This is a genomic window from Novosphingobium sp. (genome assembly GCF_019748365.1).
GTDB lineage: Bacteria > Pseudomonadota > Alphaproteobacteria > Sphingomonadales > Sphingomonadaceae > Novosphingobium.
On record NZ_JAIEPN010000179.1, the window covers coordinates 1 to 46,338 of the forward strand.

The following is a 46,338-nucleotide window of genomic DNA, read 5'->3' on the forward strand; positions in this document are numbered from 1 at the left end:
TTTCGCCTCAGGAGCCGGTTCGAGGCTGCACAAGCAGGACGGCGATGCCGATCGCGAGGCAGGACAGGCCGAGCACGGCAAAGAACGGCACGATTCCCGCCGCGACGATGATTGCGCCCATGCCGGAACCGGCGACAGCACCGATGCGGCCGAGCGACAGCGTGATGCCCAGCCCTTGCGCGCGGATGGCGGCAGGAAAGGCGGTCACCGCGAGCGAGAACAGCATGATCTGCAGCCCGGAGACGAAGACACCGGCTGCGGCAAAGCCCAGCACGACGAGCGAGGTGGGATGCAGGCCGCCGGACAGCAGCGGACCGATCGCCATGGTGCAGACGCAGCCGAGGACCGCCATCACCAGCATCGGCGGGCGCAGGCCGTAGCGGTCCATCATCCGTGATCCGACCAGCGCGCCGACAATCCCGCCGAGATTGAACGCACCGGCGCCAAGCGAGGACACGGCAAGATCATAGCCGAGCGCCGCAAGCATCGTCGGGCCCCAGTTGAACACGAGGTAATTGCCGAGCAGGCCGAACAGGAAAGCCGCCGAGAGCGCGAGCGTATCGCGCAGCAGCGGCGGCCGGAACAGCGCCTTCATACCACCTGTGGCTGTCTCGGCCGCCGGGATTTCCGGCGCAAAGCGGGCCGGAACATCCAGCCCTGCGGCGCGCAGCACGCGCCCGAGTTCGGCGCGGCGGCGCGGCCGATGCCTCAGGAAGCGCGGCGATTCCGGGAGAAGTGCGATCAGCGCACCCGTCACGGCCAGGGTCAGAACACCGGCAGTGAGGAACAGCATGCGCCAGCCATAAGCGGGCAGCAGCCATGCGGAGAGCGCGCCGCCGACGAGGCCGCCGAGCACGATCGCAATCATGCCGATCGAGACCGAGAGACTGCGGCGGCTGGCCGGGGAGAATTCGGAGACCAGCGCCGTCGCATTCGGCAGTGCGGCGCCGAGCGCAAGCGTGGAGAGGAAGCGGCAAGCGGCGAGCATGGGCAGGTCATCGGCAAAGGCCGATAGTGCCGTGGTCAGCCCGAACAGTCCCACTGCGCTGACCAGCGTGGGGCGCCGTCCGGCCCGGTCTCCGAGCCAGCCGCCAAGGCCAGTGCCGATCGACATGATGAGCAGCCCCGCGACGATCACCGGCACGAAGCTTTCCCGCGGAAGATGCCAGGCCTTCATCAGCGCGGGCATGGCAAAGCCGAGGATCTGGTTGTCCATCCCGTCGAGCAGGATCGCTGCGGTGCAGAGCGCCAGCACACGCTTCTGGTATGCGCTCCAGCGGCCTGCATCGATCAGGGCGTCGACATCGATGCGCGGAAGATCCGCCTCGTCGTCCTGCGTGCCGGGCACCGCGTTCACATCAGATCTCCGTGACGATTTGCTGGATGATATCTGCCACCGCGCGCGAGGCGGAGAATTCGAGATGCCGGGCCGGGAGCGCCAGCACGATTTCGCGCAGCAGCGCAGGTTCGATCCGGGCCGACACGAGCAGGCCCCGCTCGATCAGGCGCGCGACGGCGTAGTGCGGCAGGAATGTGCTGCCGACCCCGCTCATCGCCACTTCGACCAGCGGCTGGAAGGAATCGGCCTCGACCCGCACCACCAGCGGGACGTCGGCTTCGGCAAACGCCTTTTCGATGAGGACGCGCAGGGCATGTGGCGCGCTGGGCAGCACCAACGGCCGGCCTTCTAGCTGATCGAGCGTCACCGTGTCGCGCCCGTCGAGCCAGCCGCCGGGCGCGCTGACGAGGTGAAGCTCGTCCTGCCGAAGCGCGATGGTGCGCAAGTGGACGTTCTGCTGCGGCCCATAGACCACCGCGAGATCGATTTCGCCCTTGTAGAGCCATTCGGTGAGATAGCTGCCGTAGGCCTCGACAAGGCGCAGCTCGACACCGGGGAGCTGTTCGACAACGCGCTGGACGAGGCTGGCGGCGAGCGTGCCGCCGACGGTGGGGACCATGCCGATGATCACCCGGCCGCCGGGGTTGCCGGAGCAAGCCAGCACATCGGCGCGGGCCTGCTCCAGCCGGTGGACGAGACCGGCGGTGCGGTCCAGCAGGATGCGCCCCGCGTCGGTCAGCACCATGCCGCGGCCGTGGCGCACGAACAGCGGGGTGCGCAGTTCGTGTTCGAGCAGGCGGATCTGGCGGCTGAGCGCGGGCTGGGCCACGCGCAGCTTGTCCGACGCGCGGCTGAGGCTGCCGAGTTCGGCGACGGCGCGGAAGGTTCTGAGCTGCCGGAGATCCATGCCGCCTTGTTATGGATGCCGCATCGGGAGTCGATTCCCTTTATGGCCGGGTCGCATCGATGAAGCCATCGACGAGATTGTTCGACCACAGCCGCTCATCAAGCCGCCCCGGCGCGGCGAGCGCGCGGCGCCATGCCTCGTGCGCAGAAGCGGCGGCGCGGGTGCGGCGCAGGGCTTCGGGCGCATCGATCACCTCGAAGTGGAACGCGTGACCGGCGGGTACTTGTGCCAGCCGGTCGATATCGGGGCCGATCATTGTGGCGATCTTCGGATAGCCGCTGGTGGTCTGGTGATCGGCGAGGAGCACAGTGAGGCCGCCATCGCCATCGGCCTGCAGGCAGCCGCGCAGCGCCGGTTCGCTGGGCATGGCGATCGAGGCGGGCACCAGCGGCGGGCCGCCGAGCACGCGTCCCATCCGGTCGAACCGGGCGGTGGCGGTGAAGGGTGCCTGCGTGAGCTGGGCGATGGCTTCGGCCGGAAAGTGGCGGTCTTGCGGGCCGAGGACAACGGCAAACCGGTCGGGGACTTCGGCTGAGGGGGGCGGAGGCAGGATGCAGGCTTCGAGCGGGCGCGGGGCGGTGAAATCGAACGCCATGCCGGCGGTGATGGGCCCGCCGCCGAGCCCGGAGGTGGCATGGGTTGCGCTGCTGCCCAGCCAGCGGGGTGCGGCATGTTGCCCGGCGAAAGCGAGGTAGGCCCAGTTCCCGGCTCCGGCACGCACGCGCAGGCGCTGGCCGCGGCGGAGCGTGCCAACGCGCCAGGCCTGCGGTTCGTCGCCATCGATATCGCCGATAAAGCCGCCGCCGCAGAGCGCGAAGCCGATTTCACCCTCCTCGCAGATCACGATGCCGCCGCCATGCGAGAGTTCGAAGGCCCAGCCATCGGCAGCGCCGGTGGCGGCGAGCGAGGCGGCAAAGGCGAGGCGATCGACCGGGCCGGAAGGAGGCACGCCGAAGCGCATGACGCCGGTGCGGCCCCGGTCCTGGATCGTGGTCAGCGGCCCGGCGGCCTCGAAGACGATGCGGGCGTTCATCAGTTCTCGGCGCGGCGGAAGCGGATCACATCGCCCGGATCGAACAGGAACGGCTGCGCGCGGACGGAATCGAGGATGACCGCATCGGTATGGCCGATGACCCACCAGCCGGTCGGCATCGGCAGCGTGGTGATCAGGCACTGGGGGCCTGCGATGATCACGCTGCCAACCGGATGGCCGCGCTCGGCGCGGGGCTTGCGCGGCACTTGCAGCGCGTGGGGGACGCCGCCGAGATAGGCGTAGCCCGGGCCGAAGCCGTACATGAAGACGCGGTATTCCCCGTCGAGATGCCGGGCGATGACCTCTTCGGGCGTGAGGCCGGTGGCGGTGGCCACGGCTTCAAGATCGGGGGCGGCAGTGTAGCGGATGGGGATCACGTGCTCGCGCGGGGTGCGCTGTTCTGTCGCAGCCGTTTCAAGGAGGGTGAGGGCGTGGGCGGCGATGTGGTCGCCTTCGGTGACCAAGGGATCGAACACGATCATCAGCGCGACATAGGCGGGCACGGTCTCGACCATGCCGAGCGGCGGCGCTGCGGCAAGGGCGCGGTCGAGCGCGACGACGCGTTCGTTGGTTGCCACGCTGATCTCGCCGCCGAAATCGATCAGGACGGCGCTCTCGCCGATGGGCCGGACAGCGGGTGCGGGCGCCATCAGGCGAGGAAAGGGGCGACCGTGATCCCGCGACCAGTCAGCGCGGTGCGGATCGCCTTGGCCATGACGACGGCATGGGGATCATCGCCGTGCACGCAGATCGAATGGCCCGCAAGCCGGACCGGATCGCCGCCGACCGTGGGCATCAGGCCGGTCTCGAGCCATGTCAGCAGGCGCGCGGCGGCGGCGCCATAATCGTCGATCATCGCACCGGGCTGGCCGCGGGGCACGAGGTTGCCGGCGGGGGTATAGCCGCGGTCGGCAAAGATCTCGCTGTAGACGCGCAGGCCGGCATCGCGGGCGACCTGTTCCAGCACGGTGCCGGAGATGGCGAGGATCGCGAGCTTGCTGTCGATGGCGCGGACGGCGCGGACAATGGCTTCGGCGATGGCACGGTCCTCGCTCGCGACATTGCCGAGCGCGCCGTGGGGTTTGACATAGGAGACGCGCGTGCCTGCCAGCGCGGCGATGGCGATCAGCGCGCCCGTCTGCGCGGCGACGAAGCGTTCGACTTCGGGCGAGGGGAAGGGCAGGCGGCGGCGCCCGAAGCCTTCCTTGTCGGGATAGCTGGGGTGCGCGCCGACGGTGATATTGCGCTCCTTCGCCCAGGTGAGCGTGCGGAACATCGTTTCGGGGTCGCTGGCGTGGCCGCCACAGGCAATGTTGGCGCTGGTGACGATATCCAGCATGGCCTTGTCATCGCCCATGACCCACGGGCCGTAACCTTCGCCAAGGTCGGAATTGAGATCGATCGTGCGGGCCTTGAGATCAGACATCGGCGCTTTTCCGGACTTCGAGGACCACGCCAGCGGCATGGGCCGTATCGAAATAGGTGAAGCCGCTGCCGTTGTCTCGCCTGCCGCGCATCAGGGGCGTCGTGCCGACGCTGGCGGCCTGCTGTTCCGCCAAGGCAAGGTCCGGCACTTCGAAGCCCAAGTGGAACACGCCTTCGCCTTTCTCGTCGAGAAAACGGCGCTGCGGGCAGTCGATTTCCGGCGGCTGGCAGAGCTGGATCTGGAGGTTGTCGATATCGGCGTAGCGATACTTCATGCCCATGAAGCCCTCGCGGCTGGGCACTTCGAGTTCGGTGTATTGGTCGAGCGGAGGGTAATCATGCCATGGGCCGATGCCGACCGAGGTGTAATAAGCCTCGGCAGCCGCGATATCGTGCACCACGATGCAGACGTGGTGCATGCGGCGGAACAGGGTTGCCTCAGGCATCTTCGGCCACCGGCACGACATAGTTGAGGATCATGCGCCCGCCGTCCGGGTAGACCGTCTGCCCGGTCATGTAGGAGGCATCGTCGCTGGCGAGGAAGGCGGCAACGGCGGCGACTTCGCTCGCTTCGCCAAGCCTGCCGGCGGGGGTGCGCGAGAGGATCATGCGGCGCTGTTCCTCATTGGTGAGGAAGCCCATGCTGAGCATCGGGGTGGCGATGGTGCCGGGGCCGATGCCGCACACGCGGATGCCGTGGGGCGCGAGTGCGACGGCGGCGGTGCCGGTCACCTGATTGAGGCCGCCCTTGGAAATGGCATAGGTCGCCACCGAAGGGTTCGCCATGCGCGAATTGATCGACGACATGTTGAGGATCACCCCGCCGCGCCCCGCCGCGATCATGACGCGCGCCGCCGCCTGCACGCCGAAGAAGGCGCCGCGCAAGTTGATGCCGAGCACGCGGTCATAGTCTTCCGGGGTGACGGTCATGAAGTCCTTGGTGATCGCGATCCCGGCGTTGTTGAGCATGATGTCGAGGTGGCCGAAGCGTTCGACCGTCTGCGCGACGAGCGCGTCAATATCGGCGATCACGCTGACATCGGCCCGGATGGCGTGGACGTCGAAGCCCTCTGCAGCCAGCTCTGTGACGGAGGCTGCGAGCCCTTCTTCGTCGATATCGGAGAGCACGACCGTTGCGCCCTCCTCGGCAAAGCGGCGCGCGCAGGCGAGGCCGATGCCGCGTGCGGCGCCGGTGACGATGGCGGTCTTGCCCTTGAATCGCATGGCAGGTGGTTCCGTCAGTAGATCGCGCTTTCGGGCATCGGCCGGTTCGCGGCGATCCGGCCAAACCCGAGCGGGGAGAGATCGATGGTGCGGTAGTGCCCATGCGCGATCCATTCCGCAACACCGCGCGCGGTGCCCGGGGCATGCATCACGCCGTGGCCGGAAAAGCCGGTGGCGAAGACGAGGTTGGCCATGTCCGGATGGGGGCCGATCACGCCGTTGTGATCGAACAGGCACATCTCGTAGTGCCCCGCCCAGGCGCGGACGAGGCGCAGTTGTTCGAGCGCGGGGACGCGGGCGGCGAGGAGGGGCCAGAGGCGGTCTTCGAACAGCGCGTGGTCGGGCTCGAAATCGCCGTCCGCATCGGGATCGTTCGCCTCGTCGGGCTGGATGCCGCCGATGAATCCATCGCCCTCGGGCCGCATCCATGCTCCGGAAATATCGAACAGCATGGGCATCCCGGCACCGGCGAGCGGGGCCTTGAACTGGAACACGGTGCGCTTGCGCGGGCGGACGGGGAGGTCGATGCCGAGCAGGCGAGCCACCGCGCCGGATCCGGGGCCGGCAGCGTTGATGACCCAGTCGCAAGGGTGGATGGCGCCGTCGGCGCGCACGCCGGTGATGCGTGCACCCTCGGTGATGAATCCGCTGGCCTCGGCCTGCACGAAGCGGGCCTCGCCCGCAATGGCTGCACGCCGCGCCGCTTGCAGCAGGCTCCACGCATCGAACCAGCCTTCGTTCTGGCGGCCAAGCGTGGCGATGGCGATGTCATCGGTGGAGAGCCACGGGAAAGCGGCGGCGCAGGCATCCGGCCCGAAGTCTTCGACCATAGCGCCGAGGCCGCGCTGCATGGCAAGGGCCTCGCGGCGGGCCGCTTCGGTCCGCGCATCGCCGAGGATCAGATAGCCGCCTTCGACAAAGTCGATCTCGGCATCCTCACCAAGCTCGGCTTTCACGCCCTTGAGGAACTGCGCGCCATAAAGGCTGAGCTCGACATTGACGGGGCAGCCGAACTGGGTGCGGATCGAGGCGGCGGAAAGTGCGGTGGAGGAGAAGCGGTATGTGGGATCGCGTTCGATCACGGTGACGTCGGTCAGCCCCTCGCGGCACAGCGCCCGCGCGGTGAGGCTGCCGATGATGCCGCCGCCGATGATGACGATGCGTGGGCTGGTCATGCTATGCCCCTAGCGAATGGCAAAGGGATTGGCGACGCGGGCCATGGGGTCGATCCACACCGTCTTGGTCTGGAGATAGGCGTCGATGGCTTCCTGCCCGTTCTCCCGCCCGATGCCGCTGCGCTTGTAGCCGCCGAAGGGCGCGAGATAGCTGACAGCGCGGTAGGTGTTGATCCAGAGCGTGCCCGCCTGCAGCGCTTCGGTGCCGCGGAACACGCGCGCGGTGTCGCTGGTCCAAAGCCCGGCAGCGAGGCCGTAGGGCGTGTCGTTGGCGAGCGCGAAAGCCTCCGCTTCGTCATCGAAGGGGATCACCGCGAGCACCGGGCCGAACACTTCCTCGCGCGCGATGCGCATGGTGTTGGTGGCGCCGGTGAGGATCGTCGGGCGGACGAACCAGCCTTGATCGGCACCGCCGCCCAGCATGACCTGCGCGCCTTCGCCGCGGGCCGAGGCGATGTGATCCAGCACGCGGCGGTGCTGCGCGGCGGTGGTGATCGGGCCGATCTGCGTGCTCTCATCCGCGGGATCGCCGAGCCGGGCCGGACTGGCAAGCTCGACCAGCTTTCTAACAAAGACATCATGGACCTTGCGTTCGACAAGCAGGCGCGAACCCGCCACGCAGGTCTGTCCGGAAGCCGCGAAGATGCCCGCGACGACGCCATTGGCCGCCGCATCGAGATCGGCATCGGCGAAGACGATCTGCGCCGACTTGCCGCCGAGTTCAAGTGTCACGCGCTTCAGCCCAGCCGCGGCGGCGTGATAGACCGCGATGCCGCCCGCCTCGCCGCCAGTGAACGCGATCTTGGCAACATCGGGGTGCGACACGAGCCGCTTGCCCGCGCGGTCCGCGAAGCCGGTGACGGTGTTGACGACGCCCGCCGGGAAGCCGGCTTCGGCAAACAGCTTCACGAATGCGAGAGTCGAGGCGCTGGCGTGCTCGGAGGGTTTGATCACCGCCGTGTTGCCCGCCGCCAGCAATGGGGCGAGTTTCCACGAGAGCAATTGCAGCGGCGAGTTCCACGGCAGGATCGCGGCGACCACACCGAGCGGCTCGCGGCGCGTCCATGCGACCATGCCCGGCTTGTCGATGGGCAGGACGCGGCCTTCGATCTTGTCCGCGAGCCCGCCGAAATAGCGGAACCATTCGGGGAGATAGCGCAGCTGGGCGCGCGTCTCGACGATAAGCTTGCCGTTGTCGCGCGTTTCGAGGGCGGCGAGGCGATCGGCGTTTTCGGCGATCAGATCGGCGAGGCGGTAGAGCAGGCGTCCGCGCGCCGAGGGGGTGAGGGCAGGCCATTCGCCTTGCCCGAAAGCCTGTCTGGCGGCGGCAACGGCGGCGTCCACTTCCTCCGCACCGTCGTCCGGAATCTGCGCCCAAGCCTGCGTTGTATAGGGATCGATGCTCTCGAACAGAGCGGACGCCTCCACTTCGCGTCCGCCGACGGTGTTGCGGAAGACTGGCAGCGCGCTCATGCAGTCGCGAGGCCCAGCGTAGCGCGGAAGCGGTTCTTGATATGCACCGCATCGCGCGGGGGGAGCGAGCGGGGGAGGTTCTCCGCCTTGACGGTGACGACGGCGAGGTGCGGCCCGGCTTGCGGGGCATGGAGCAAGTCGCGGATGGCGGCGACGTCTTCCATGGTCTCGGCGCGATCGACGCGGGGGAAACCGCACGCCGAGGCCACGTCATCGAGCCGCAGGCCGAGGCCGGTGTGGCTGGTCTGCATGCCGGTTTCGCCGAAATGGCCGTTGTCGATGACGACGATGGCAAGGTTGGCGGGCCGCGCGATGGCGATGGTGGCTAGGCCGCCGAGGCCCATCAGCTGCTCGCCGTCGCCGGTGATCACCAGCACGCGGCGGTTCGGCTGCGCTTGCGCGAGGCCGAGGCCGACGAGCGCGGCGCTGCCCATGGCGCCCCAGAGGTAGTAGTTGCGCGCGTCGTCGCCTGCCGCGTGGACGTCGTAGCTCGCTGAGCCGAGGCCGGTGACGACGAGGAGGTCTCCACGTTCCCGCAGCAGTTCGGCCACGACCGCGCGCCGGTCGAGCGGGGCTACCACTTCTTTTCTCCCATCACGCGCTGGCCGATCAGGATGGCGATCTGCTGGTCGGCATCAAAGGCCTCGACAAGGGCTGCGGGCACGATCGCCAGCAATTCCTCGGCGCTATCGGCGCGGAACACGCGGACGCCGACCGCGCGCAGGGCGGCTTCGGTGGCTTGCCCCATCGGGACCTGCCACGGATTGAACTCGCCCCATTCGCCGCGCATCGTCACCAGCATCAGCAGGGGGATACGGGCGATCACGGGTAGCGAGAGCATGTTGATGCAGTTGCCCACGCCGCTCGATTGCATGAGGATGGCGCTGCGCTTGCCGCCGAGCCAGGCGCCGGCCGCGATGGCGATGCCTTCCTCTTCGGTGGTGAGGACCGTGGCGGTCACCGCCTCGTCGGCATGGAGCAGCTTGATCAGCTGCGTATGGCCGGCATCGGGCACGTAGTTGGCATGGGTGACGTTGGCCGCGCGCAGCCGGGCGTAGAGCTGGTCGGGCCAGGCTGTGCCCGCTTCGAGGGTCTGGGTCATGTTCATGACGCGCAAGAATACCGCGCGCGCCAGCTCCGTCTCGCAACATCTGGACCAAGCAGCTATGCCGGATTGCTATAGCTGACTGGCATGACTTCGTCTTTGTGGTGGTGGCGTGCGGGCGCTAGAGGCGCGGCCATGGTACAGCCCGATTATTCCGATATCCGCGCTGCGGTCGCCGCGCTGTGCGCCGATTACCCCGGCAGCTACTGGCGCGATCTCGATGCGCGGATGGCCTATCCGACCGAGTTTGTGGCGGCGCTCACCCACAGTGGCTTCCTCGCCGCACTGATCCCTGAGGCATATGGCGGCTCCGGCCTGCCGCTTTCGGCGGCCTGCGCGATCCTCGAGGAAGTGCAGCGCGCAGGGTGCAATGGATCGGCCTGCCATGCGCAGATGTACACAATGGGCACGCTGCTGCGGCACGGCAGCGAGGCGCAGAAGGAGCGCTATCTGCCCCCCATCGCGCGCGGCGAGCTGCGCCTGCAAGCCTTCGGCGTGACTGAGCCGGCCAGCGGCACGGATACGCTCTCGCTGCGCACTTTCGCGCGGCGGGAGGGCGATACCTACCGCGTTAGTGGCCAGAAAGTGTGGACCAGTCGGGCCGAACATTCCGACCTCATGATCCTCCTCGCGCGCACCACCCCGCGTGAGGAGGTGGCCCGCAAGGCTGAGGGGCTTTCGGTGTTCCTTGTCGACATGGCCCATGCCCGCGCCAACGGCATGGAGATCCGCCCGATCCGCACGATGATGAACCATGCGACGACCGAGATCTGGTTTGATGACGTGCCCGTGCCCGCCGCCAATCTGATTGGTGAAGAGGGGAAGGGCTTCCGCTATATCCTCTCGGGCATGAACGCCGAACGCATCCTGATCGCTGCCGAATGCATCGGCGATGCCAAGTGGTTCATCGAACGCGCCAGTCGCTATGCGGGCGAGCGGCAGGTGTTCGGCCGCCCGATCGGTGCAAACCAGGGCGTGCAGTTTCCCATCGCCAAGGCCTATGCCGCAATGCGCGCGGCCGAGCTGATGGTGCACCATGCTGCCGAAGTCTATGAAGCGGGCGGCAATGCCGGGGCCGAGGCCAACATGGCGAAGATGCTCGCTGCCGATGCTTCATGGGAAGCGGGCAATGTCTGCGTGCAGACGCATGGCGGCTTCGGATTTGCCGCCGAGTATGATGTCGAGCGCAAGCTGCGCGAGACGCGGCTCTATCAGGTGGCGCCGATTTCGACCAACCTCGTCCTTGCCTATCTTGCCGAGCACGCGCTTGGCCTGCCGCGCAGCTACTGATGACCGGAGCGCTTGAAGGCCTGCTGGTGGTGGCGCTGGAGCAGGCGGTGGCAGCGCCGCTGTGCACGCGCCAGCTCGCCGACGGCGGTGCGCGGGTGATCAAGCTGGAGCGCGCGGGCGGTGAGACGGCGCGGCATTATGACAGCGCGGTCGGCGGGGCCTCGGCCTATTTCGCATGGCTCAACCGGGGCAAGGAAAGCGTGGTCGTCGATGTGAAGGCGTCCGCAGACCGCGCGATGATCGAACGCATGGTGGGCCGGGCGGACGTGTTTATCCAGAACCTGGCGCCGGGGGCGGCGGCGCGGCTTGGGCTTGATGCGGCAGCGCTCGTGGCGCGCCATCCGCGTCTGATTGCGCTCGACATCTGCGGCTATGGCCAATCGACCGACGCGCGCGACATGCGGGCCTATGACATGCTGGTGCAGGCCGAAGCGGGCATCTGCGCTGTTACCGGCACGCCCGAGGCCATGGCCAAAGTGGGCGTTTCGATTGCCGATCTCGCGACGGGCATGAACGCGCATGCCGCCATCCTCGAGGCGCTGATCGGGCGGGGGCGCACCGGGCGCGGGGCGGCGATCGAGATGGCGATGTTCGATGCTATGGCCGACTGGATGGCGGTGCCGCTGCTGCATCTGGAACATGCCGGTCGCGTCACCGGGCGGCACGGCCTCGAACACGCGGCGATCTATCCTTATGCAGCCTATGCCTGCCGGGATGGCGCGCTGATGATTGCCATCCAGTCGCCCGATGAATGGCAGCGGTTCTGCGCGGGCGTGCTGGGCGATGCGGCGCTGGCCCACGATCCGCGCTTTGCGACGAACCCCGACCGCGTTGCCAACCGTGAGGCGCTGGGGCAGATTGTTGGCGCTGCCTTCGCCGGGCTGCTTGTGGCCGAGGCGAGTGGCTTGCTGGACAGGCACCGGATTGCATGGGGCCGGGTCTCGCAGGTGGCAGACCTCGCGGCGCATGCGGCGTTGCGGCGGGTGCCGGCCGAAGTCCACGCCGCCGCATTCACGCTGCCGCGACCGGCGGGGCGATCCGGGGCGCTGCCCACGGTGGTACCTTCGCTCGATGCCGACGGACCCGCCTTGCGCCGGGAGTTCGGGCCGGCTGCCGCCGACTGATGCGCGCGGCTGGCGGCGCGCGCGGCACGGATCGATGCGTTCTAGCGCCCGCGCTGCAGCGCCAGCTTGCTCTGCACCGCGCCTGCCAGTTCCTCCCAGGTGAAGGCGACCGGCTTCAGTTCGCGCGTGCTGGCCAGCGAACTTCGCGGTCTCGGCCACCGCGAGGAGGAAGCGGTCCTCGCGGCCCGCGCGGATCGCTTCCAGTGCGAGCGCGCCTTCAGAGCACGCCGATTTCCTGCGCGGCGAGGCGGCTGCGCTCGATGATCGCTTTCATCGCGCTGCGGGCGAATTCTGGATCGCGCATGCGGATCGCCTCGACCACGCGGCGATGCAGCACGGTCTGCTCGGTGCGGTAGGTCTGCGCGCCGTCGCTGGCGGCGATGAAGGCGTTGAGCAGCGGGCCGAAGCGCAGCCAGAGATTCTCGATGATCTGCAAGAGCTGCGGCGAGCCGGGCATGCGGTAGATCGCGAAGTGAAAGGCGAGATTGGCGGCAAGCTGCGCGGCGTCCACCGCATCAGGGATGGCGAAGGCTTCGAGCGCGGCGAGCGCGGCATCGAGCGCGGCCATGGCCGGTGGGGTCACCGCCTCGGCGGCGCGCGCGGCGGCATGCGGCTCGATCAGCATGCGCAGCGCAAAAAGCTCCTCGATTTCGCTACGGCCAAGCAGCGGCACGCGCAGCCGCCCGTTGGGCAGCGCTTCGAGCGCGCCTTCGGCGGCAAGCCGCTGGACGGCATCGCGCACCGACATGGTGCCCGCATCGAGTTCCTCGCACAATTTGCGCACAGGCAGCGCAGTGCCGGCCTGAAAACCGCCGAGCATGAGCATGCGGCGCAGATCGAGATAGGCCTTGTCGCGCAGCGTGGTGCGCGCGGCGCGCGTGCTCATGGGATCAAGCCTGTCGCTTTCGGTGAACAGGGCCGACGCCACCGCGTCCGCGTCTTGCTCCGGATCTCCGCTCACTCGGCCAGCTCCTCCTGCCTGCCCCGGTGGCGGGACGGCGCGGCACACCCAACAGATTTGCGCGCGCCGCGCAAGACCGGCCGCGATGGGAGGGCACCACGATGAACAGAGGCGGTTTCGTGCGCGGGCCCCTGGGGCTTGTCGGCGGCATTCTCCGGGTGGTCCTGCTGGCGCTGATTGCGGCCTGGGCCTATCAGAACGGCTGGGAGGACGACTTCACCTTGGTCAACTGGGACCAGCGCGGCACTGGCAAGAACTGGAAGATCACCGACGGCGAGAAGCTGGCACCGACGATGTCGCTCGAGGCGATGCAGGCCGAGGCTGAGCGGAGCGCTGCCTCGGCCTGAACTCAGCGCGAGAAGAGTGTCAAAAGGCACGGTTCTCAGTTCACGGGCGATGGCAAGACGATCCCTGCGCAGGTCCCGAAACCGATGGTGCGAAAGCCTTCGCGTCGCGCGGCGGCGCGCAGGGTGACGCGGTCGCCGTCCTCGAGGAACGTGCGCGTCTCGTCGCCGGGGAGCTCGATCCTGTTGCGTCCGCCCTGTGTGAGCTCAAGCAGGCTGCCCGAGGCGGCGGGATCGCGTCCGGACAATGTGCCGGTGCCAAGAAGGTCGCCGGGTGCAAGGTTGCAACCGCCACTGGTGTGGTGCGTCACGAGCTGCGCCGGGGTCCAGTGCATGGCCTCGCCGGTCGTGCTGCGCGAGAGCAGGTGTGCGGGCAAGCCGGCGCGGCGCATTGCGGCGGTATCGAGCCGGACTTCGAGGTCGATGGCCAGCATGCCGGTTGCCGCATCGGCGGGATCGCGCAGATAGGGCAGGGGATCGGGTTCACCCGCAGTCCGCGGGGCGGGGGCGGTGCGGAAGGGTTCCAGCGCCTCGCGCGTCACCACCCAGGGCGAGACGGTTGTTGCGAAGTTCTTGGCGAGGAAGGGGCCGAGCGGCTGGTATTCCCACGCCTGCACATCGCGCGCGGACCAGTCGTTGAGCAGGCACAGGCCGCCGATCCGTTCCCACGCCGTGCTGATCGGAACGGGTGTGCCGAGCGGGTTGGCGCCGGCGACCCACAGGCCGAGCTCCAGTTCGTAATCGAGCCGCTTGGTCGGGCCGAAAGTGGGCTTGATCGCGCCGGGGACCAGCGTCTGGCCGTTGGGGCGAAACACCGGCGCGCCGCAGACCTGCACCGAGCTTGCCCGGCCATGATAGCCGATGGGAACGTGGTGGTAGTTGGGCAGCAGCGGGTTGTCCGGCCGGAACAGGGCACCGACGGCGCGCGCATGATGAATGCCGACGTAGAAATCGGTGTAATCGCCGATCGCGAAGGGCAGGGTTAGGGGGCAGTCCGCCGCAGGGTGCAAGTGCGGCGCGACGGTTTCTTCCTGCGCGGCATCGGTCAGCAGCTCGAACAGTGCATGGCGCAGCGTTTGCCGTGTGGCGGCCGGAAGGGCGAACAGGGCGTTGAGCCGCGGTTCGGCGAGGGCTGCGCCAAGCGCATCGGGAAGCAATCCCGTCGCCGCCAATGCCTTGAGATCGAGGATCGCGTTCCCGATCGCTGTCCCGATGCGCGGCGCATCGCCATCCGCCGGGATGAACACGCCGAGCGGCAGGTTCTGGACGGGAAACTCGGGATGATCCTCGGCACTCTCGACCCAGCTTTGCGCGGCTGGATCGTGGGTGTAGTCGATCATGCATCCGGGTCCTTGTGCAGCCATTCGGCATGGCGCGGCGCGCGCTTGGTGCGGCTCCATTCCTCTAGCATCACCGGCGCGAGCGTTTCGAGTTCAGCATATTGCGCGGGCGTGCCGATGTTGCAGGCCAGTTCCAGGCGGTGGCCGTTGGGATCGAAGAAATAGATCGAGCGGAAAATGCCGTGGTAGGTCGGCCCGAGCACGTCGATGCCTTCCGCTTCCAGATGCGCCTTGGCAGCGTGGAGTGCGGCTTCGTCCGCCACTTCGAAGGCGAGGTGCTGGACCCAGGCGGGGGTGTTGGGGTCCTTGCCCATTTCCGGCTGGTTCGGCAGCTCGAAGAAGGCGAGCACGTTGCCGCCGCCGCAATCGAGGAAGACGTGCATGTAGGGATCATGCTCGCCGGTAGAGGGCACGGTGTCCTCGGCAAAGGCGGTGGTATAGCGCATGCCCATCACACGCTCGTACCAGGCGACGGTCTCCTTCGCGTCGCGGCAGCGGTACGCGACATGGTGGATGCGCTGGATGGGGGGGATCATGCGGCGGCTCCTTCCACGGTGAGCACGCCGCGGCGCATCTGGTCGCGCTCCATCGACTGGAACAGCGCGGTGAAATTGCCCTCGCCGAAGCCTTCATCCTTCTTGCGCTGGATGAATTCGAAGAAGACCGGGCCGATCTGCGTTTCGGAGAAGATCTGGAGGAGGAGGCGCGGATCGCCCGCCTCGGTCGATCCATCGAGCAGGATGCCGCGCTTCTGCAGTTCTGCGACAGGTTCGCCGTGGCCGGGCAGGCGCTCGTCCAGCATCTCGTAGTATGTCGCAGGCGGCGCGGTCATGAACGGGGTGCCGAGCGCCTTGAGGCGGTCCCACGCGCCGAGGAGGTCGTCGCAGGCAAAGGCGATGTGCTGGATGCCCTCGCCATTGTAGGCGCGCAGGAACTCCTCGATCTGCCCGCCGCCCGCTTTCGCCTCCTCGTTGAGCGGGATGCGGATCTTGCCGTCGGGCGCAGTCATCGCGCGGCTGGTGAGGCCGGTGTATTCGCCCTTGATGTCGAAATAGCGGATCTCGCGGAAATTGAAGATGCGCTCGTAGAAGGCGGCCCAATGCGCCATGCGGCCGCCGTAGACGTTGTGGGTGAGGTGATCGATCGTGTGGAAGCCCGCGCCCTTGGGCTGGCGGTCGACGCCGGGCAGGTAAACGAAATCGATATCGTAGATCGAGAGATCGCCGAGCGGCGAGCCTTCGTAGCGGTCGATGAGGTAGATGATCGCGCCGCCGATGCCGCGGATGGCGGGGAGGCTGAGTTCCATCGGGCCGGTGCGCACTTCGACCGGCTCCGCGCCGCGTTCGAGCGCCACGCGGTAGGCTTCGGCCGCATTGCGCACGCGCCAGCCCATGCCGCAGGCGGAGGGGCCATGCTCGGCGGCGAACCAGGCGGCGGGGCTCTTCGGTTCGTAGTTGGCGATCAGGTTGATGCCGCCCTGCCGCCAGAGCTGCACCGCCTTGGAGCGGTGGTTGGCGATGTGGGTGAAGCCCATCGCGGCGAACACGGGTTCGAGCAGGCCGGGCTGGGGGGCGGAAAATTCGATGAACTCGAAGCCGTCGAGGCCGAGCGGATTTTCGAACAGATCGGTTGTCTTCGCCTCGGCGTTCACCGCGGTTCTCCCATGGTTCGGATTACCGGGAGATCATAGCGGAAAGGCCATGCGCTGTCCGCGCAATGTCTGCGCCGAAACAGCACCATGGTGCGTCAATTGCGCGTCATGCGTATCAATGACGATGTTTTGGCGCGGAGCCTTCGACTCTGCCGTCTATATCGTGCAGGCCGCGCCCAGACTCAGCGTTCGGTGAGCAGGCTGACCATGGCGCGTTCCCATGCCGCGAGCGCTTTCTCGATCTGCGCCGGGGAGACCGCGCGAATCGATTCGAGTGTCAGGCCGAACATGATCGCATTGTTGAGCAGGCGCACCGTTTCGACGCGCGGATCGTCGGGGCTGATCACCCCTTCCAGTATGCGCGCGAGCAGACGGCGCACGAAAGCGCTGTGGCGTGAAAGCGTATCGCCGATCGCCATGGCGAGCTCCGGATCGTCGCGCATGGCAAGCTCGATTTCCATCGCCGCGACGAGCTCCTTGGTGCCGATCAGCGACCACGATGCCTTCGACAGCGCGAGGAACCGGGGCAGTCCTTCCGGAACCCCGCGCAGCGCCCGGCGATAGGCGAGAAAGCGTTCGGTGGCGAAACGCCGCACGACGGCGGCCATGAGGCCCGCCTTGGTCGGATACTGGTGCTGCAGCGCGCCGAGGCTGACGCCCGCGGCCTTGGCAATCTGGCTCGTTGTCGCGCCGGCATAGCCGATCTGGTGCAGCAGCTCGACCGAAGAGGAGAGAATCTTGCGCCGCGTTTCGGCACTTCGTTCGCCCTGGGTGCGGCGTGCCGGTCGAGGCGCCGGTGCGCGATTGCCCGCTAATGCTAGGGTCTGGCTGTTCACGGCGCGTGTCTCTCTTCCTCCGGGTGCGGCCAGAAGCCTGATGCAGTTATGCCATACTTAGCGCCAATGCGGAGGCATATCGAAATTTGAGTTGACCGGCCCATGTCTCACTTACAATATAGGTTACTTGTAAATGCAAGGGGCAGGGACATGACGATTGCAGGTTCGAAGAGACTGGCGATGCGACTGGTGGGCCTCGGGGCCTTGCTTTCGGGCACGAGTCTGTGGGCGGCGGCAGCCCATGCCGCGGCGCCGGCTGCCACCGATGAGCTGACAACGAACGAAATCGTGGTGACGGCGAGCCGGCGCGAGCAATCGCTGGTCGAAGTGCCGGCCGCGGTGACGGCGGTTTCGGGCGATGTGCTGGAACAGCGCGCCCTGACCGACATCCGCGATTTTGCGGCACTCGTGCCGGGCTTCTCGATCGACGATCGCGGCGGCACCGACGTGCGCCTCATCCTGCGCGGCCAGAACACCGGCGGCGCGGGCGCCAGCGTCGCAACGATGATGGACGACGTGGTGTTGAGCTCCACCAGCGCGCTCAGCAACGGTTCGACCGTGACGCCCAACTTCGAGACCTATGATCTGGAGCGCGTGGAAGTGCTGCGCGGGCCGCAGGGCACGCTTTACGGCGCGACGGCGCAGGGCGGCCTGCTCAAGTACGTGACGAAGAAGCCCGATCTCGCAAAGGCAGGTGCCGCAGCCGAAATCGGCCTCGAATCCGTCAATCAGGGTGAGACCGCCTTTAACGCTCGCGCGGTGGTGAACATTCCGCTGATTACCGACAAGCTCGCGATTCGCGCGCTCGGCTACTACCTTGATCTGCCCGGCTACATCGACAACCCGCTGCTCGGCCTGAAGGATGTCAACCGCGGCAATCGCCGCGGTGGGCGCATATCGCTGCTGGCCAAGCCCACGGATCGGCTCTCGATCCGCGTGACCGGGGCTTACCAGAGCGAGGAATACGGCGCAGAAGGTGTTGTCGAGGTGGTCGGCTCGCCCCTGCCCAACAACGAGACGTCGCGGTCGTTCAACCTCGTCGGCGGCACGCCGAGCGATCGCAAGGGCTTCCAGGGCGGCAACCGCGCGCGCTCGCGCTTCATCAACGGCGTGATCGACTGGGACGTCGGCTTTGCCGACCTGACCAGCTCGACGAGCCTTGTGAAGGTGAGCCGGCGGCAGGGCTTTGATATCAGCAATACGCCAGCCGCGCCTTTCTTCACCCTCGGCATGGCATTCACTCCGCTGTTTGGCGAGCCGATCGTGCTCCCGCTTGTGCAGGACAACGATCACCAGAAGTTCAACCAGGAAGTGCGCCTTTCTTCCAAGAAGGGCGTCGGGCCGGACTGGCTGACCTGGCAGGTGGGCGTGTTCCATTCCTATGAGGACGTCCTGTTCAGGCAGGAATTCGTGACGCGCTCGGCTGCGGATACCTCGCAGGTGCTGACGGTGCTGCCCTTCATTCCGGGCATCGGCGGGCTGGGGCTCGGCGCCCAGCGCACCGATGCCAACTACAACGAGTGGTCGGGCTTCGGCGACGTGACGTTCAAGCTGGGGCGCTTCGAGCTTTCGCTTGGCGGACGCTATACCGATATCAGGCAGGACGGGGTCGTCACGAACTTCCCCGGCGTGTTCACTGGCCCGCCAAGTGCGGGTGATCCGACGATTTCGGGGACTGTCCCGTTCGTTTCGAAGGAAAACAAGTTCACTTATTCGGTGGCGCCGCGCTTCGCGCTGACCGACCGCATCTCGATCTATAGCCGTATCGCCTCCGGCTATCGCCCGGGTGGTCCGCTGACAGTGCCGGGCGCGGGGACGAATGGCATTCCGTCCGGGTTCCGGCCTGATAACACCGTCAACTATGAAGTCGGCACCAAGGGCGATATCGGTCCGCTGGCGTTCGATGTGGCGCTCTACCGGATCGACTGGACCGACGTGCAAGTTCTGGGTGCCGTGACGCCGCAAAGCGGTCCGACGCTGTTCGTCACCACCAACGGCGGGCGCGCGCGCAGCCAGGGGATCGAGTGGGCCCTCGCGCTGCGACCCGAAAAGAACCTGACCATCGCGTGGTCGGGCAACGCGGTCGAAGCCAAACTGCGTTCGGATGTGCCGGGCATCGGCGGCCGCGCGGGGCAGAACCTGCCTTACGTGCCGCGCTTCACCAGCACGGTGAGCGGTGACTACCGAATTCCGCTGACAGATTCGGCGACGGCCACGCTGGGAACCACCTGGTCCTATGTGGGCGGGCGCAACGGCGATTTCATTGCCCCGGTGCCACCGCTGCTCAGCAGCAATCCGCGCCTGCCTGCCTACAGCACGTGGGATCTGCGCGCGGGGATCGAGCTGTCAGGCATCACGCTTGATGCGATTGTGCGCAACGTCTCGAACTCGCGCGGGATCACCGGCTATCGCAGCGCGTTCGGCTTCAGCGGGACGACCGGGCAGGCGGCTATCGTGCAGCCGCGCACGGTGCAGGTGCGGCTTTCCGGCCGGTTCTGACATGACCACGGTCATGGCTGGCGTGCCGCAGGTCCGGCTGCCAAGGCCCTACCTGATCTTCGTGGGCGATGCGCAAAGTGCGGTCGCCGCGAAGACCGGGGGCGGGGTCTATCAATGGGCACCCGAGGCCTGCACCGCGCAGTGGCGGCTGGGCGAGAATGCGCACAACATTGGCTTGCCGGACATGAAGCCCGCCGAAGCCGCGGCCGCAGGTGCGAAGTCGCTGTTGATCGGTGTTGCGCCGGTTGGCGGCAAGCTGCCGGCGCATTGGGTGCCCTGCATGATCGAGGCGCTGGAGGCAGGGCTCGACCTCGTCAGCGGGCTGCACACCCGGCTGGACTCGGTGCCAGAGATTGCCGCGAAGGCGGCCGAGCTGGGGCGGACGCTGCACAATGTGCGGCACAGCGGCCTGTCTTTCCCGGTCGCCAGCGGGCGCAAGCGCAGCGGCAGGCGTCTGCTGACGGTCGGCACGGATTGCGCGATTGGAAAGAAGTATGCGGCGCTCGCGATTGCGAGGGGACTCAAGGCGCGCGGTGTGGCGGCGGATTTCCGCGCGACAGGGCAGACCGGGATCATGATCGCGGGCGGCGGCGTTGCGCTTGATGCCGTGGTTTCGGACTTTCTCGCGGGCGCGGCGGAATGTCTTTCGCCCGATGCGGCGGCGAACCATTGGGATGTGATCGAGGGGCAGGGATCGCTGTTCCACCCCGCCTATGCGGCGGTGACGGTGGGCCTCATCAACGGCAGCCAGCCCGATGCGCTGGTGCTGTGCCACGAACCCGGGCGGCCCTGCATCAGCGACTTTCCGGACTTTCCCATCGTTCCGCTGAACGTCGCGATCCCGCGCTATCTCGATATTGCCCGGCTGACCAATCCGGCCGCGACATTCGTGGGCGTGAGCCTCAATACCTCGGCCTTCGCCGAAGACGAAGCCCGGGCCTTGTGCGTCGGAATCGCGGGCGAGACGGGGCTGCCGACCACCGATCCGCTGCGCTTCGGGGTCGAACCCATTCTGGAACGGATGCTCGCATGGGCCTGACGATTGCGATGGAGCCGCGCCATTGGCCGGTGAAGGAAGTGCTGACGATCGCGCGCGGCTCGATGTTCGAGCAGCCGACGATCCATGTCACGCTGACCCGCGAGGATGGCGTGAAAGGGCGCGGCGAGGCTTGCGGCATTCCCTACAAGGGCGAGACGCCCGCGACGATGATGGCCGATATCGAGGCGGTGCGCCCGGTGATCGAGGCTGGGGTGACGCGCGAGGCACTGCTCGATCTGCTGCCCGGTGGCGGGGCGCGCATGGCGCTCGATGCCGCGCTGTGGGATCTGGAGGCCAAGGCGGGCGAGGGCGATCCCTATGCCCGCAATGGCCTGACGCCGGGCGCCATCCGTTCTGCCTACACCATCGGCATGCGCGATCTGGCGGCCTACGAAGCGGCGGCGCGCAAGTATGCGGCCTATCCGCTGCTCAAGGTGAAAGTGGCGGCAGACGATCCGGTCAGTGCCATTGCAGCCGTGCGCCGCGGGGCGCCCGATCCGCGTCTGATCGTCGATGCCAATCAGGCGTGGAGCGTGGAGGAACTGAAGGCCTTTGCACCTGCGCTTGTACCGCTGGGTGTGTCGCTGCTCGAACAGCCGATCCCGGTGGGCGCCGAGGCGGGCCTCGATGGCTGGACTTCGCCGATCCCGCTTTGCGCCGATGAACTGGTCGACGGGATCGCCGATCTCGACAAGGTCGTGGGGCGTTTCCAGCTCGTCAATATCAAGCTCGACAAGGCGGGCGGGCTGACGTCCGCACTGCGGCTGGCCGATGCGGCCGAGGCGCGCGGGCTGGGGCTGATGGTGGGCTGCATGCTGGGCTCCTCGCTCTCGATGGCGCCCGCAATGGTACTCGCGCAGCGCTGCGCCTTCGTCGATCTCGACGGCCCGATGCTGCATTCAGAGGATGTGCCCGAGGGCTACGCTTATGTGAACGGCGTCGTGGCTGCGCCGCACAAGCCCGCGCTCTGGGGCTGACGGGTTTCCTTCCCGCACCGGGGAGGGTTGGGGTGAGGGGCTGCCGGCAAACCGCGCCGCTCGGGAGTTCCTCACCCCTAACTTCGATCATGCGCTGGAAATGATCTGGAAACAATCCCGTTAGGACGTCGGGGCAAGGCCTGCGTTGTGCGCGGCGGCTTCGGCTTTTGCTGCCTCGAACCCCGCACCGCGCACCATTTGCAGCGTGAGGGCGGCCAGGATCAGGATCGGGATCGCCACGACCGTCATTGCGGTGATCAGGCGCGAGCCGTCTGCCGCGAGTGCATCGGACGCCGCGCCCACCAGCGGGCCCGAGACGGCGGCGCAGATCATCGTTACGATGAACTGCACTGCGACCATGCGCCCGATCAGCGAGATGGGAACGAGTGTCTGGTAGACAGTCGGCTGGAACATCGCGCCGAGCGAGAGGAACAGTCCGAACGCGCCGAAGAACACGTAGAGCCCCATGGCGCTGTGGATCAGCGGCAGCGCGAGGCAGCACGCCAGCATGCCGATCGAGGTGAAGGCGAGCACCATGGCCGGGGCGACCGCGCCGAAGCGCGGCAGGGCAAGGCGCGTGACGGCAAGGCTGACCAGAAAGGCCGAAAAAGCCGAGCCGATTTGCGCGGTGCCCATGCCGACGCCGACCGCGCTAGGGGCGGCGTGGAACAGGCGCCCGGCGGCAATCGCGATCCACGGACCGACCGCGCCGAAGGCAAGGCCCGCCAGCGCGGAGCCGACAACCAGCGGGAAGAGCTGGCCGCGATGGCGCCAGAGGTAGCTGCCGAACGCCGGGCCAGCGGGTGCAGTTGCAATGGCCTCAGGGGCGGCCCTCGCGGCGCGCGGTATCGGCAGCACGAGTGCAAGCGCGACCATGGCCGGGCCAGCCGCTGCGGCGAGGAGGAAGCTGACGCGCCAGGGTTCCATCTGCGCCAGGGCTGCGGGCAGATGCGGCTGCAGCTTCGGCGTCATGTCCACCAGCACGCCCGCGAGCGCGATGGCCAGCGCGCCGCCGCCGATGGCAGTCGCGACGAAGATCGAATTGGCGATTTGCCGCTGTGTGCCGCTGAACAGGCGCGGGATCGCGCTGTAGGCGACCGGCGAAAGCCCGGCCTCGCCCGCCGCGACAAGGCCGCTGAAGATGAGAATGGCCTCGAAGCTGGGCGCAAGGCCGGAGAGCGCCACGGCAAGGCTCCACGCGGCGATGCAACCCGCCAGCACGTAGCGGTTGTCGAACCGGCCACTCATCCAGCCGAGCGGATAGCTCGCCAGCGCGCCGCACACGGCGGTGCCGGTGCCCTGAAGCAGGCCGATCTGAACGTCGGAGAGGTGGAAGGCTTGCCGCACCTGCTCGTTTACCAGCAGGAGGACATAGCGATCGGCAAAGGAAACGAGGCTGATCAGCGAGAGCGCTGTCAGCACGAACCAGGCGGCAAAACCGGCGCGGGCGGGCGGCTCGGCGGGGGCGGACACGAAGCTCTCCGTCGTCGCAGTGCTTGCCATCCAATCGCCTCCACTTCCAAGTTGACCTACTTGTAAGTTCAACTTAGCATGTTTGGACAGTAAGGCAATCCGGGCAGATCGACCATGGCAGAGAGGGCGCCGAAAGCGGCGGAAATCCCCGTTGGCGACACGCTGGCGCAGCGCGCGGCGCGGCTGGAGCTTGATGGCCGCGCGTTCATCGGGGGCAAGCGGCGCGCGGCTGAAAGCGATGCGCGCTTCGATGTGATCAATCCCGCGACCGATGCGCATCTGGCATCGCTGCCCGACTCTGGCGCGCGCGAAGTGGACGAGGCGGTGGCATCGGCCCGGGCAGCTTTTGCCGATGGACGCTGGCGCAGCCTTGCGCCTTCGGCGCGGGCGAAGATCCTGCAGCGCTTTGCCGCGCGGATCGTCGAGGATGCGGAAACGCTGGGGCTGCTCGATACGCTGCAGATGGGCAAGCCCGCCGCGCAGGCCATCGCCGGGGTGCGCGAAGCGGCGGAGGGGCTGGAAGTCGCCGCCGCGCAGATTGAAACGCTGGGCGACCAGATCGTGCCGAGCGCGCCGGGGGCGCTGTTCATGCAGGCGCGGCGGCCGCGCGGCGTGGTGGCGGCGATCACTGCCTGGAACTATCCGGTGCAGATCGCGCTCGCCAAAGTCGGCGCGGCGCTGGCGATGGGCAATTCGGTGGTGCTCAAGCCGTCCGAGATCGCACCGCTCGCCTGCCTGCGGCTGGCCGACCTCGCGGCGGAAGCGGGCGTGCCCGACGGCGTGTTCAACGCGCTCCCCGGCACCGGCCGGCACACCGGGCGGCTGCTCGCCCTGCACAAGGATGTCGATTGCCTCACGTTCGTCGGCTCGACCGCGACGGGGCAGGTGCTGATGCAGTATGCCGGGCAATCGAACATGAAGGCACTGCTGCTGGAATGCGGGGGCAAATCGCCGCAGATCGTGTTTGACGACATGGGCGATCCCGAAGGGCTGGCGGCTGCGCTGGTCGGCGGTTTCGTCGCCAACTCGGGTCAGATCTGCGTCAGCGGATCGCGCATTCTGCTGGCGGACAGCGTCTATGACCGAGTGTTGCCCTATCTGGCGGCAGAGGTTGAGCGCCTTGCCATCGGCGATCCGATGGCGGAGGATACTGCGCTGGCGCCGCTGGCCACCACGGCACAGGCGGACAAAGTGCGCGGCTTCATCGAGAGCGGCTGCGATGCCGGACGCTGCGTGGCGACAGGGCAGGACGCGACCGGGCTTGATACGGCGGTGGCGCCGCACCTGTTCGTGGTGAAGGACCCCGATTGCCGCATGGCGCAGGAGGAAATCTTCGGGCCCGTGGGCGCTGTGCTGCGCTTCTCCGGCCCGGAGGATGCGATCCGCATCGCCAATGCCACGCGCTACGGCCTCTCCGCCACGGTGTGGACGCGCGATATCGCATTGGCGCACCGCGTGACACGCGAACTCGATGCCGGGTTCGTCTTTGCCCACGCGACGACGCGGCCCTCCGATCCCGGTGTGCGCAGCCTCAGCGGCGAGCCGTGCCGCATGTCGGGCTTCGGCATCGACGGCGGCGCCCTCGGCATGCTTTCCTACACCCGGCTGCAAGCAGTGGGATATCTGCTCGGTTGACACGCGAAAGGCAGTTGCGATGATGGATATGAACCACGCGGGGCTTCCGGCGCCTCACTTGCGATTTGATGTGCCGATGCGCGATGGGGTGACGCTCGATACCTGCGTGTGGCTCCCCGCAAGCGGCGGCCCTGCGCCCGCGATCCTGATCCGCACGCCCTATAGCCGCGCGGTCAATGGCGTGAACGAAGCGCCGATGGTGCGGTATCTCGAAAGCGGTCTTGCCGTGGTGATGCAGCAGATCCGCGGGATCGGGGCCAGCGGCGGGCACTTCAGCTTCATGGCCCCGCATGAGCGCGACGACGGCTACGATGCGGTCGAATGGATCGCCGCGCAGGACTGGTGCACCGGCGCGGTCGGGCTCGATGGCCACAGCTATGCGGGGATGACGCAGCTGACCACCGCCATTGCCCAGCCGCCGCACTTGCGATGCATGGCGCCTGCTGTCGTCAGCACCGATTTCTTCCTCGAGCCTCCCTACGTGGGCGGCGTGTTTTCCCGCATGCACACGCTGGTGTGGTGCGAGGCGCTGGACTTCCCCTCGATGCTGGAACCCAAGGCAGGGGCCTTTGCCATGCACGGGTTCATGACCGATCCCGGGTTGCTGGCCTCCTGGCTCTCGCGCCCGGTGCGCGCGGCGGGGGCAGGGCTGAAGGGCGACCTCAAGCAGCATTACATGGATTCGCTCGATCACCCGACATTCGACGACTGGTGGGCTGCGCGCAGCTTCAGCGTCGAGGACTATGCGAAGATCACGGTGCCGACGCTGGTGGTCTCGGGCAATTTCGATCCGAGCGTGGGCACGATGAACCTGTGGCGCGCGCTGGAGGCGGGGCCGACCTCGCCTGACCGGCGCTGGCTGCTGATCGGGCCATGGGATCACAACGGCGCCTACAACGGCGGCGGGCGCCAGCATGGCCCGTTCGATCTGGGGCCGGAGAGCGAGCTTGATCTCGTGGCTTTGCGGATCGCCTTCTTCAAGCACTTCCTTCTCGATGATGCGGCGCAAGGCGCGGTGCCCGAGGCACGGGTGAAGCACTTCATCACCGGCGCGAACCGCTGGGTTGAGGGCGATCGGTTTCCGCTACCCGGCGCCAGCGAGCGGGTGCTGCACCTTTCCAGCACCGGCCATGCCAATTCGCTGCGCGGCGATGGGCGGCTGCTCGATGCGGCGCCGGGCGGGGCGGCGGTGGTAGACAGCTTTGTCGATGATCCGGACTGGCCGATCATCTTCCCGCTGCCCGGCCTCAAGGGCCCGCACCACCGCATCGATTTGCGCGAACTGGCGCGGCACCACGATGTGCTGGTCTATCAGACCGGCCCGCTCGCCGCGCCACTGACGATCATGGGCGAGGCGCGGCTGGAGCTCGACGTGAGCGCGGACGTGCCTGATGCCGATGTTATTGCCTATCTTGTCGAGGTAGCGGCGGACGGGAACTGGAACTTCCTCGCCTTCGGGCAGCTGCGCCTGCGCTACCGCGAGGGGTTTGACCGCGAGGTGATGCTCACCCCCGGCGTGGTGGTGCCGATCAGCTTCACCCTCAGCCACACAGCGCACGAAATCCCCGCTGGGGGCAATCTGGGCCTGCTGATCGTGGGCGGCAACTTCCCGCTGCTTGATCCCAATCCGCATGGCGCCGGGCCGATTGCCGACCAGACCGAGAACCACATCGCGCACCAGACGCTGCACCATGGCGGCGAGCACCGCGCGGCGCTATGCCTTCCGGTGCTGGCGAATGCCGATGACTGAGAAGCGGCTTGACGCCGCGCGGGCCGCGCTGGCCGCAGCGGGCGGTGATGCGCTGGTTGTCTATAACGCCGATCCGCATATGTCAGAGTATCTGCCGGCGCGATGGGGGGCACGGGAATGGCTGTCGGGCTTTCCCGGCAGCGCAGGGACCGTGGCGATCACGGCAGACCGGGCCGCGCTGTTCGTCGACAGCCGCTATCTCGCTCTGGCCGAGGCCGCGATGGCGGGAACGCCCTTTGAAGTGCACCTTGTCGGTCCTGCCGATCCCGCACCGCATCTGGGGTGGCTGGTGCGTCACGTGCCGGCTGGAGGAACAGTGCTGACCGACGGCATGGTGCTGGCCGTTGGCGAACAGCGTGCGCTGAAGGCGAAGCTTGCCGAAGCGGGGATGGCCTTGCGCACCGATATCGATCTGTTCAGCGGAACCTGGGTGGATCGGCCCGCCGTACCGTCAGAGCCAGCCTGGCTGCACGAGCCGGCCGAGGCGCTCGTCTCTGCCCGCGAAAAGTTCGCCCGCCTGCGCGAGGCCATGGCCAGCGCCGGCGCAACTCATCACTTTGTAAGCGCGCTCGATGACATTGCTTGGCTCACCAATTTGCGCGGCCGCGATATCGCGCACAATCCGATGTTTGCCGCGCACCTGCTGGTGGGGCCTGACGATTCGATCCTGTTTGCCCTTCCGCGCGGCTTCGATGGTTCGGCTCAGGCCGTGCTGGCCGGGGCCCGCGTGCAACTGGCCGCCTATGATGCGGCCTTGCCGGCTCTGGCAGCCTTGCCGGCAGACGCCGTGCTGCTGCTTGATCCCCGGCGGGTAACACATGGCTTCCGCACAGCCGTGCCCGCAGCATGCCGGGTGATCGAGGCCATAAATCCGGCCGCACTGTTCAAGCGGATCAAGACGGCGGGTGAAATTGACGGTTTCCGCGAAACCATGATCGAAGACGGACTCGCGCTCTGCCGCTTCCAGGCTGCGTTCGAGGCCAGCCGCGCGCGAGGAGAACCCTGGACCGAATGGCAGGTGCACGAGGCACTCACCGCTGAGCGGGCGCGTTCGCCGCTCTTTCGCGGCCTCAGCTTCCACACCAGTGCCGGGTTTAATGCCAATGCCGCGCTTCCCCACTACAGCGTTGCACGCGATACCGCTTTGCCGATCGTGGGCGATGGATTGCTGCTGATCGATTCCGGGGGACAGTACGAACGCGGAACAACCGATGTCTGCCGCGTCTGGGCTATCGGCACGCCCGGTGCGGCGATGCGGCGCGATGGCAGCGCTGCGATGCGCGGGCTGATCGCGATGAGCCGTGCGCGGTTTCCTGCCGGCATTCCCGGGCCGATGATCGACGCCATCGCGCGGGCGCCGCTATGGGCCGCCGGACTGAACTACTTTCACGGCACCGGCCATGGTGTGGGCTGGCACTTAGGTGTCCATGAATTGCCGACATTGCTGAGTGGACGCTCCGTGGAGCTGGGCATGGAATACCTGCCCGGTGTGGTAAGCGCGATCGAGCCCGGCGTGTACCGCGAAGGTCAATGGGGCGTGCGCCATGAAAACATCGCAGTCGTCGTGGCCGATGGTGACTTGGGCTTCGGGCCGTTCGCCCGGTTCGAGACTCTGACGCTATGTCCGTTCGACCGGCGCTGCCTGGATCTCACGCTACTCGACGAACGCGAGATTGCGTGGCTGGATGACTATCACGCCAAGGTCCGCGCCGCTCTCGCACCCCGGTTGGACGGTGAGGCACGGGCATGGCTGCTGCGCCACACCGAACCCCTCAAGGCTCATTCGCCCTTGGGGTAGCTGCCGAGGAAGCCGGTCATCACCAGCAGCTCGCGCATGGTCGCGAACTCGGCGGCGGCGGTGTTCTGGCCGGTTTGCGCCCAGCCGGGGAGAAGCCCCGTCAGCTCCGCCGTGACCGGGTGGACGAATTCGATCTCGAGCCGGTAGGGCGCGGGCAGTGTGAACAATGTGCGCGGGGCGCGGGTGATCGCGCGCAGCGCTGCTTCGCCCACCATCGCGGCGCCTTCGGCCGGGGTGACGGTGGCGACCGAGCGCCAGGCGATGAACTGCTTCACCGCGCAGGTTTCGGCATCGGGGAGGTAGCCCGCAGCCTCGCCGCAAATCGCATCGTCGCCGGTGACGAGGATGACCGGCACGCCGATTTCCCCGGCAAAGGCGGCAAGCAGGAGCGCTTCGGAGCAGCTTTGGCCGTTCACGCGCACATCGTTGAACATGCCGCCGTGGAAGGTGTGCGCCAGCGTGCCCGCGCCGCTGCGCGCGCCGCTGTGGAAGCCGATGAACATCACGGCATCGACCCCCGGCCAGTCCGCGCCTTCCATCTGCCCCAGCGGGCGCGGCCACGAGCGGATCAGGCGGGTGCCGGCGGGGAGGCGATCGGGCAGGAGGTTCTGTGCATTGCCATGGCCATCGGCGATGATCACTTCGCCATAGCCATTTTCGAGCGCGGCGCGCGCGGCGGCGGCGACTTCGGCGGTCATCCACGTCCGCGCGGTTTCATACTCGAACTGGCCGGGGAGCAGCTGGCTGACACTGGCGACACCGGCGATGCCTTCCATGTCGGCGGAAATGAACAGGCGGCGCGGAGCGGTTGTGCTGGTCATGCCCACACCCTCTCGCAACTTACAAGTTGAGTCAATTGTAAGTGAGGTGCGGCTCAGGCGGTGGGTTCCAGTTCGCCGTCGCCGCCAACGATCCCTTCCAGCCAGTCGACGAAGGCGCGTGCCCGCCGGCTGGATTTGCGGCCAGAGGGGAACATGGCCCAGACATCGATCGTGGGGAGGCTCCATTCGGTGAGGACGGGACGCACCGTGCCGGCGGCCAGCTCCGGCGTGAACATCAGCCGCGAACCCATGCCGATGCCGAGCCCGGTCAGAATGCAGGAGCGCATGCCCTCGGCAGCGCTGACGCGCAAGGTAGGCTGGATCGCAACGGAGACTGCGGCCGTGCCGCGCGTGAACGACCAGGCTGTCGGCCCCTCGAACTGACTGTAGGCGATCACGCGGTGGGCGAGCAGGTCTTCGGGGGTCTTGGGCGCCCCCATGCGATCAAGATAGGCGCTTGAGGCGACCAGCAGACGCTGCGAGCTGCCGAGGCGGCGGGCGATGAGGCTGCTGTCGGCCGGTCTGCCAAGCCGGATGGCAATATCGACGCCTTGCTCGATCAGATCGACCCACCGGTCATCGAGGATGAGGTCGATGGTGAGATCGGGGTGCGTATCGAGAAATTCGGAAAGGCGCGGCAGCATGTGGAGCGCGGCATAGGTCGGCGGCGCGGCGATGCGCAGGCGGCCGGCGAGCGAGGTTGCCGCTTCGCGAGCAGCGGACTCCGCCTCGTCAGCCTCGTCGAGGACAACGCGCGCGCGCTCGTAGTAGCGCTGGCCCGCCTCGGTAAGGTGCTGGGCGCGGGTGGTGCGGGTGAGGAGGCGGACGCCGAGGTATTCCTCAAGGTTGGCAATGGCCTTTGAGACTGCCGGCTGGCCCATGTTGAGCCTGCGCGCAGCGGCCGAAAAACTGCCGGTTTCGACCACCGTGGCAAACTGTTTCATCGCAACCAGTCGGTCCATGCATTCATTCCTCCTTGGAACAGATGCTATCAGAACCGGGCTCCTTCTGCCAAGCGCAGGAATTGGTCATTGTCTCTTCAACGCCAGACGCGGCGCTTCAACCAAGACCTGCGGAGACAACCGATGACCACCTACACCGTCCACACGATCGAGACCGCTCCCGAAGCTTCGAAGCCGCTGCTGGCCAGCGTCAAGCAGGGCTGGGGCTTCATCCCCAAGCTGCAGGGCACCATGGCGGAAAGCCCGCTTGCGCTCGAAGCTTACGACACCGTGTTCAACCTTGTTGCTAAGAAGGCCACGCTGACCCCGGCCGAGCAGCAGGTCGTCTATCAGGCGATCAACGTGTTTCATGGCTGCGAATACTGCACCGCCGGCCACACCTTCCTCTCGCGCCAGGCTGGCGTGCCCGAGGACGTGATCCACGCCATCCGCGACCAGCAGCCGATCCAGGACAGCCGCCTCGAAGCGCTGCGCAGCTTTGCCGAGATCGTTGCCGAAATGCGCGGCTTTGCCGGTGACGGCGCGGTGGCGGCCTTCATCGCGGCGGGCTTCACCAAGGCCCAGGTGCTGGAAGTGGTGACGATCATCGCCGCGAAGGTGATGTCGAATTACACCAACCACCTGACGCACACGCCGCTGGAAAGCTTCATGGAAGACCCCGCTCTGCGCTGGCACGATCCGCTCGGCCGCACCAAGCGCCCGGCTTCCGTCACCGCCTGATCGCAGCTTCACCCTCTCCCTGCGGGCGCCTCAACCCCATCCCCCTCCCTGGCGCCCTCACACTCGGACGACAAGGCCGGCTTCCAGTCCCCTTTGGGCCCAAGCCTTGTCGTCCTTCTTTTTTCAAAGGACTACGGCCATGACCAAGACGCTCAAGTCCGCGCTCGACCAGTTCCGGCTCGAGTTCACCGGCAAGATCCCGCCCGAGATTGCGGCCGCCATGGCGCGCGCGGACAATGAGCTGGCGGCATCCGGAATTGCCGCCAGAGCGCTCGCCGCCGGCGCTGAAGCTCCCGATTTCACGCTGAAGGGCGCGCATGGCGAGACCGTGACGCTTTCCAAGCTGCTCCGCCATGGGCCGGTTGTGGTGAGTTTCTACCGCGGCGGCTGGTGCCCTTACTGCAACCTCGAGCTGCGCGCGCTCCAGGCGGTGCTGCCCGAGATCACCGGGCGCGGCGCGACATTGGTGGCCATTTCGCCGGAACTGCCCGACGAAAGCCTTTCGACGGCCGATAAGAACGAGCTCGCTTTCCCGGTACTCAGCGACACCGGCAGCCGCGTCGCGCGTGAGTGGGGCATTGCCTTCGACCTCGCCGAGGAATTGCGCCCGATCTATACCCGCTTCGGCCACGCCCTGCCGGATCGCAATGGCGGCACGTCCTGGGTTCTACCGGTGCCCGCAACATTCGTGATCTCGGACTGCGGGATCGTGCGGATGGCCTTTGTCGATACGGACTATCGCAACCGGCTGGAGCCGCACGCGGTGCTCTGCGCGCTGGACGGCATCGCCGTGGCGCGCGCCCGGATGGCAGCGGAGTAAGGCCGATGCGCGAGCTTCTTCACCGCACCCGCCAGTTCATGGCTGATGAGCTTGGCCTTGCCGCCGTCGCCTATGCCGGCAGTTCCAGCATGACGAGCGCGATGCTCGCCGTTGCCGTCGATATCGTGATGCAGGGCCGCCGCGCACTGAGCGCGAACTGACAGGAGACCGGGCCATGACCGAGAGTTCACCGCCACGCGTCCTGATTACCGGCGCCTCGCGCGGGATCGGACTTGCCACGGCCCAGGTGCTGGCCGCACGCGGCTGGGATGTGATCGGTGTCGCGCGGCGCGCGCCGGAGGACTTTCCCGGGGTGTTCATCGAAGCCGATCTGCTGGATGGCGACGCGCTGGCTGCGCTCGCCGAGCGAATCGCGGCGGGGCCCGCGCTGACGGGCCTTGTCAGCAATTTCGGCATGGCGCGCCACGAAGCCGTGATCGATGCCGATTGGAACGACTTTGACGCGCTGATGGCGGCGAACGTGCGCCCGGCATTGGCGCTTGCGCAAGCAGCGCTGCCGGGCATGCGGGCCGCGCGGCATGGACGCATCGTCCACGTGACGAGTATGGTGACGCGCGGCAATCCCTGGCGCACCGGCTATGCGGCGGCCAAGGCGGCGCTCGAAAGCCTTGTCCGCACGATCGCGATCGAGGAAGCCGCGCATGGCGTCACCGCCAATGCCGTCGCGCCCGGGCCGACCGCGACCGAGCTTTTCCGTACCAACAATCCCGCCGGCGGCGAGGGCGAGGCACGTTATCTTGCGCAGATCCCCGTTGGCCGGCTCGGCCAGCCAGAAGAGATCGCCGAGGCCATCGCGTTCTTCCTCTCGCCCGGCGCAGGCTTTGTGACGGGGCAGACGCTGTTTGTCGACGGCGGCGCCGGACTTGGGCGCTAGCCAGCGTCGATCCTCTGATGTAACCTGTTGATGGCGCGGTACGAATTGCCGTTTCATCGGCCTTACAAGCGAGGATCCATCATGTTCCAGCAATTGCGCCTGGTCAGCCATCACCTGTGCCCATACGTCCAACGCGCGGTGATCACCGCGGGCAAGCTCGGTATTCCCTACGAGCGCATCAATATCGATCTTTCCGCCAAGCCGGACTGGTTTCTGGCCATCTCGCCGACCGGCAAGGTGCCGCTGCTGCAAGTGACGCGCGCGGGGGGCAGTGAGCACGTGCTGTTCGAAAGCGCGCCGATTGCCGAGTTCCTCAACGACATCGGCGGGGGCGAGATGCTGGCCGCCGATCCGGTGGACCGGGCGGCGCAGCGTGCATGGATCGAGTTCGCATCGGGTACGCTGGCGGAGATTGCCGGGCTTTATGCGGCGCCGACGTATGAAGCGTTCGATGCCAAGACTTCGGCCATTTCCGCAAGGCTCCGGCAAGTCGAAGCGGTGGTTGGCGATGTCTGGTTCTGGGGCGACCGGTTCACATTGGTCGATGCCGCATTCGGGCCGCTGTTCCGTTATCTCGATCTGTTCGAGCGGCGGCTCGATCTGCGCCTGATGGACGACTTGCCGAAAGTCGCGGCATGGCGCGCGCGGCTCGCGGCCGATCCGGTGGTGGCGAGCGCTGTCGCGGCGGATTATCCGCAGCGGCTGGAAACCTTCATGCTGGCGCGCGGGACCGAACTGTCGCGCCGGCTTGAGGCAGTTGCCGCATAAAGCAGTCAACACGTCTAAGCATGCCGGTCGCAGCGCAGGTTGCGGCCGGCTTTTGGCTCAGAAGGCGTGGAGGATCGCCGTGCGGACGGTTCGCATTTCGACGCGGCCCTGCGCCAGCGCTTCATTGCGCATGACCGTATAGTGCGCGATGGCGGTGAGCCAGGGCATTAACGGACGCCCGGGGGCAAAGGTATGCCGACGGGTATGGATGGCCAGCAGCGCTTCCCGAACGGCTTCCTCGACCATCGCAGGCACCAGGTAGCTGGTGTAATGTCTGTCGAGCCAGCGGGCAGCCTCCTGCAGCAACAGGCGATAGGCCGCGTGGTCTCCCGCGAGGCTTGCGGCCATGGCTGATTCCCATGGGAACGGCTCTTCCTGCGACTCAATTTCATTAGCCGAATGGCGCAGAGGCACGGCGAGTTTCCAGCCGATTTCCATGTTTCTCTCCAGACACTTAGCCATCGCAAGGGAACTTCCCCTGCGTGTCTGTTGTTGCCCGCTCCGCCACTGGCTATAGTATCTATGCCTGTGAGGAATTTCCATCTATTTCTTGAAGTATTACAGATAATTACATTCCATTTTGGGGTGAATGGGCCAGTAACCCTCGCCAGCCGGACGGCGAACCTGAGGTATCGGCCGCAACGGTGCGGTCGCCACTGCTCAGGAGAACGATCATGCACAATCTTACCCAGACCGCCGACAAGTCGGGCCTCGCCGCGCTCATCGGCACCGGCATTGGCCTCGTTGCGATGGCGACCGTCGCCATTGGCGGCGCGATCGCCGGTGTCGCGATGATGATGTACTGAAGATCGCGATCAGTCCTGCGCGCCGCCGGCTCAGCGGGCCGATGCGGATCATCGACATGATCATGCGCAGGACCGATCGGCGAGGGCAACCGCGTCCTCGGCTTCCGGGCCGTGCGAGCGGCGGTGACCTGAGCCAAACCTATCACTTTCGCCTGATGAGAGCCGACAAGCGAGCGGGCATGCTGCGCGTCCTGACAAAGGAGACGGGCATGGGCGAGCTTTCTGGCAAGGTGGCGATCGTGACGGGTGCCGCACGAGGGCAGGGCCGCGCGATGGCGCTGGCGCTGGCCGGTGCTGGCGCAGACGTTGCGATCTGCGATGTGGGCGAACCGGCCATGGCGAGCGTGGGCTATCCCCTTGGCGGCGCGCTCGATGCCGTGGCGGACGAGATTGCGGCGAAGGGCGTGCGCGGCTTCCATGCGGCCTGCGATATCCGCCGGCAGGACGAAATCGACGCTTTCATCGGCCGCGTGCTGGACCAGTTCGGGCGGATCGACATTCTCGTCAACAACGCGGGCATCCTCACCGGCAACAAGCCGATGCACCTGCTGGATGACGAGACCTTCGAGACGACCATCGCGGTCAATCTCACCGGCAGCTGGCGGATGAGCCGCGCGGTGGTTCCGGCGATGATCGCGGGCGGCGAGGGCGGGCGGATCATCAACATCGCCTCGGTCGCTGGCACGATCGGCACGCCCGGCTTTGGCCACTACAGCGCGACAAAGCACGGCATGATCGGGATGACCAAGACCATGGCGGCCGAACTCGGGGCCTACGGCATCACCGTCAACGCCGTGTGCCCCGGATTCCTGCCGACCAAGATGGTTGAACACACGGCCAGCGAAATCGCCGCGCATGCCGGGCTGACGCAGGAGGAAGTCTATGCGCAGTACCTCAGCGTCGCACATGTGAAGGAGCCGATCACGCCCGAGCAGACTGCGGCCTCGGTGCTCTATCTGGCGAGCGAGGCGGCGCGGGTGGTGACGGGATCGAGCCTGGTGATCGATGCGGGGTGGTCCGCCACCTGAAGCCCTTGCGCGAAGCAGACCTGTGACCCAAGACTGACAAAGACCCAAAACGAGAGGAATGCCCGAATGACGGCCTATGTTGTTTTCATCAAGGATGGCGTGAACGATCAGGCGGAACTGGATCAGTACAACGCCAAAGCGGGCGCTTCGATCGCCGGACATCCGCTGAAGCCGCTGGCATTCTATGGTCCCAATGAAACGTGGGAAGGCCCGGCTGCCGAGGGCCTCGTCATCATCGAGTTCCCCGATATCGACGCGGCGAAGGCCTGGTACAACAGCCCGGCCTATCAGGATGCCAAGGTGCACCGCCTGAAGGGCGCGAGCTACCGCGTGATGGTGACCGAAGGGGTCGGCTGAAACCAGTTGCAAGGCGGGGGCGTTGCGGCATGATGGCGTGATGGCCCCCGCCCATCAGACCATATCACACCGCTCGATGCTGATTGCGGGCTTCTCGACGGTCGTCGAGTGGTACGATTTCACGCTCTACATCTACGTTGCGACGATTCTGTCGCGCGTGATCTTTGGCGGGGGAGAAGGCTCGCTGGCAGTCGTGCTGGCGGGCTTTGCCGTTTCCTACCTGATGCGGCCGCTGGGCGCGCTCGCGATGGGCCACTATGGCGACCGGCACGGGCGGCGGCGCGCCATGCTGCTTTCGATGGCGGTAATGACTGCGGCGATGCTGGGCTGTGCGCTGCTGCCCACGCATGCGCAGATCGGCCCGGCGGCAGGGTTCCTGCTGCTGGCGCTGCGCTGCGTGATGGCCTTCGCGGTGGGCGGCGAATATACCGGCGTGGTCGCCTATCTGATCGAAGGCGCGGGTCCGCACCGGCGCGGCCTCATCACCAGTTGCGCTTCGGCGGCGAGCGAGATCGGTGCGCTGCTGGCGGTGGGTGTTGCCGCCGTGACAAGCTGGGCGATGCCGGTGGAAACGCTCGACGCCTGGGGTTGGCGCATTCCGTTCTTTGTCGGCGCGGCTCTGGCGGGCGGTGTTCTGCTGGCGCGCGCGAACATGGACGAATCGCCCGAGTTCGAGCGCCAGCGCGCGGCGGGCACCGTGCCGGAAAACCCGCTGCGCCACGCCATCACGCACCAGCGCGCCGGGATCATCCGCGGCTTTGCGATCTCGGCGCTGGGCTCGATCAGCTACTACGTGGGGATCACCTATGTGCCCGCCTTCCTTGCCTCGGTCGGCGCGGTGGGCGAAGGCGCGGGCCTCGCGCTTTCGACTGTGGCGGCCTTCGTGGTGATTGCGGTCACACCGCTGGTCGGCGCGCTTTCGGACCATGTCGGGCGGCGGCCGGTCTTGATCGGCATCGCGCTCGCCTGCGCGGCGGGGCCGATCACGCTGTTTTCGCTGATGGCGCATGGCGGGGTCTGGCCGGCGCTGGTGGGCGCGGTGCTGCTTGCGGCGCTGGGCGGCGCGTGGAGCGCGGTGGGCGCGGTGGCGACGGCGGAGCAGTTTTCCGGCGAGGCGCGGCTTTCCGGCCTGGCGCTGGGCGTGACGAGTGCAACCGCGCTGTTCGGCGGGGTCACGCCGCTGGTCGCGCAGATGCTGCTCGAAGGCACGGGCTGGCCCGCCGTGCCCGGCGCGATGATCGCGGTGGTGGCTCTGGTCATCCTGCCGGTGCTCTGGCGCATTCCCGAAACCGCGCCGCGCGCAGGGTGGACAGCGGAGCCGCAGCCGATATAGTTCGTGGGACTAACTATAATCGGAGAGGGCGATGGCAACCGCTGCGCTGAACGACATCGAAGACACCGCGAGGGCCGCCCCGGCGCTGATCCGCTATCTCGATGAAGGCGAGTTCGTCACCCGGCGCTATGTCAGCCAGGGCGCGGAAATGAACACCGGCGATTACCGCGATTATCCCGTGGTGGTGCGCGACGGGATGCCGCTGCGCGACCATTTCAGCCTTGATGTGCATGGCTTCAGAATCGCCAAGCATGAGACGGCGATTGCCGATTTCCACGACAAGGCGGCGGTTGACGCCAGCTATCAACGCGAAGTCGAAGCGCTCGTCGCGCGGTTGACGGGGGCGGACAAGGTTTCGACGCAAGGTTGGATGATCCGCACGTCGGGCGATCTTTCAAGCCGCGCGCAGGAAAAGGTGGAGGGCTACGTCCATTCGGGCGGGATCCAGCCCCCGGCGGGCGAGGCGCATGTCGATTACAACGAACTGACCGGCAAGCGCGCGGCGGCGCGGGTCTATGCCCAGGCCTTTCCCGATGGACCCGGCTACAAGCGCTACATCTGCTTTTCGCTCTGGCGCACCTTCTCGCCCGGTCCGCAAGACTGGCCGCTGGCGGTGTGCGACGGGCGAACGGTGTCCGACGCGGAAACGGCCTCCAACACGCTGTTCGTGGTCGATGAGTTTCCGACTGGTGATGCGCTGACCGCGCCGGTCGAGGGCGAGGACCAGATGATCGCGGCGACGATCTTCCGCTGTTCGCCGAAGCATCGCTGGTGGTACTTCTCCAATATGGCAAAGGATGACGTGCTGCTGTTCAAGTTTCAGGACAGCGACCATTCCGTCACCTGGCGCTGCCCGCACACGGCTTTCCACGATACCAGCTTCCCCGATGCCAAAGTGCGCGAAAGCATCGAAGTGCGCGGTGTGGCCTTTTTCGAATAGGTCAGGCGAGCGGGGCAAGGCTGCCGAGCACCAGCGCGACAAGCTGGGCCTGCCCGCTGGTGCCGGTCTTGGCGTAGAGCCGCTTTGAATAGTTGCGCGCGGTTTCGGGCGTGAGGCCGAGGCGGGCGCCGGCTGCGAGGATCGTCTCCCCTTGCGCGAGGCCGATGGCAAGCGCGGCCTCGCGCGGGGAGAGGCCGTGGCTCGCAGCAAGGACTTTGGCCGCATCGGCGGGCAGGGCCGGCGGCGCAGTGCGGACGAGGCCGATGGCTGCGGCACCCGCGCCGGAGGGCGTGGGGCGCAGCAGCAGATGGCGCGCGCCGAGTGGGACGAGGCGTCGCGCCTCGGGCGGCGCACCGGCAAGGGCTGCGCAGGCGGTTTCCAGCGCGCGGGCGGTTTCGGGCAGGAGTTGCAGGCGGCGCAGCGGTCCCGGTTCCGCGGCAAACGCCAGCTGGCGCTCGGCTTCCGGGTCTGCGGCGAGCACTTGCCCGCTGGCCGTCATCGCGATCTCGCCGATGCCCAGCGCGGCAAGCGTGGTCTCGGCCATGGCCGCGCGCATTTCGGCTCGGCCCAGGGCGGCGCGGACGCTGAGCGCAGCGGCGATATGCGGGGCGAGCGCGGCGAGGAGCGCGCTGTCCGCCGCGCCGAGGTCTTCGCGTTCGCGGGTCAGGAGCAGCCAGGCCTCGCCGCCGCCCGGATTGCCGACACGAACGGCGCGGGCGTGGTTGATACGCATCGCGCCAAGCGCGGCGCGCTGCGCGGCAAGGGTCGCCTGCGCATCGAAATCGAGCATTTCGCCGAGCGTATAGACGCGCCCCGTCCGCATCACGGTGCCCGGGAACAGGCCGAGCGCGGCGAGGCGGGCCAGATCGAGCGGCGGGTCGCTTGCGGCGCGCGCGGCATCGGCGCGGACGGTGAGCGTGGGAGCAGGCGATCCTGGCGGTGCGAGCGCCAACGCGGCGCGGCGCGCGCCGGTGCGCTGGAGCAGATTGCCGAGGAAGCGCTGCCACGGCGGGTCTTCCAGCAGACCCTCCATCAGGGGGAGGTAAAGCTCGCGTTGATCGGTCGAAAGGAATGCCATGGCGCTGTGCTCCCATATGGGAGATTTAGGGCGCCGGGCAAGAGGCCATGTGGCACTGAGACCTTTCCAATGGCCGGAACCACGATGTCTGATCCCGTTTCCAAGTCCACGCTGACCCACATCCAGCGCCTCGAGGCCGAGGCGATCCACATCATGCGCGAGGTGGTGGCCGAGGCGACCAACCCGGTCATGCTCTATTCGGTGGGCAAGGACAGCGCGGTGATGCTGCACCTTGCGCGCAAGGCCTTCTACCCGAGCCCGCCGCCGTTTCCGCTGCTCCACGTGGACACCACGTGGAAATTCAAGGCGATGTACGAACTGCGCGAGCGGATGGCGAAGGAGAGCGGCATGGAGCTGCTCGTCCATCAGAACCCCGAAGCGGCCGAGCGCGGGATCAATCCGTTCGACCACGGCCCGCTCCATACGGACATGTGGAAGACCGAGGGGCTGAAGCAGGCGCTCGACAAGTGGGGCTTCGACGCAGCCTTCGGCGGCGCGCGGCGTGATGAGGAGAAGAGCCGCGCCAAGGAGCGCATCTTCAGCTTCCGCACCGCTTCGCACGGCTGGGACCCCAAGAACCAGCGGCCCGAGCTGTGGAACATCTACAACGCGCGCAAGAACAAGGGCGAGAGCATCCGCGTGTTCCCGATCTCGAACTGGACCGAGCTCGACATCTGGCAATACATCCGCCTCAACGATGTGCCGATCGTGCCGCTCTACTTTGCGGCAAAGCGGCCGACCTTCGAGTGGGAAGGGGGGCTGTTCATGGCCGACGACTTGCCACGGCTCGAGAAGGTGCTCGGCTATCGTCCTGAAATAACAGAGCGTTCGATCCGCTTCCGCACCTTGGGCTGCTTCCCGCTGACCGGGGCAGTGGAGAGCAATGCGACCACGCTCAACGAAGTGATCCAGGAAACGCTGCTGACCACCACCAGCGAACGGCAGGGCCGCGTGATCGACAAGGATGCCGGCGGCGCGGGCATGGAAGTCAAGAAGCAGCAGGGGTACTTTTGACCAGCCACTTAATGCGCAGCGTTCCGAAGGGCGGGCCCCGGACTTGATCCGGGGCTAGGCTGCCTCCGGAGCAAAAGAAAAGCTTAGCCCCGGGTCAAGCCCGGGGCGACGAGGATCAAGAGAATGACCGACCCCGTCTATATCACCGAGGCCCTGATTGCCGAGGACATCGAGGCCTACCTCAACCTGCACCAGCACAAATCGATGCTGCGCTTCATCACATGCGGCAGCGTTGACGATGGAAAATCGACGCTGATCGGGCGGTTGCTCTATGATTCGAAGATGATCTTCGAGGATCAGCTCGCAGCGCTCGAGAACGACAGCAAAAAGGTCGGCACGCAGGGGCAGGAGATCGATTTCGCGCTGCTGGTCGATGGCCTTGCGGCAGAGCGCGAGCAGGGCATCACCATCGACGTCGCCTACCGCTTCTTCAGCACCGAAAAGCGCAAGTTCATCGTGGCGGACTGCCCGGGGCACGAGCAATACACGCGCAACATGGTGACCGGCGCGAGCACCGCGGATCTCGCGGTGATCCTGATCGACGCGCGCAAGGGCGTGCTGACGCAGACGCGGCGGCACAGCTACCTTGCGCACCTGATCGGCATTCGTCACATCGTGCTCGCGGTGAACAAGATGGACCTGATCGGCTATGATCAGGCGAAGTACGATGCGATCGTGGCCGACTATGCCGCGTTTGCCGCCAGCATCGGGATCGAGCAGTTCACCGCGATGCCGATCTCGGGTTTCAAGGGCGACAACATCACGGCGCCGAGCGAGAACACGCCGTGGTATTCCGGCCCGACGCTGATGGGCCATCTGGAATCGGTCGAAGTGAACACCGCGGCCGAAGCGGCGGGCGAGTTTCGCATGCCGGTCCAGTGGGTGAATCGTCCGAACCTTGATTTTCGCGGCTTTTCGGGCCTGATTTCCAACGGCACCGTCCGGAAGGGGGATGCCGTGCGCGTGCTGCCTTCGGGCAAGACGAGCGTGGTGACGCGCATTGTCACGCTTGATGGCGATTTGGAGGAAGCCGTCGCGGGCCAGTCGGTCACGCTTTGCCTTGCCGACGAGATCGACTGTTCGCGCGGCGATGTCCTCGCAGCCGCCGACGCGCCGCCGCAAGTGGCCGACCAGTTCGAGGCCAGCCTCGTGTGGATGGCCGACGAGCCGCTGGTGCCGGGCCGCGCCTATTGGCTGAAGCTTGCCAGCCAGACCGTTTCGGTGACGGTCTCGCAGCCCAAATGCACCATCAATGTCAATACGATGGAGCGCCTTGCCGCCAAGACGCTTGAACTCAACGCCATCGGCCTCGCCGAGATCACGACCGACCGCGCCATCGTGTTCGAGCCCTATGCGGACAGCCGCACGCTCGGCGGGTTCATCCTGATCGACAAGATCAGCAACGCCACCGTCGCGGCGGGCATGCTCAATTTCAGCCTGCGGCGGGCGCAGAACGTGCATTGGCAGGCGCTTGATGTGACGCGCGAGGCTCATGCGCGGCTCAAGGGCCAGAGCCCGGCGGTGCTGTGGTTCACCGGCCTCTCGGGTTCGGGCAAGTCAACCATCGCCAACCTCGTGGAGAAGAAGCTCCATGCGCTCGGCAAGCACACGTTCCTGCTGGATGGCGACAACGTGCGCCACGGGCTCAACAAAGATCTTGGCTTTACCGAGGCCGACCGCATCGAGAACATCCGCCGCGTGGGCGAGGTGGCCAAGCTGATGACCGATGCCGGCCTGATCGTGTTGACCGCCTTCATCAGCCCGTTCCGCGCCGAGCGCGAGATTGTGCGCGCGATGCTGCCCGAAGGCGAATTCTTCGAAGTGTTCATCGATACGCCCCTGGAGGAAGCCGAGCGGCGCGACGTGAAGGGGCTCTACAAGAAGGCCCGGAGCGGCGCGCTCAAGAACTTCACCGGGATCGACAGCCCCTACGAAGCGCCGGAAAAGCCCGAAATCCGCGTGGACACGATGCGCGAAACCCCCGAAGAGGCGGCGGAGCGCATCGTGGCGCTGATCATCGGCGACTGGATGCCGGTGATCTGACGGGCTTAGGGGCGTTGATGGACGATATCGAACTGGCGCGGCATCTGGCGGCGGGCGCGGCGCGGATCCTGATGGACCTGCGCGCTGCGGGCACACATGAAGGCAAGGCGCTGGGTGCTGAGGGCGATCTTCGCGCCAATGCCTGGCTCATGGCCGAAGTGGCCGCGCATCGGCCTGACGACGGCGTCCTTTCCGAAGAGACGCAGGATACGCCCGATCGCCTCGCCAAATCCCGCGTCTGGATCATCGATCCGCTTGATGGCACGCGCGAATATGGCGAGGGGCGCAGCGACTGGGCGGTCCATGTCGGCCTTGCGGTCGATGGCACGGCCACGCTGGGCGCGGTGGCGCTGCCGGGGCTGGACCTTGTGCTCGATAGCGGTATGCCGCAGCCCCTGCCGCCGATCGCCACACCGCCGCGTCTGCTGGTCAGCCGCACCCGGCCCGCGCACGAAGCGGTTGAAGTGGCGAAAGTGCTGGGCGGCGAACTGGTGCCGATGGGCTCGGCGGGGGCCAAGGCCATGGCCGTCGTGCGCGGGGAGGCGGAAATCTACCTCCATTCGGGCGGGCAATACGAGTGGGACAACTGCGCGCCGGTGGCTGTGGCAGCCGCTGCGGGCCTCCATGTCTCGCGCATCGATGGCTCGCCGCTCGTCTATAACAACCGCGATACCTACCTGCCGGACCTCCTCATCTGCCGCCGCGAGTGGGCGGAGCAGATACTTGCTGCAGTGCGGAAAATCGGCGCTTGACCGGCCTGCGCTTTGGCGACACGGATTGGCGATGATCGACTCCCGCCTCTTCCGTGATGTGCTCGGCGCCTACCCGACGGGGGTCTGTGTGATCACCGCGCTCGGCGAAGATGGCGAGCGGCATGGCCTTGTTGTCGGCTCGTTTACGTCGATCTCGCTCGATCCTCCGCTCGTCGGCTTCTTCCCGGACAAGCGTTCGGGCACCTGGCCCCGGATCGAGGCAACGGGGCGGTTCTGCGTCAATGTGCTGGGGGCCGACCAGCTGTCGCTCTGCCGCCGCTTTGCCGCACGCAGCCAGGACAAGTTTGCGGAGCTGGCGCACGGACAGAGCCCCGCAGGGCTGCCGGTGCTCGACAACGCCATCGCGTGGATCGACTGCACGATCGAGCGGGTGACCGAAGTGGGCGACCACTGGCTCGTCGTCGGCGCGGTCGAGGCGCTCGGCAAGGAGGGCGAGGGCAACCCGCTGCTGTTCTTCCGCGGACAGTATCATGATCTGGCGCTGCTGGCCGACTGACCTGCGCTTTTTTCTACCATATGGTAGATTTTTCACTCCGCAGCCCGCCAGATTGATCTCGGTCAAGGATTCACCGCGTCGCACTTGGCAGAAAGATGGGGCGCGGAAGGACTGGCTGTCATTCCCCCTTCCGCCGATTTCTCCCCGACTTCGGGCGGCGAGCACCCCTCGCCGCCCACTTTTCGTTATGTTTTTTAGTGGGCTAGGTCGGATGCACGATTGCCGCAGACCTTTCCGGCTGGTAGAACCGGAATGGATGAGCGCCTGTGATACATGCATAGTCCGCAATAGGGCCATTTGCGCCGGTCTCGAACACCCCGAGATAACGGCGCTCAGCGCCATGGGGCGCCGCCGCACCGTTTCCGCCGGTGAACCGCTGATCTGGGAAGACGACGACTCGCTGCTCGTCGCCAACGTGATCGAGGGCGTGCTCAAGCTGACGACCAGCACCGCCGATGGCCGCGAACAGATCGTGGGCGTTGCTTACCCTTCCGATTTCATCGGCCGCCCGTTCGGCCAGACCAGCGCCGCCAGCGTCGTCGCGCTGACCGATGCTCGCGTCTGCGTGTTTGCCCGCAACGATTTCGACCGCTTCGCGCGGGAGCACCCTGAGCTTGAGCACAAGCTGCTCGAACGCACGCTAGCGGAGCTTGATCGCACCCGCGCCTGGATGATGCTGCTGGGCCGCAAGAGCGCGCCCGAGAAGATCGCGACTTTCCTGCTCGATATGTCCGAGCGCCTCGCCGACAACGGCTGCATGGCGCACACCGGGCCGGCGCGGCAGTTTACCCTGCCGTTCTCGCGCCAGCAGGTGGCCGATCTGCTGGGTCTGACCATCGAGACTGTCAGCCGCCAGTTCACCAAGCTCAAGGCCGATGGCGTTGTCGCGCTGCCCGGGCGGCGCGATGTCGAAATCCTTGATCGCAGCGCGTTGCAGGCACTGGCGGGCTAAGCGTTCAGCCGCATTCGTTGCGCACCTCAACCAGACAAAGCGACGGGTGGCAAGCAAGGCTTGCCACCCGCCACCCCTCCGCTGGGGGAGGTATGCACGGCCGCGCGGGGAGGGTCGGAGGCCATCCGCGCTGGCGGTGCAATGGGTTTCAGAAGCGGTAGGAAACGCCGGCGCTCAGGATCCAGGCGTTGATCTTGTGGCGCGTGGTCAGTGCTTCGACGCCGCCTGCTGTGTAGAACCGGGCGGTGGTGTTGACCCAGTACTTCTTGGCATCGAGGCTGAGTCCGAAGCCCTTCTTGCCGAGTGCGATGTCCACGCCGCCCTGCACCGCGGCACCGACTTCGTTGGAGAGGTGCACGCGCGCGGCGCCGAGCGAGGCAGCAGCCGCGCCGGGGCGCTCACCCAGCCACAGGTAGAGCGCGGGGCCCGCACCGATATAGGGCTTGATGCCGCCCGCGAGCGGCAGGTGGTATTTGAGCGTCAGTGTCGCCGGGATCAGGATCGCGTGGTCAACGATGGCCGCGCCCGCCAGCGCGCCTGCGCCCGTCACGTGGTGCGCACTGGTGCAGCAGATCGTCTCGGCCGAGATGTTCTTGTTGAAGAAGTACTCGACAGCCAGCGTGGGCACGCCATTGTCGCTCGCCTTGGTCTGCGAACCTGCAGGCAGGCCGATGAGGTCCTTCTCGACACGGCTGATCTTGCCATCAGGCAGAACCGCCGAGCCAAGCACCTTGATCTGCCATTTGCCTTCGGTGGAGCCGGCATGGGCAGGCGCGGCGAAAGCGGTGGAAGCGAAGGCTGCGGCGATGGCGGCAGCGGAAAGTTTCTTCATGAGCTGGGGCTCCTTCACGCTGCGGATGTCCTGCCCCTCGCAGGACTGCAATTTGGCCGCAGCACGCTGTCGCAATGCTGCCAGAACGCAGTCGCAACATTGACCGAGCGCAAATCAAACCAAGAAAAAATAACCGTTTCGGCAAACCTAGGCTGAGGCTTCGCGAAACACATGCCGCAAATTGACACCGGTCAATGTTGCGCAGGCGAAGCGCGGGCAGGGACAGTCCAGCAATCTGCCCAAGCAACCATAAGGAAGGGTGCTTCCCATGGACTCCGTTCTCCCGCGCACTGGCCTATGGCTCGGCGCGTTGTTCTTCGCGGTGATAGCCACCGCGCTGGCGGCCGACACCGGCTTTGCCGTCCACATGATGATTTGCGGCCTTGCCGCGCTCATTGGTCTTGTCGTCACGGTGCGGGGCTGGGATCCGGTCGCCGCGATTCGCCCTGTCGAGACAGGACGTTATGATGACGACCTGATCCGACTTGGCGTGATCGCCACGGTGTTCTGGGGCATGGCGGGGTTCCTGGCGGGGCTCTACATCGCGCTTGAGATGGCTTTCCCCGAGTTCAATCTGGGGCTGAAATGGATCAATTTCGGGCGGCTGCGGCCCTTGCACACTTCCGCCGTGATTTTTGCATTCGGCGGCAATGCGCTTATCGCGACCTCGTTCTACGTCGTCCAGCGCACCTGCCGCACGCGCCTTGCGCTGCCGGGTCTCGCGACATTCGTGTTCTGGGGATACCAGCTCTTCATCGTGCTTGCGGCCACCGGCTATCTCATGGGGATCAGCCAGGGCAAGGAGTACGCCGAACCGGAATGGTACGTTGACTTGTGGCTCACCGTGGTTTGGGTCGCCTATCTTGCGGTCTTCGTCGCCACGCTGCTGAAGCGCACCGAGCCGCACATCTACGTCGCCAACTGGTTCTACCTCTCGTTCATCCTGACGGTGGCGATGCTCCACCTCGTCAACAATGCGAACATTCCGGTGAGCTTCTTCGGATCGCGCAGCTATCCCGTGTTCGGCGGGGTGCAGGGCGCGCTGGTGCAGTGGTGGTATGGCCACAACGCAGTGGGCTTCTTCCTTACCGCCGGCTTCCTCGCGATGATGTACTACTTCGTGCCCAAGCAGGCCGAACGCCCGGTCTATTCCTACCGGCTTTCGATCATCCACTTCTGGGCGCTGATCTTCCTCTACATCTGGGCCGGGCCCCATCACCTCCACTACACCGCGCTGCCCGACTGGGCGCAGACGCTGGGCATGGTCTTCTCGGTCATGCTGTGGATGCCGAGCTGGGGCGG

Annotated in this window: 47 protein-coding genes; 25 read left to right on the forward strand and 22 right to left on the reverse strand. The window is 66.7% G+C overall.

Annotated elements, in window-relative coordinates; all coding sequences use genetic code 11:
* Positions 1-7: 7 nt before the first annotated feature.
* Genes K5Q19_RS19250 through K5Q19_RS19300 form a run of 11 tightly spaced genes read right to left on the reverse strand, consistent with a single transcriptional unit; the run spans position 8 to position 9,678 of the window.
* Positions 8-1,357, reverse strand: coding sequence for an MFS transporter (locus K5Q19_RS19250; RefSeq protein ID WP_292948522.1), 1,350 nt, complete (start codon positions 1,355-1,357; stop codon positions 8-10).
* Position 1,358: 1 nt separating this feature from the next.
* Entirely contained in the window at positions 1,359-2,246 is an 888-nt protein-coding gene (locus K5Q19_RS19255; RefSeq protein ID WP_292948524.1) for a LysR family transcriptional regulator, read from the reverse strand.
* 40 nt (positions 2,247-2,286) lie between these two features.
* Entirely contained in the window at positions 2,287-3,279 is a 993-nt protein-coding gene (locus K5Q19_RS19260) for a hypothetical protein (RefSeq protein ID WP_292948526.1), read from the reverse strand.
* On the reverse strand, positions 3,279-3,929 hold the full coding sequence (locus K5Q19_RS19265; protein ID WP_292948528.1) for an allophanate hydrolase subunit 1: 651 nt from the start codon (positions 3,927-3,929) through the stop codon (positions 3,279-3,281). Before K5Q19_RS19265 ends, K5Q19_RS19260 begins: the two co-directional genes overlap by 1 nt.
* Complete coding sequence (locus K5Q19_RS19270; RefSeq protein ID WP_292948530.1) at positions 3,929-4,705, reverse strand: 5-oxoprolinase subunit PxpA; 777 nt, start codon at positions 4,703-4,705, stop codon at positions 3,929-3,931. Before K5Q19_RS19270 ends, K5Q19_RS19265 begins: the two co-directional genes overlap by 1 nt.
* Positions 4,698-5,150 carry a VOC family protein gene (locus tag K5Q19_RS19275; RefSeq protein WP_292948532.1) on the reverse strand — a complete coding sequence of 151 codons (453 nt, stop codon included), beginning with the start codon at positions 5,148-5,150 and terminating at the stop codon, positions 4,698-4,700. The genes K5Q19_RS19270 and K5Q19_RS19275 overlap by 8 nt, the downstream gene beginning before the upstream one ends.
* Entirely contained in the window at positions 5,143-5,928 is a 786-nt protein-coding gene (locus K5Q19_RS19280; protein ID WP_292948534.1) for an SDR family oxidoreductase, read from the reverse strand. The genes K5Q19_RS19275 and K5Q19_RS19280 overlap by 8 nt, the downstream gene beginning before the upstream one ends.
* A gap of 14 nt (positions 5,929-5,942) precedes the next feature.
* Positions 5,943-7,103: an FAD-binding oxidoreductase gene (locus K5Q19_RS19285; protein ID WP_292948536.1), complete on the reverse strand. Its 1,161-nt coding sequence runs from the start codon at positions 7,101-7,103 to the stop codon at positions 5,943-5,945.
* Between the two features lie 9 nt (positions 7,104-7,112).
* Positions 7,113-8,576: an aldehyde dehydrogenase gene (locus tag K5Q19_RS19290; RefSeq protein WP_292948538.1), complete on the reverse strand. Its 1,464-nt coding sequence runs from the start codon at positions 8,574-8,576 to the stop codon at positions 7,113-7,115.
* A complete protein-coding gene (locus K5Q19_RS19295) occupies positions 8,573-9,157 on the reverse strand; it encodes a thiamine pyrophosphate-dependent enzyme (protein ID WP_292948540.1) in 585 nt (194 codons plus the stop codon). Before K5Q19_RS19295 ends, K5Q19_RS19290 begins: the two co-directional genes overlap by 4 nt.
* Positions 9,151-9,678, reverse strand: coding sequence for a thiamine pyrophosphate-binding protein (locus K5Q19_RS19300; RefSeq protein ID WP_292948542.1), 528 nt, complete (start codon positions 9,676-9,678; stop codon positions 9,151-9,153). The genes K5Q19_RS19295 and K5Q19_RS19300 overlap by 7 nt, the downstream gene beginning before the upstream one ends.
* Before the next feature lie 138 nt (positions 9,679-9,816).
* On the opposite strand from K5Q19_RS19300, the gene K5Q19_RS19305 reads away from it, so the two are divergent.
* Positions 9,817-10,971, forward strand: coding sequence for an acyl-CoA dehydrogenase family protein (locus tag K5Q19_RS19305; RefSeq protein WP_292948544.1), 1,155 nt, complete (start codon positions 9,817-9,819; stop codon positions 10,969-10,971).
* Positions 10,971-12,095: a CaiB/BaiF CoA-transferase family protein gene (locus K5Q19_RS19310; RefSeq protein ID WP_292948546.1), complete on the forward strand. Its 1,125-nt coding sequence runs from the start codon at positions 10,971-10,973 to the stop codon at positions 12,093-12,095. The genes K5Q19_RS19305 and K5Q19_RS19310 overlap by 1 nt, the downstream gene beginning before the upstream one ends.
* Before the next feature lie 217 nt (positions 12,096-12,312).
* Here the strand turns inward: K5Q19_RS19310 and K5Q19_RS19315 are convergent, their stop codons facing one another.
* Positions 12,313-13,056, reverse strand: a complete 744-nt coding sequence (locus tag K5Q19_RS19315) for a GntR family transcriptional regulator (RefSeq protein ID WP_292948548.1) — start codon at positions 13,054-13,056, stop codon at positions 12,313-12,315.
* A gap of 101 nt (positions 13,057-13,157) precedes the next feature.
* Between K5Q19_RS19315 and K5Q19_RS19320 the strand changes: the two genes are divergently transcribed.
* The gene (locus K5Q19_RS19320) at positions 13,158-13,403 is read left to right on the forward strand and encodes a hypothetical protein (RefSeq protein ID WP_292948550.1); all 246 of its coding nucleotides are present in this window, start codon (positions 13,158-13,160) and stop codon (positions 13,401-13,403) included.
* 35 nt (positions 13,404-13,438) lie between these two features.
* On the opposite strand, the gene fahA is transcribed toward K5Q19_RS19320, so the two are convergent.
* The 4 genes from fahA to K5Q19_RS19340 all read right to left on the reverse strand — a co-directional run bounded on the left by fahA (position 13,439) and on the right by K5Q19_RS19340 (position 17,227).
* Positions 13,439-14,740 carry a fumarylacetoacetase gene (fahA, locus tag K5Q19_RS19325; protein ID WP_292948552.1) on the reverse strand — a complete coding sequence of 434 codons (1,302 nt, stop codon included), beginning with the start codon at positions 14,738-14,740 and terminating at the stop codon, positions 13,439-13,441.
* Positions 14,737-15,276, reverse strand: a complete 540-nt coding sequence (locus K5Q19_RS19330; RefSeq protein ID WP_292948554.1) for a VOC family protein — start codon at positions 15,274-15,276, stop codon at positions 14,737-14,739. Before K5Q19_RS19330 ends, fahA begins: the two co-directional genes overlap by 4 nt.
* The gene (gene hppD, locus K5Q19_RS19335) at positions 15,273-16,391 is read right to left on the reverse strand and encodes a 4-hydroxyphenylpyruvate dioxygenase (protein WP_292948556.1); all 1,119 of its coding nucleotides are present in this window, start codon (positions 16,389-16,391) and stop codon (positions 15,273-15,275) included. Before hppD ends, K5Q19_RS19330 begins: the two co-directional genes overlap by 4 nt.
* 182 nt (positions 16,392-16,573) lie before the next feature.
* Entirely contained in the window at positions 16,574-17,227 is a 654-nt protein-coding gene (locus K5Q19_RS19340; protein ID WP_292948558.1) for a TetR/AcrR family transcriptional regulator, read from the reverse strand.
* Between the two features lie 150 nt (positions 17,228-17,377).
* On the opposite strand from K5Q19_RS19340, the gene K5Q19_RS19345 reads away from it, so the two are divergent.
* From K5Q19_RS19345 to K5Q19_RS19355, 3 genes are read left to right on the forward strand one after another with little or no spacing between them, the layout of a single operon-like run.
* Positions 17,378-19,726: a TonB-dependent receptor gene (locus tag K5Q19_RS19345; protein WP_292948560.1), complete on the forward strand. Its 2,349-nt coding sequence runs from the start codon at positions 17,378-17,380 to the stop codon at positions 19,724-19,726.
* A 1-nt stretch (position 19,727) separates the two neighbouring features.
* Complete coding sequence (locus tag K5Q19_RS19350) at positions 19,728-20,765, forward strand: DUF1611 domain-containing protein (protein ID WP_292948561.1); 1,038 nt, start codon at positions 19,728-19,730, stop codon at positions 20,763-20,765.
* Positions 20,756-21,742, forward strand: coding sequence for a dipeptide epimerase (locus K5Q19_RS19355; protein ID WP_292948563.1), 987 nt, complete (start codon positions 20,756-20,758; stop codon positions 21,740-21,742). Before K5Q19_RS19350 ends, K5Q19_RS19355 begins: the two co-directional genes overlap by 10 nt.
* Before the next feature lie 120 nt (positions 21,743-21,862).
* Here K5Q19_RS19355 and K5Q19_RS19360 read toward each other — a convergent pair whose 3' ends face one another.
* Positions 21,863-23,245, reverse strand: a complete 1,383-nt coding sequence (locus tag K5Q19_RS19360) for an MFS transporter (protein ID WP_292948565.1) — start codon at positions 23,243-23,245, stop codon at positions 21,863-21,865.
* Between the two features lie 84 nt (positions 23,246-23,329).
* Between K5Q19_RS19360 and K5Q19_RS19365 the strand changes: the two genes are divergently transcribed.
* Genes K5Q19_RS19365 through K5Q19_RS19375 form a run of 3 tightly spaced genes read left to right on the forward strand, consistent with a single transcriptional unit; the run spans position 23,330 to position 28,398 of the window.
* A complete protein-coding gene (locus tag K5Q19_RS19365; protein WP_292948567.1) occupies positions 23,330-24,850 on the forward strand; it encodes an aldehyde dehydrogenase family protein in 1,521 nt (506 codons plus the stop codon).
* Between the two features lie 19 nt (positions 24,851-24,869).
* The gene (locus tag K5Q19_RS19370; RefSeq protein WP_292948569.1) at positions 24,870-26,600 is read left to right on the forward strand and encodes a CocE/NonD family hydrolase; all 1,731 of its coding nucleotides are present in this window, start codon (positions 24,870-24,872) and stop codon (positions 26,598-26,600) included.
* Positions 26,593-28,398: an aminopeptidase P family protein gene (locus K5Q19_RS19375; protein WP_292948570.1), complete on the forward strand. Its 1,806-nt coding sequence runs from the start codon at positions 26,593-26,595 to the stop codon at positions 28,396-28,398. Before K5Q19_RS19370 ends, K5Q19_RS19375 begins: the two co-directional genes overlap by 8 nt.
* Here the strand turns inward: K5Q19_RS19375 and K5Q19_RS19380 are convergent.
* Both K5Q19_RS19380 and K5Q19_RS19385 read right to left on the reverse strand, forming a co-directional pair.
* On the reverse strand, positions 28,380-29,219 hold the full coding sequence (locus K5Q19_RS19380) for a M55 family metallopeptidase (RefSeq protein ID WP_292948572.1): 840 nt from the start codon (positions 29,217-29,219) through the stop codon (positions 28,380-28,382). The genes K5Q19_RS19375 and K5Q19_RS19380 overlap by 19 nt on opposite strands.
* Before the next feature lie 53 nt (positions 29,220-29,272).
* Positions 29,273-30,181 (reverse strand): LysR family transcriptional regulator, encoded by a 909-nt coding sequence (locus K5Q19_RS19385; protein ID WP_292948574.1) that lies wholly within the window; start codon positions 30,179-30,181, stop codon positions 29,273-29,275.
* Between the two features lie 123 nt (positions 30,182-30,304).
* Between K5Q19_RS19385 and K5Q19_RS19390 the strand changes: the two genes are divergently transcribed.
* The 5 genes from K5Q19_RS19390 to K5Q19_RS19410 all read left to right on the forward strand — a co-directional run bounded on the left by K5Q19_RS19390 (position 30,305) and on the right by K5Q19_RS19410 (position 33,384).
* Complete coding sequence (locus tag K5Q19_RS19390) at positions 30,305-30,901, forward strand: carboxymuconolactone decarboxylase family protein (protein ID WP_292948576.1); 597 nt, start codon at positions 30,305-30,307, stop codon at positions 30,899-30,901.
* Between the two features lie 139 nt (positions 30,902-31,040).
* A complete protein-coding gene (locus tag K5Q19_RS19395) occupies positions 31,041-31,721 on the forward strand; it encodes a peroxiredoxin-like family protein (protein ID WP_292948578.1) in 681 nt (226 codons plus the stop codon).
* A gap of 5 nt (positions 31,722-31,726) precedes the next feature.
* Positions 31,727-31,882: a hypothetical protein gene (locus K5Q19_RS19400; RefSeq protein ID WP_292948580.1), complete on the forward strand. Its 156-nt coding sequence runs from the start codon at positions 31,727-31,729 to the stop codon at positions 31,880-31,882.
* A 14-nt stretch (positions 31,883-31,896) separates the two neighbouring features.
* The gene (locus tag K5Q19_RS19405) at positions 31,897-32,616 is read left to right on the forward strand and encodes an SDR family oxidoreductase (protein ID WP_292948581.1); all 720 of its coding nucleotides are present in this window, start codon (positions 31,897-31,899) and stop codon (positions 32,614-32,616) included.
* A gap of 81 nt (positions 32,617-32,697) precedes the next feature.
* Positions 32,698-33,384: a glutathione S-transferase family protein gene (locus tag K5Q19_RS19410; RefSeq protein WP_292948583.1), complete on the forward strand. Its 687-nt coding sequence runs from the start codon at positions 32,698-32,700 to the stop codon at positions 33,382-33,384.
* 57 nt (positions 33,385-33,441) lie between these two features.
* Here K5Q19_RS19410 and K5Q19_RS19415 read toward each other — a convergent pair whose 3' ends face one another.
* Entirely contained in the window at positions 33,442-33,822 is a 381-nt protein-coding gene (locus K5Q19_RS19415) for a hypothetical protein (RefSeq protein ID WP_292948586.1), read from the reverse strand.
* Positions 33,823-34,058: 236 nt separating this feature from the next.
* Between K5Q19_RS19415 and K5Q19_RS19420 the strand changes: the two genes are divergently transcribed.
* From K5Q19_RS19420 to K5Q19_RS19440, 5 genes are all read left to right on the forward strand, one after another.
* The gene (locus K5Q19_RS19420) at positions 34,059-34,190 is read left to right on the forward strand and encodes a hypothetical protein (protein ID WP_292948588.1); all 132 of its coding nucleotides are present in this window, start codon (positions 34,059-34,061) and stop codon (positions 34,188-34,190) included.
* Positions 34,191-34,399: 209 nt separating this feature from the next.
* The gene (locus K5Q19_RS19425) at positions 34,400-35,218 is read left to right on the forward strand and encodes an SDR family NAD(P)-dependent oxidoreductase (RefSeq protein WP_292948590.1); all 819 of its coding nucleotides are present in this window, start codon (positions 34,400-34,402) and stop codon (positions 35,216-35,218) included.
* A 66-nt stretch (positions 35,219-35,284) separates the two neighbouring features.
* Positions 35,285-35,575, forward strand: a complete 291-nt coding sequence (locus tag K5Q19_RS19430; RefSeq protein ID WP_292948592.1) for a DUF1330 domain-containing protein — start codon at positions 35,285-35,287, stop codon at positions 35,573-35,575.
* Positions 35,576-35,615: 40 nt separating this feature from the next.
* Positions 35,616-36,908, forward strand: a complete 1,293-nt coding sequence (locus K5Q19_RS19435) for an MFS transporter (RefSeq protein ID WP_292948594.1) — start codon at positions 35,616-35,618, stop codon at positions 36,906-36,908.
* A 31-nt stretch (positions 36,909-36,939) separates the two neighbouring features.
* Positions 36,940-37,848 (forward strand): CmcJ/NvfI family oxidoreductase, encoded by a 909-nt coding sequence (locus K5Q19_RS19440; protein ID WP_292948595.1) that lies wholly within the window; start codon positions 36,940-36,942, stop codon positions 37,846-37,848.
* Position 37,849: 1 nt separating this feature from the next.
* Here the strand turns inward: K5Q19_RS19440 and K5Q19_RS19445 are convergent, their stop codons facing one another.
* Complete coding sequence (locus K5Q19_RS19445) at positions 37,850-38,926, reverse strand: LuxR family transcriptional regulator (RefSeq protein WP_292948597.1); 1,077 nt, start codon at positions 38,924-38,926, stop codon at positions 37,850-37,852.
* A gap of 69 nt (positions 38,927-38,995) precedes the next feature.
* Between K5Q19_RS19445 and cysD the strand changes: the two genes are divergently transcribed.
* The 5 genes from cysD (at position 38,996) to K5Q19_RS19470 (ending at position 44,204) form a co-directional block, all read left to right on the forward strand.
* On the forward strand, positions 38,996-39,940 hold the full coding sequence (gene cysD, locus K5Q19_RS19450) for a sulfate adenylyltransferase subunit CysD (protein ID WP_292948599.1): 945 nt from the start codon (positions 38,996-38,998) through the stop codon (positions 39,938-39,940).
* Between the two features lie 123 nt (positions 39,941-40,063).
* Complete coding sequence (gene cysN / locus K5Q19_RS19455) at positions 40,064-41,983, forward strand: sulfate adenylyltransferase subunit CysN (protein ID WP_292948601.1); 1,920 nt, start codon at positions 40,064-40,066, stop codon at positions 41,981-41,983.
* 17 nt (positions 41,984-42,000) lie between these two features.
* Positions 42,001-42,735, forward strand: a complete 735-nt coding sequence (locus K5Q19_RS19460; RefSeq protein WP_292948603.1) for a 3'(2'),5'-bisphosphate nucleotidase CysQ — start codon at positions 42,001-42,003, stop codon at positions 42,733-42,735.
* A 31-nt stretch (positions 42,736-42,766) separates the two neighbouring features.
* The gene (locus tag K5Q19_RS19465; protein WP_292948605.1) at positions 42,767-43,252 is read left to right on the forward strand and encodes a flavin reductase family protein; all 486 of its coding nucleotides are present in this window, start codon (positions 42,767-42,769) and stop codon (positions 43,250-43,252) included.
* A gap of 256 nt (positions 43,253-43,508) precedes the next feature.
* Positions 43,509-44,204, forward strand: coding sequence for a Crp/Fnr family transcriptional regulator (locus K5Q19_RS19470; RefSeq protein WP_292948607.1), 696 nt, complete (start codon positions 43,509-43,511; stop codon positions 44,202-44,204).
* A gap of 148 nt (positions 44,205-44,352) precedes the next feature.
* Here K5Q19_RS19470 and K5Q19_RS19475 read toward each other — a convergent pair whose 3' ends face one another.
* A complete protein-coding gene (locus K5Q19_RS19475) occupies positions 44,353-45,036 on the reverse strand; it encodes an OmpW family outer membrane protein (protein WP_292948609.1) in 684 nt (227 codons plus the stop codon).
* A 268-nt stretch (positions 45,037-45,304) separates the two neighbouring features.
* Between K5Q19_RS19475 and K5Q19_RS19480 the strand changes: the two genes are divergently transcribed.
* A partial coding sequence (locus K5Q19_RS19480) for a cbb3-type cytochrome c oxidase subunit I (protein WP_292948611.1) occupies positions 45,305-46,338 on the forward strand: 1,034 nt, incomplete at its 3' end.

What these genes read in the sequence shown, in the direction of transcription:
- K5Q19_RS19255 (WP_292948524.1), bottom strand. Translation starts at nt 2,246, where the DNA reads ATGGATCTCCGGCAGCTCAGAACCTTCCGCGCCGTCGCCGAACTCGGC.
- K5Q19_RS19260 (WP_292948526.1), bottom strand. Translation starts at nt 3,279, where the DNA reads ATGAACGCCCGCATCGTCTTCGAGGCCGCCGGGCCGCTGACCACGATC.
- K5Q19_RS19265 (WP_292948528.1), bottom strand. Translation starts at nt 3,929, where the DNA reads ATGGCGCCCGCACCCGCTGTCCGGCCCATCGGCGAGAGCGCCGTCCTG.
- K5Q19_RS19270 (WP_292948530.1), bottom strand. Translation starts at nt 4,705, where the DNA reads ATGTCTGATCTCAAGGCCCGCACGATCGATCTCAATTCCGACCTTGGC.
- K5Q19_RS19275 (WP_292948532.1), bottom strand. Translation starts at nt 5,150, where the DNA reads ATGCCTGAGGCAACCCTGTTCCGCCGCATGCACCACGTCTGCATCGTG.
- K5Q19_RS19280 (WP_292948534.1), bottom strand. Translation starts at nt 5,928, where the DNA reads ATGCGATTCAAGGGCAAGACCGCCATCGTCACCGGCGCCGCACGCGGC.
- K5Q19_RS19285 (WP_292948536.1), bottom strand. Translation starts at nt 7,103, where the DNA reads ATGACCAGCCCACGCATCGTCATCATCGGCGGCGGCATCATCGGCAGC.
- K5Q19_RS19290 (WP_292948538.1), bottom strand. Translation starts at nt 8,576, where the DNA reads ATGAGCGCGCTGCCAGTCTTCCGCAACACCGTCGGCGGACGCGAAGTG.
- K5Q19_RS19300 (WP_292948542.1), bottom strand. Translation starts at nt 9,678, where the DNA reads ATGACCCAGACCCTCGAAGCGGGCACAGCCTGGCCCGACCAGCTCTAC.
- K5Q19_RS19305 (WP_292948544.1), top strand. Translation starts at nt 9,817, where the DNA reads ATGGTACAGCCCGATTATTCCGATATCCGCGCTGCGGTCGCCGCGCTG.
- K5Q19_RS19310 (WP_292948546.1), top strand. Translation starts at nt 10,971, where the DNA reads ATGACCGGAGCGCTTGAAGGCCTGCTGGTGGTGGCGCTGGAGCAGGCG.
- K5Q19_RS19320 (WP_292948550.1), top strand. Translation starts at nt 13,158, where the DNA reads ATGAACAGAGGCGGTTTCGTGCGCGGGCCCCTGGGGCTTGTCGGCGGC.
- fahA (WP_292948552.1), bottom strand. Translation starts at nt 14,740, where the DNA reads ATGATCGACTACACCCACGATCCAGCCGCGCAAAGCTGGGTCGAGAGT.
- K5Q19_RS19330 (WP_292948554.1), bottom strand. Translation starts at nt 15,276, where the DNA reads ATGATCCCCCCCATCCAGCGCATCCACCATGTCGCGTACCGCTGCCGC.
- K5Q19_RS19345 (WP_292948560.1), top strand. Translation starts at nt 17,378, where the DNA reads ATGACGATTGCAGGTTCGAAGAGACTGGCGATGCGACTGGTGGGCCTC.
- K5Q19_RS19350 (WP_292948561.1), top strand. Translation starts at nt 19,728, where the DNA reads ATGACCACGGTCATGGCTGGCGTGCCGCAGGTCCGGCTGCCAAGGCCC.
- K5Q19_RS19355 (WP_292948563.1), top strand. Translation starts at nt 20,756, where the DNA reads ATGGGCCTGACGATTGCGATGGAGCCGCGCCATTGGCCGGTGAAGGAA.
- K5Q19_RS19360 (WP_292948565.1), bottom strand. Translation starts at nt 23,245, where the DNA reads ATGGCAAGCACTGCGACGACGGAGAGCTTCGTGTCCGCCCCCGCCGAG.
- K5Q19_RS19365 (WP_292948567.1), top strand. Translation starts at nt 23,330, where the DNA reads ATGGCAGAGAGGGCGCCGAAAGCGGCGGAAATCCCCGTTGGCGACACG.
- K5Q19_RS19370 (WP_292948569.1), top strand. Translation starts at nt 24,870, where the DNA reads ATGATGGATATGAACCACGCGGGGCTTCCGGCGCCTCACTTGCGATTT.
- K5Q19_RS19375 (WP_292948570.1), top strand. Translation starts at nt 26,593, where the DNA reads ATGACTGAGAAGCGGCTTGACGCCGCGCGGGCCGCGCTGGCCGCAGCG.
- K5Q19_RS19380 (WP_292948572.1), bottom strand. Translation starts at nt 29,219, where the DNA reads ATGACCAGCACAACCGCTCCGCGCCGCCTGTTCATTTCCGCCGACATG.
- K5Q19_RS19385 (WP_292948574.1), bottom strand. Translation starts at nt 30,181, where the DNA reads ATGGACCGACTGGTTGCGATGAAACAGTTTGCCACGGTGGTCGAAACC.
- K5Q19_RS19390 (WP_292948576.1), top strand. Translation starts at nt 30,305, where the DNA reads ATGACCACCTACACCGTCCACACGATCGAGACCGCTCCCGAAGCTTCG.
- K5Q19_RS19395 (WP_292948578.1), top strand. Translation starts at nt 31,041, where the DNA reads ATGACCAAGACGCTCAAGTCCGCGCTCGACCAGTTCCGGCTCGAGTTC.
- K5Q19_RS19400 (WP_292948580.1), top strand. Translation starts at nt 31,727, where the DNA reads ATGCGCGAGCTTCTTCACCGCACCCGCCAGTTCATGGCTGATGAGCTT.
- K5Q19_RS19405 (WP_292948581.1), top strand. Translation starts at nt 31,897, where the DNA reads ATGACCGAGAGTTCACCGCCACGCGTCCTGATTACCGGCGCCTCGCGC.
- K5Q19_RS19410 (WP_292948583.1), top strand. Translation starts at nt 32,698, where the DNA reads ATGTTCCAGCAATTGCGCCTGGTCAGCCATCACCTGTGCCCATACGTC.
- K5Q19_RS19415 (WP_292948586.1), bottom strand. Translation starts at nt 33,822, where the DNA reads ATGGAAATCGGCTGGAAACTCGCCGTGCCTCTGCGCCATTCGGCTAAT.
- K5Q19_RS19420 (WP_292948588.1), top strand. Translation starts at nt 34,059, where the DNA reads ATGCACAATCTTACCCAGACCGCCGACAAGTCGGGCCTCGCCGCGCTC.
- K5Q19_RS19425 (WP_292948590.1), top strand. Translation starts at nt 34,400, where the DNA reads ATGGGCGAGCTTTCTGGCAAGGTGGCGATCGTGACGGGTGCCGCACGA.
- K5Q19_RS19430 (WP_292948592.1), top strand. Translation starts at nt 35,285, where the DNA reads ATGACGGCCTATGTTGTTTTCATCAAGGATGGCGTGAACGATCAGGCG.
- K5Q19_RS19435 (WP_292948594.1), top strand. Translation starts at nt 35,616, where the DNA reads ATGGCCCCCGCCCATCAGACCATATCACACCGCTCGATGCTGATTGCG.
- K5Q19_RS19440 (WP_292948595.1), top strand. Translation starts at nt 36,940, where the DNA reads ATGGCAACCGCTGCGCTGAACGACATCGAAGACACCGCGAGGGCCGCC.
- K5Q19_RS19445 (WP_292948597.1), bottom strand. Translation starts at nt 38,926, where the DNA reads ATGGCATTCCTTTCGACCGATCAACGCGAGCTTTACCTCCCCCTGATG.
- cysD (WP_292948599.1), top strand. Translation starts at nt 38,996, where the DNA reads ATGGCCGGAACCACGATGTCTGATCCCGTTTCCAAGTCCACGCTGACC.
- cysN (WP_292948601.1), top strand. Translation starts at nt 40,064, where the DNA reads ATGACCGACCCCGTCTATATCACCGAGGCCCTGATTGCCGAGGACATC.
- K5Q19_RS19460 (WP_292948603.1), top strand. Translation starts at nt 42,001, where the DNA reads ATGGACGATATCGAACTGGCGCGGCATCTGGCGGCGGGCGCGGCGCGG.
- K5Q19_RS19465 (WP_292948605.1), top strand. Translation starts at nt 42,767, where the DNA reads ATGATCGACTCCCGCCTCTTCCGTGATGTGCTCGGCGCCTACCCGACG.
- K5Q19_RS19470 (WP_292948607.1), top strand. Translation starts at nt 43,509, where the DNA reads ATGAGCGCCTGTGATACATGCATAGTCCGCAATAGGGCCATTTGCGCC.
- K5Q19_RS19475 (WP_292948609.1), bottom strand. Translation starts at nt 45,036, where the DNA reads ATGAAGAAACTTTCCGCTGCCGCCATCGCCGCAGCCTTCGCTTCCACC.